Below are 57,671 nucleotides of genomic sequence, written 5' to 3' on the forward strand. Positions count from 1 at the left end.
TTTGATTTATATTTCATAAAAGTATTATATAACTATTAAAAATATAATACAATAAAAAACAATGATATCGAATCATTGTTTTTTAGCGAGCTTATATCCCCATAAATAAATTTAGGGGCTTTACGCTCGCATTTGGTAAAAAATCGTCAAACAAAAGAAAAAGCTACTATTGAAGCTGAAAAAGTTTTATATTTATGTCTAGAAGAAGGATTGAGCTTTAAAATATCTCAAGGTTGTGTACTCACCTTAGCACCACCATTAATTATTTCTCCTGAGGAGTTAAACCTTGCTATGGATAAATTAGAATATGCTCTAACACAAGTTTTTAGACATAATATTTAAATAAAAAAACTACTATAGAATTTAGAAATTAAATCTATAGTAGTTTTTATTTTATTAAATTGTTGTATTTTCACCGATTAAGCCAATAAAGCCGCCATCTTTATCTACGCCACTTTCACTATGTCCAATAAGCCATTTATTAGCAGCAAAAAGTAATTGATTTTCACCTTTATTTTCAGCTGGTTTCACTTGTAATGGAAGATTAGTTCCTTTTGGTAAAACTACACCACAACGGAATTCTTCATTATTTTCTTTGCATGGTGCATAGTGAAGAGTTGTCGCATAAAGTTCTACTGCTGTACCTGCTGGTACAAAGAAGCACTCTATATTTTTAGTTTCATAAGTATTATTTGTGTAATCGATATCTTGCTGACGACCAAGCATCAAAATTAAATCTGTAGCCGCAATATCAATTTCAGAAGAACGATGATATTCAACTGCATTCAATTTATTGTTATAGCCACTGCAAAAACCAAATTCTACTTCTAATCCACCATAAACTTCATCTTGCATCTGTTTAAATAAAGGTAATGCTTCTAAATCCGCATCAGAAGGTTCATATACTACACCTTCTTTAATAGCTTCTTTTGCTTTCATTGTTGCTACAAATTCAGCAGTATCAACGTCTAAAACTCTACCATATTGCTTGAATTCAATATCATGTACACTTTTCATTATCTTTACCTCATAAATTTTCTAATATTTTTATCTCATTTTTCATTATATGTCTACTTTTATCAGGGCTAATACCATTTACTAGATATTCAAAAACAATTTGCATAGCTCTTTGACCTTGTCTATAAGGGTGTTGATAAATCACTGCTTTAATTACATTTTTCTTCATCATTTCCACTGTAGTTGGCACTGTATCAAAAGCAATTATCGTTAAATCATTCTGTTTTTCTAATGATAATACCGCTCTACAAGCACCATATACACCAGCTGCTACAATAAATATTGCATTTATTTCTTTATGTTTTGTCAACATCATCTTAGTCTTATCATATGAAAATATGTCATCATCATCATTTTCTTGAATATCTACTATTTTAAATTTAGGATTTTTATTTATATTTTCTTCAAATCCAGCTAAACGTTGCTTATGACCTAATACCTTTGATGAACCCATGACTATACCTATATTAGCCCCATTTGGTATAATCATCTGCAATAACGCACCTGCTGTTTCACCGCCATTAGTATAGTCACTACCTACATAACATTGACGTTTGGAATTATCTACATCATTATTTATTGTTACTACAAAAATTCCAGCATCTACAAATTCATTGATTTCATTTATAATTACAGGGTCATTTACAGGATTAATAATCAAGGCATTTACTTTATCTTTAAGCTCTTCCATGATTTCATGTTGAGACTTTACATCATAGCCTCTCATATTTTTCCAAATGACTTTCAATCCATAAATTTCATATTTTTCCGCAGCTAATTTTATACCTCTGATAACATCATCAAAAAAAGGATTGCCTTCTGATGAAATCACAACTCCCACCACTGGATTTTTCTTTCTAGCAGATAGTGCTTTTCCTGCTGGATTTGGCTTATAACCTAATTCTTTTGCCATAGATAACACAAGTTCTTTCGTTTCTGGCTTTACATTGCCACGTTCGTTTATAACTCTATCCACTGTTCCTCGTGAGACACCACAAAGGTCCGCAATTTGTTTTATCGTAACCATTTTTAATCTCCCATAATATATGATTATATAATCATATTATACATCAAATTATATAAACATATATTACCTAAGAATTCTAAATATATACTTTTAGAAAACAAGCCTATTATGAATAATATTTTTAAATTTATATTCATAATAGGCTTTTATTAAATCAATACATTATTCTAATTCTTTATACATAAAATAATCAAAATCAGCTGGTTTATTCATACCACTTATATCTACACAGTTTATACCGACAAACGCTCCTGTAAAGAATCCGCCACCTCTAATATAATCATCAGATAATTTATATGAATCAAATGCAAGCGGTATTTTATTATATGTTTTTCCATCAAATGAATATAAATAATAATATTTATCATATCTAACTTCAACTTTGAAATGTACTGCTTTCACATCTTCTGGAATAGCAATTTCATTACCAGCTAAAGGCATAGTGAAATTACCATTATCTGCACATACTATATCAATAATTCTACCTACATTTTCTTTCCATGTAATATGCACAGTAGTCCAATTTTCTGTATTATAATAGCAAACCATACCTGCCATTTGTTGGAATGTATCTGGTTCAAATTCTACACTTGTTGCAGCATCAAAATTAAAAGCTTGCCATCTTCTAGCTACAAAAGATTGTTTAAATAATGATGTTAATGATTCTTTACCATATAAACGTAAAAAACCTTTTCTTGCTTTTAATGTTGCCATGTCTTCTGTTAATGGTACTCTAAGTGATGCAAAATTTATATTTAATGTATCATCATCAAAATCATCTTTTTCAGGATAAGTTTTTTCCCATTTTTGTTCTGGTAAATTTGGTGCTTCTACTTCTTCAAGACCAGCTTTACCACCGACAACTACTGGCCAACCATTTTCCCAAGTAATTTTTTGAATAGCAGTTTCTCTACCTAATGGGCAGTAAGCATGTTGTTCTCTTTCTCTAATAGGATATTTATCAAAAGCAAGTGGTCTACCAGTCAAATGTGCTAAATACCATTCTCCATTTTGAGTTTCAATTAAAGATGCATGTCCACATTTCTGCAATTTATTTGTTGGCTCTTTCCATGCGGATAATAAAGGATAATTTGGATCTGTTTCATATTCACCATCAATAGTCTTACAACGAGCTACTGTTTCACTATGCTGATATGTTGTGCCACCTTCAGCAACAAATAAATAGTACATATCATTTATATGATATAAATGAGGACCTTCTGTATATTTTATATCTGTACCCTTATAAATAATTTTTGGTTTTCCTATTAATCGTTTTTCTTCTACAGAATATTCTTGTAAACAAATTCCATAAAAATTATGATTATATACTCTATGATCCCAATACATATTTACTAGATATTTTTTACCATCAATATCATGAAATAATGATGCATCAAAACCTGAGCCATTTAATTCTATTGGATCACTCCATACTCCATCTACAGTATCACATGTAGTCAAATAATTTTTACAATCTTTCCACATGCCATCAACAACTTTTACATCTGTATAAATAAGCCAAAATTTACCATCAGCATAAGATAAATCTGGAGCCCAAATACCACCTGAATTAGGATTTCCCTTCATATCTAAATATTTAACTTCATTTAATGGATGTGCTACTAAATGCCAATTTACTAAATCCTTTGAATGATGTATCTGTACTCCTGGAAACCATTCAAATGTAGATGTTGCAATATAATAATCATCACCTGCACGACAAATGCTAGGATCTGGATTAAAACCTCTTAATACTGGATTTTGTATTTTCATAATCTTTACCTACCTATTTTTTATTAGATTTTACATATGAAATAATTATATCCGCTGCTTTATCTAAAGATACTTTACTTGTATTAATAATCATATCATAATTTTTAGGGTCTCCCCAATTTTGTTTTGTATAATATTTATAATAATTAGCACGCTTATTATCTTCTTCATTTAATTCTTTTAAAGATTTGCCATCATATACTTCTTTTCCTCTTTTTTCTCTATAATCATCATTTGCACAGATAAAGAAAGAATAATGATTTGGTAAATCCTCTAAAATAAAATCAGCACAACGACCTAAAATAACACAGTCATTATCATTTGCTAATTGTCTAATTGCTTTAGCTTCATTAATAAAAACATCATTATTAAAGCCTGTATTTCTACTGCCAAAGTTGAAAAATGGTATAAAACTCAAAGATAACGGTGTCACATTATTTTCTAGGTTTCTCAAGTTATCTTCACTCAAATCATCTATACCTATTTGAGCTGCTGCCAAATGAACTATCTGTCTATCAAATAATTTATAACCTAATTTTTCTGCAATTTTATTTGCTAATTCTCTTCCTCCGCTACCATATTGACGACTTATAGTAATAACAGTATGATTATTCATTTTTAGGCCTCCATAACAATAAAAATACTATTAAATTAAAATATTATTTATTTCTTTTTAATTTTCTTTTGCATGACGAATAGCTAAATCTCTTACCACTTGTGGATAAATTTTATCAATATTAGCTGTTAACATAATTAGAATTCCTAATACACAAATACCAATTGGAATATATGCACAAATAGCCATTATTGCTGTTATAGCACTATCAGATTGTACAGCTAAAGAACCATCATAATTTCCCATAGCTAGTACAACACCTGTTACTGCTCCACCTAAACCTGCACCAACTTTCATGCCAAAGCTAGTTACACTATAAGTTACACCTTCAATACGTTTATTAGTTTTCCATTCACCATAATCTACTACATCGGCAACTAATGCAAATAAACCTGCATTATGTGGAGCTCTACCAATACCAGCAATAACATTACCTAATAAAGCACAATAATAATTATCTGGGAATAAGGCAATAATACCAAAACCAATAATCATTACTACATATCCACCAATCATACAATTCCATTTACCAAATCTATTAGCAATTACAGGAAAGAATAAGCATGATAACATCATTGGTACATTGCCAAATAATACAAGCATACCAAATATATTTTCATCATGAAAAATGTATTTTACATAATACATCCCGCTACTACCATTTACTGCAAACATAATATAATCAATAACAAAAATTATTGCTAAATAAATAAAATATTTGTTTTTAACTAAATACCCTAAAGATTTTACAAAGCTTATATTTTCTTTTTTTACTTCTACAGGTTCTACACGTTCTTTACAGAAAAAGAAAGTTATTAATAAACAACACATAGCTATAATACCATAAATTGTTGTAATGCCAAACCAACCTAAAGCTTTAGCTGCTGGTGGTGTAACGAAAGAAAGAATTATTACTAAAAAGTTAACCATAAAAAAGCGAATAGAACTTAAGGATGTACGTTCTTTTTGATCATCTGTTATAAATGATAATAATGCATTATATGGCAAGTTAGATGCTGTATAAACAATAACTGTAAGGAAAAAATAAGTACAAAAAGCATAAATAACTTTTCCTGTTTCACTAATATCTGGCACACTAAATGTTAAAATTAAAGCAATAGCCATAAATGGAGCTGACCATAAAATCCATGGACGAGCTTTTCCCCATCTTGTTTTTGTCTTATCTATTATAGCTCCCATTACTAAATCACTAATACCATCAAAAATTCTTGAAGCTAACATTATACCGCCGACAGCAGCTGCACTAATCATTACACTATCTGTATAATAAATAGTCATAAATAACGCTAAAACATTCCAAACAAAGTTACAACCACAGTCGCCTGCACCAAAAGCTAGTTTTTCACCTAATGATATTTTTTGCGTTGCCATAAAAACTCTCCTCCTATATATACATAAATAAAAATTTATAACTTAGCTAAATCCTGATAACAACCTTTTAATTGCGCATATACTTTCTTGTATAAAGCATGTCCTTGTTTATAATATTCACTTTCTTCTTTTATTGGACTGCAATTTGTTCCTGTTTTGATAAATTCATCACAAGCAGATACTACATCTTTGAAAATTCCAGCTCCTACACCAGCTAAAATAGCTACCCCTAATGCTGGACCTTCTTCAGAAGTCAATGTTTTTACTTCACATTCAAACATATCTGCAAGCATTTGGCGCCATACTGGGCTTTTGCCACCGCCACCACATGCCATCATTTCATCTACTGTTACACCCATTTCTTTCAAAATGTCATAACAATCGCTAAGTGAATATGCTACACCTTCCATGACAGCTCTCATCATATTTTCTTTTGTATGAATTGCAGATAAACCAAAGAATACGCCTCTGCAATTTGGATCAAGATGTGGTGTTCTTTCGCCCATCAAATATGGTAAATACATCAATCTATCACTGCCACATGGAATTTTTGCTACTGCTTCATTCATGAGTACATATGGATCTTTTCCCAATTCTTCTGCTTTTGCTTTATAATTATCAGCTATATTATCGCGGAACCATTTAAGTGATAAACCTGCTGCAAGTGTTACACCCATTACATGCCAGCAACCTGGTACTGCACAACAAAAAGTATGAACTCTACCTTTTGGATCAATACTTAATTTATCTGTATGTGCAAATACTACACCACTTGTACCAATTGTAGTGAATGCTTTACCGTCTTTTACAATACCAGTACCAATAGCTGCTGCCGCATTATCTCCTGCACCACCTACAACTACTGTATCAGTGCTAAGTCCTGATAATTTAGCAAATTCATCATTAATATGTCCTGTTACTTCTGGAGATTCATATACTTTTGCCAATAAATTTTTGTCTATATCAAGTTTTTCTAAAATCTCATCTGACCATTGACGTTTTGGAATATCTAATAATTGCATTCCACTTGCATCAGATACTTCTGTTGCATACTCACCTGTCATGCAAAAACGTACATAATCTTTTGGCAATAAAATATGTTTACATCTTGCATAATTTTCTGGTTCATTATTTCTAACCCATAAAATTTTTGATGCTGTAAATCCTGTCAATGCTGGATTAGCTGTAATTTCTATCAATCTTTCAGCTCCAACCTTAACAGTGATTTCTTCACATTCTTTTACTGTTCTTTGGTCACACCAAATAATTGAAGGACGAATTACTTCATTATTTTCATCAAGCATTACTAGCCCATGCATTTGACCAGATAAACCTACGCCTTTTACATCTTCAGGATTAATTTTAGATTTTGCCAAAACTTCTTGAATTGTATGTAAGGAAGCATTATACCAATCTTTTGGATTTTGTTCTGCCCAACCATTTTGTGGTTGATACATTGGATATTCTTCTGAAGCTGAAGCTATAACTTTCATAGTTTCATCAAATAATACTGTCTTTGTCGCTGAAGTACCTATATCTAAACCTAATAAATATTTCATCATTTACCGCCTCTCATTTTGTGCTTAAGCACATTTGTTGTTTTAAATATATCACCTTTGAATTTATCCGTCAATATTTATTTTTAGAATTTTTCAGATTTTTTTAATATGTTTTTCTATTTTATTATAAATAAGTAAAAATATTATCTTTTAAAGTTTTTTGAATGACTAACACTTTTTATAAAAAGACGTTTTCTCCATTAAACCATTATTATAAATTTTCTAAAAAATTATTATTGACAAAAACATCACTACATGATATTCTTTAATTGTTCTTGATTGTGCCTAAGCACATAAAACACAATAACATAATAAAATCGTAAATATATTAGTGTATATATAAAAGGAGAGTATATTCATGTTTAATAATATTCCTGATGTAAAACTTGGTATCATTGCTGTAAGTCGTGATTGCTTTATCGTTTCTCTTTCTGAAAATCGTAGAAAAGCAATCGTAGAAGCTTATACTAAACAATATGGTGAAATTTTCGAAGCTCAAACTGTAGTAGAAAATGAAATTGATATGCTCAAAGCAGTTGAAGAAGTTAAAACTGCTGGCTGTAATGCTTTAGTTGTTTTCTTAGGTAACTTCGGTCCAGAAACTCCTGAAACTTTAATTGCTCAAAAATTCGATGGCCCTGTAATGTATGTAGCTGCTGCTGAAGAAACAGGCAAAGACCTCATCAATGGTCGTGGCGATGCTTATTGCGGTATGCTCAACTGCTCTTACAATCTTGGTCTTAGAAAAATCAAAGCATTCATTCCAGAATATCCTGTAGGTACTGCTGATGAAATCGCTGAAATGATCAACGAATTCAATCCTGTTGCACGCGCTTTAATCGGTGTAGCAAATCTAAAAATCATCACTTTCGGTCCTCGTCCACAAGATTTCTTTGCTTGCAATGCTCCAATCAAACCACTTTATGATTTAGGCGTAGAAATCGAAGAAAACTCCGAACTTGATTTACTCGTTTCTTATAAAGAACATGCTGATGACCCACGCATTGATGATATTGTTAAAGATATGGCTGAAGAAATGAGCACAGCTAATCCATATCCAGATCTTTTAAAACGCATGGCTCAATATGAATTAACATTACTTGATTGGGCTGAAAAACATAAAGGTTCTAGAAAATATGTAGTATTTGCTAATAAATGCTGGCCTGCATTCCCATCTCAATTTGGTTTTGAACCATGCTATGTAAATAGCCGTCTTGTATCTCGTGGTATTCCTGTTGCTTGTGAAGTAGATATCTATGGCGCACTCAGCGAATATATTGGTACTTGCGTAAGTGGCGATGCTGTAACTCTTCTCGATATCAACAACTCCGTACCAAAAGATTTATTCGAAGAAGATATTGCTCCAAAATATAAAAACTACACTCTCAAAGATACATTCATGGGCTTCCATTGCGGTAATACTCCTATGTGCAAACTCGCTAAAGGTGCTATCAAATATCAGCTTATCCAAAATCGTTTACTTGAAAATGGTGGCACTCCAGATATCACTCGTGGTACTTTGGAAGGCGATATTGCTCCAGGTAAAATCACATTCTATCGTCTCCAAAGCAATGCAGCTGGACAATTACGCTCTTATATAGCAGAAGGTGAAGTATTACCTGTTGCTACTCGTTCCTTCGGTGGTATCGGTATCTTCGCTATTCCTGAAATGGGTCGTTTCTATCGTCATGTACTCATCGAAAAACAATATCCACATCATGGTGCTGTAGCATTCGGTCATTATGGTAAAGCTTTATTCAGTATCTTCAAATTCTTAGGTGTTGAAGATGTAGCTTTCAATCAGCCAAAAACTATGATGTACCCAACAGAAAATCCTTTTGCTTAATTAAAGATAAATATAATAAATAATAATAAAGAGCATCTACTTTTGTAGGTGCTCTCTTATAAATAGGGGGATTATTTCATGGGTAATTGTATTATTACTATTGGTCGTCAATATGGTGCTGGTGGTCGTGAAATCGCTGAAAAATTAGCTAAACAATTACAAATACCTTTATATGACCGCAAACTTGTAGCATTTATTTCTGCTCATCTTGAAAAAGGTGTTTCTCTTGATGAATTAGATTTAACATATGACAATCTCTATGGCAGTGTTTCTCCATATGAAACTATGTTTGCTGATTTGAATGTAGAAGACGATAATTATTTATTCACTCCACAATCAAAAGCTATCAAAGCACTCGCTGAAAAAAATTCTGGTATTTTTATCGGTCGCTGTGCTAATTTCATTTTGAAAGATGTAAAAAATGCTCATCACTTCTTTATTTGTGCAGATGATGAATTCCGCAAAATACGAGGCACTAATGTTTATCATAAAGATTTAGCTACATTAAAAAAAGAAGATGCTAAACGTGCTTCTTACTATAATTATTATACAGGTTCTACATGGGGTGATTGTGCAGATTATGATATGATAATCAATGTAGGTCGCTGTGGCATAGATAAAGCTGTAGAATTAATTGCTAATTACTTAAATAATTAAATAAATTGCTAACAACTTTCTTTAAAAATATAACTTATCTAAAAAAGCTAGTACAAAATTGTACTAGCTTTTTTAGATAAGTTATATTTTTACTTCATTATTACTTCCGATATACTAGGTAATGGTATCTTTTTCTTTAAAATTTCTTTGTCAATATCATTATTCATATCCATATAAGAAACTTTTTGACACCATTTATTATCATTAATATTTTCTATTCCCATTATTATTTTTAAATTATTCATTCTTTTTTGATATAACTCTAATGATTCTTTAGAATGTTCATTTAGAACTTTATACATATACTGATTAAAACATTCTATATATTCTTGCTTATTAACTTCTAATTTATATGCTTTAAAGTTTCCCTTATCATCAAAAAGCTTTGTATAATATTCATCTTCTCTCAAATATAAATCAGCTAGAATTTTTATACTTCCTAATCCCATTGCTTTTCCCATACCTAATTTATAACAACAATTTTCCTCGCCGAGTTTAAATAGATATGTCAAAGCTCCTAATTCAACTTTATCTAAATTTTCAAAACGTACTTTTCCATTAAAATGACATTTATCTATTAATGGTCTTATTATAACTTTACTATATTTTCTATATATATCTTCTTTCTGTTTTCCTTTCCAATTTATTTTTTTATGCCAATACAACTTATATCCTCTAATAGTTGTATTGCCATTCCAATTTTGTACATTATCATTTTCATCTACATTTAAATAAAATTGATAAGCTGTTGGATTTGGACTACTTACATCTAAATAAAAATTTTTATAAAATGCATTCTTTTCTTCTTCATCATTTAAATAACAATCTTCAACATACACTCTACTTCCCCAATATTCTTTATTTCCAAAAATGGCATCTGTAAAATCTATTTTAGGTAATTTTAGTTCCGTAGGTACATGCATAGCTACTGTTTTTTTGTAAGGTATCCTATAATATGGACTAGAACCTAAATGACATACTTCACCATCTTCTAAACAATAAAAACATGGACTAATGATTTTATATCTTTTCTTCAAGGCATATTCTAAAAATTTTAATCCTTTCGGTATACTTTGAGTGCTATTTACTTTTAATTTAAATAAATTTTTACTATTTCTATTCCTATCTAGTTTATACGCTTTCATAAAATCATTTGTTATAGCTATTCTTTTATCCCATATAGGTTTTGTAATTCTATAAAAATAGCGTTTATCTTTTTTATCTATATTTCCAGAAAAAATATCTACATAATCATTTTTCCATATTATATATGGAGATTCTGATACTTTTTTTATATTTGTTGTATTATTTATTACCTCAAAGTTAGCTGGACAAACATATTTTTTTCCCATAAACTCTATCAGAAATCCTGCCCGTGCTTTAGGTATACTTTTATTATTATCTCTATCCTGCATAGACATCTCTTCTAAATATTCTTTAGAAAATAAATCATCTTTTGCAATACTTCTCCAAAAAAACAAACCATCATTAAAATTTCCATTCTCACTGCATCTCATAGCTGAATTAGTTATTATTCTAAAAATATTCTTTAAACAACCTCTTAAACTACTTCCTGGAATTGCCTTATGTATTCCTTCTCTTAATAACCCACTTTCCCCACCAATATATAAAGGCGTTATATTCTCTATAGTTACATCAAAATAACCACTATATTTTTTACCATCTTTTATAAAAGCTTTATATCCAGCTTCATTTAATATTTTTTTTCCATTTTTATTAGCATAATTTATTTTAGTATTCTTTAATTGCTCCATCTCTATATATTTATTTAACCTTGATGGCACAATTATATCATTCAATTGTACAAAATTATAAGGTGCTCTAGTTTTTTCTTCCAAAGTTAAATTAGGTATATTTTTTTTCATATAAAAACAACTATTAAAATATAATACATTATATATTTACAGAACAAATAGTTGTTTTTTCACCTCCCACAACTTATGATTTCTGCAATCACTATTCCTCAGGTTCTATATCTACATAACGGTAGTATCCATATCCAGCTTGACCAGTACTATTATTATATTCAATATAACTACGCGTAATTAATGTATAATAATCACTTTGCCTATCTACAGGAATTATTTTTTTTATTTTTCTTCCTTTATCAAATAATTCTATAAAATCATTTGATAAAATTTTATGAAATTTTCCCATTATTACCGATATACTATCAACAGTATCTATTAATTTACTATATTCTCTATCTTCATCTCTTATAACTCTCACATAATATTTATCTCTATTACGAAAAATTAAGATTTCCTCTAACTTATTAAATAATCTCATCTGTATCAAATATTTAGGAATAATATTACTATCATCACTAAATACAAAATGTCGATCACTATAATATCCAAATTTCATCTCATTTACATTCTGTACTAAAACCTTATAATCATTAATAGCTATTTTTTCTAAAATTTCATTTAATGATTCTTTTACATCATAAATATATTCTTTTTTTATTGAATATATCTTTTTACATTTTAAACAATTTTCCTCATCAAAAAAACTATTCTTCATAAAATTCACCACACAATGCTTTAACATATTTTTCTAAAATCTCTTTAACGTCTTCTTTACCATCTTTTCCTGCTACTATTATTTTATTCTCATTTTCCCTTTCTATTTTAAAAGTATTTCCTCTATAATTTATTAAACAATTATTTCCACTAAAAACACCCCTACCAATAGATTTACCTCCACCAATAGCTAAATTTCCTAACCACATATCTTTTAGAATCAATAACATCAATCCTGCTTCTAGTTCTGTACATCTTTTTATGCGCAAATTAATAGAAATCATCGTCTTTGCTCTGTCTATTTGCCAAATAGGTTCATCACCAAATAAATTCCCATAAAAAACTCCCCCAGTAAAACTATCTATTTTTGTTCTTGGTTGTTTTTTACTAATAAAATTATTTTTTTTAAGATAAATTTCATTTACATGTAATCTACTTCGTAAAAGTTTATTATTTCCTTCTGAATCTACTTTTTTCCCATGTCCCATCAAATTATCTATAAAAGATACCACATTTTCTTCATTTTTATAATTTGATAAATTTCTTAATATATTAATTGCTCTATTTCTAATAACCCCTTTTATACTAGTACCTGGAATAACATAATCTTCTCCACTTTTTAATTGCACTGCCCTTATTTTTATATTGCTTTCTTTCGATAATTCTTCTTGAAAATCTGTAGTTGCTATTATCATAGAATTCTTTAAAGACAACCCTATTCTCATTCTAAAATCGCTTATTATGTTACTTTTAGCATCATCATATTTTACTGGCACTTTATTAATATTGCCATCTAAATACTCTAACCATGCCCAAGCATCTTCATCTTTACTAAAATCAAAAATATAAAAAGGAGTAGGTTTCTTTTTTATTTGTATTTTTCCATATCCTTTCGTTGTTAATGCTCCAATATTCATACCTGTATCTAATATATATGCTATAGTTTTTGCTACTTCATCTATATCTACATCTTTAAATTTTTTTCGTACAGTTATTTCTATATTTAATAAACCTTCTGCACCTCGCTCAATCATCTCAAAATCATATTTTGCCTTATCTTTACTCACATTAGTAATATCATCAATAGCTACACCATCTCTATGGATAATTTTTACATTATTTAATTTCACATCACTTATTCTAATCAAACTTTGATTTTCATTATTTTTATTTACATTGCCAAAAATAATATTTTCTATTTTTTCTCCATAGATATCAGATATATAATTCCGCAATACACCAACTATTGAAGTTCCCGGTATAAATGCTTGACCATATTTATCTTTTAAAATCAACATATCTGTAATACCATCATCTTTTCCTGTAGATATTCTCAATGGAGATTTCACTTTTATAGGGACATTTGAAAAAACTATCTTTTTTATTATTTTTGCTTCATTATTCATTTCTATCTCTCCTATGAATTTATCTAACTAATTTATTTTTTTCAAATGCTTTATAAACCATAACCAATATTCTTTAAATAAAATATCTTTATCAATAGTAAAAATATTATTTCCTAAATCATTCTTTAATAATTTAACTTTATTATCATCTAAATCCAAATATTGTTCCCATTTAATATTCTCATATGGCATTTTTAAACTTTCAAACCAAAAACTATATACACTCATTCCATCTAATTTTATTTTACGCAAATTATCCTTTGCTATTGGTTTAAATCCATTTATTTCTTGTATTATAATATTTTCTTTATCATTACTTAAAAATATTCTTTCTACTCTATTAAGAACATTTTTTGTCTTTAAAGGATTTACTCTTTCCGCATCCATTATAGCTTTCTTTCGTACTTCTAATAATATTCTTTTCTGGATAATTTTCCTTGCATTTTCTTTTACATTACTACTTATATTTTCTCTAATTAATATTTCTTCTGGATAATCTATTATTCTTATATTATCCATCGCTTGCCAAAGTCTAAACTGTCCAAAACCATCTTCATATCTACAACCTAATCCAGAATATAAAATTTCACTTATTTTATCTAAAATATTTCTATCTATTTTATCCATAACAAGCTCAATCAATGAACCCGCAGAAATCGCTCTTTTTCTTTCTCTCATAGATTGCCAAACGCTAACATAACCACTAACTTCTTCACTATTAGCTAAAATATCTATATTTTCTTTTTTTATACTTACATCTATACCTATATTCTTCAATTGCACTTCTATATAAAATAAAAGTTCTCTTACTACCACTTCTACAGATTGCCATTCTTTTATGGGAATATATGGTGTTAATACCTGCAAATATATATTTTTATTAACTACATCATACTCAAAACTATTACAATTTGAAATTTCTCCTATTTTACAAAGACATTTACCATATTGTACATTTCTTGAACGACCTATATGAATATTATCTAAATCAATATTATCTAAAAAAGATTTTACATTTTGAACAATATCTTCATCTACTATCAAATATCCTTTAAAAAACTGATTAGGTTCTATATATTCATAATTAAAAATTCTACCATCTTTATTACTGCCAACTAAACGTAAATTATCTTCATTACGTGCCATATGCAATTCAACCTGAGTATCCACATCCACTTTACAAATTTCATTATCGGCTTTCAACATAAATCCATTCATTTTTTTATAACCTGGTATTATTTGTTTATTATATGAGATATCTTTTACTGTCTTACCATCTTTACTACACACTAAGGATAAAGGTATATTCATTGGATTAAAATTATTTTTTATCAACTTTAAATTTTTCCCTACTGGATATGCTGATATAAAACGTACTTTTCCTGATAAAAATATATTATAAAAATCCTCATCTTCATGTGCATTCTTTAAATTCTTATATTGTATAAATTTTCCAGCTAACATACCTCTAACAATAGAACCTGGAATGTATTTTTTTGTAACATATAATGTGGTATCATTGTTTTTCTCTGCTAAACTTACTGGAGCTAGTGTTTCTATAATATAATCTATCTTTTTCACACTTATACCTCCTTATACTATATAACTCTATTTTTTAATTTATTAAGAACTTCATTATATCTATCTTCATTATTTTCCCATTTACAATAGATTTCCCCATAACCACGATTACGTTTTGCTCCTACAAATCTTAAATTTTTCAAAGCTAAAATTAAAATCAATAAATTTTCATCTGTATCTTTTACTAATTCAATTGCTCCTTCAAACTCTGTTCCTTGATCAATAACTTGCATATTATATAAACTAGTAGATTTTGCCGTTCCTGTTTCTTTATCAATTGCTGTTTGAAATCGTATATCTGTATATAATTCCAATACACTTTGTTTAGTAAAAATTCCTTTATATTGATTATTCAAATACTGCCAATCTTTACACATCTGCTCATAATTTGGTAAATAAAAATTCTCCATACGAATATTAGATTCACTATCACTTATTCCAAATAATTCATCTATCTCTTTAATCGTTATCCATTTTTCTTGACTAATTTCTGCCATCTCTAAAGCACTTTCATATAAAAGTCCTTTAAATCTCTTAGCAGGAAAATAAGGCATTCCATATCGGTCATGTATTACTTGTGTATCAATTGTTATATCCGACTTATTTGTAGCTAACAATAATGATGATTTTGCTATTATTTTTATTTTATATATCCCCATATCATTCACCTACTTATAATCTACTGTTCAATGAAAAATCAATCAATTCAATTGCATCAACATATCTAGTCTTTAACATTTTTTCATTTGTCATATATTGCCAAAAATCATTTGCCACAACATTTTCTTTTTGTAATTCACTCTTTAATATATTTTCTACTTCTGGACAATTTTCTAAAAACCTAACAATACTATGATTATCTTCATTTAAAACATTTCGTAAATCTTTAATTTTATTATTCGGTACACTTTTTATTTTTTCTATCAAAGAAAATAAATCACTTATATTACTTTTGTCTTTTTGTTCTTGTGTTACACAATATGGACCATAATGTAAATAGCCTTCTGGTGCTTCATATTGCTGTATACATAACTGTTCTAATGTAGGTGACATATCTCCATGTAATATAGCAAAATCTACAAAACTTTCATCATTTTGACGTGATTTTTTCTTAGCAGAACCACAAAGCTGTTCTGCTAATTCATAAGCTCTATAAAAAGGATATTTCGCAGGAACTATAGCTACCCCACCACAACAACTCATATTACTATTTATTCTCATACTTGTATTATTAAAAATTTTCTTAATATAATTTTGAGCATTAATATATTGTACTTCGTCCAATAAATATTCTTTACTGACAATCTGAATAAATCTTTTTGCATATTCCATGCCTAATCTTCCTGCACAAACAAAAGTAACATCATCTCCACCTATAATAATCGGTCTAATAGGTAAGTATTTATTTTTTATCTTATTCATATCAAGACTTTTACTATAACGATTTTCTTCAATATCCTCTATTACAGATTTTAATAATTCACGAAAACCTTTTTTTACAATTTCAGCTGTTCTTAATGATAAAGTTTTACGTTCTTGCATATTTGTACATGAAGCAAATTTTATTCCCATATTATTGCCATCTATATGAATAATACTCACATAACTTTCGCCATCTTTATAACCTAAATTATCAAACTTGCTAACAAAATCATATTTATTTTTCAATATATCTTTATATTCTTCTTTTAAATTCTCTGCTACTACATTATATGCACTTGATTTTGCTACTATTTCTGCTGATACCATTCTATTATCAAATTCATAGATAATATTATTTTTTACCCTACCTTTTAAATATTCTGCTGTTTTCCCACTATAATCACATTCTAAAGTAAAACCAACATAAGGCACATCAACCTGAGGCAAAATAATATTTTGATTATCTTTTAACTGCTTATATAAAAGACCTAAAGATTTTTGAAAATGTTCATTGTCTATATTTAATTCACCAATCGCTGCACCTGTTTTTAATCCTGGTGCCTTTATTAATATCTCTTTAGTCCAACTACCCACTATTTGCTTGCAAAGTTCAATAGTATCTGTATCTTGTTTTCTTACCAAAATAATCATGTTTCCGCCACCAATATAAGCAACTTCACATTCAATACTATCATCTTCTAACATTTGTATATTTTTCACTTCACTCCATGAAAATTCAGGCATTTTTAAATTAAAGCTAGGTAATATTTTATTTACCATTAAATCACTAAAAATACTATCTACAAGATAAGAAGCACCAATATTAGTTTTTAACCTATTACAAGAAAAAACATATTTCTGTATAGAACGTGTATCCAATAAAATTGCCCCTACTGAATTTAACATACACATTACTCCTATCAAATTAATAATTATTTCATTATATAAATATGTAAAAAAAGCCGGAGTGCCCAAAGGCACTCCATATATAATTATTACTAAAGATCTTCTTCCAAAAAACGTCTAAAATATCTCAATCCTGTATTTTCTTCTTTAACTGTTGCATATACATCTTTTAAAATTTCTTTTCTACGTTTTCTACCAGTATCATATTTTATATTTAAATAATCTGTTATAAAGGCTATTGCTTTATGCACTATTTTTTCATTTGGTTCTAAAACATATTTTTTATCTGTAGCTTTATCTATATAATTAGGATTTTCCATATCAGGAATATTTTTATTATAAAATGCTATAAACTCAATATCATCTTTTACATAATCATATAATTCTACATCCTCATGACCTCTTCTTTTAAAATCTAATACAATATATTTAAATATATACTCAAAAAAAGTTTGCGATGATTTCGATAATTTATCTTTTATCTTTTCATAAATATCTATATAAGTAAAAAACTTTTCTTTAACAATTTCAAAAGATGGCTGTCTTAACGCTTTACGTTCTAATATAGAATATTCTTTTTCTTCTTCATTTATTTGTAAAATATTTATAATAATTTTTTCTTTTAATATATTTTTTATTCTAACTAAACAGCCCTCTATTCTTGGCAACTTTATTTCTATATTCTTTATTTTATTTATATCAATACCTTTCATATTTTTTAATTGTTTTTCCAAAGCATTTTTATTCTTTATACTTCTATTGACATCTTTATCATTACTACTACTATAATCTATTTTATAAAAATTGTTTATTATACTACGTACATTTTCCTTTAAAGCTTCTAAATCTTGTTTACTTTTCGCTTTAATAATATAATCAACTTCATCTCTAGATGTTCCTTTTGAAAATTCTTCTTTACGTATATAATTATATATATCATTATTTATTATCTTATCTTCATCTAATAAATCTATATACGATAAAATATTTTTTAATAAAGAATATTTTATTGTATGATAATTAAACACTTTTTTTTCATTAAGATTTTTTATCACTTCTTTAAAAAATTCTTTATCATTTTCAAATAATTCTTTATATAAAGTTTTTACTTCTTCTTTGGCAATTTTTATTTGTAAATAATACTGACTATTTTCTTCTTTTAAAGAAGCAACAACCACTTTTAGCATATAATTAAAATATTGTTTACTAAATTCAGCTATAAAAGAACCTATTCTCCCTGTTTCTTTATACTTTTCAATATTATCATTTAAAATTTCTTTTACCAATTTAACATATTTATCTGCTCCAGCCTCATAGAAGGTTAATCTTTTATTATAATAATTTAATCTTTTCAATGCACCTAAACGCTGCTTAGCAAAAATATCATAATCTTTATCTAGACTTATTAAAATCTTAAAAATATCTAATTGTAATTCAACTTTTTTTGTATTATTTAAAATTCTATCAGCTATACCTTGTACATATATTCTTACTTTTTCTTCTAATTGAATTTTTTTCTCTCTTATTTCTTTAATTTTAGTTTTTACTAATAATTCTAATTTTAAATAATAATATTTTTCAAATATTGCTAAAAATGACGTTATCTTATTTTCTTGTTTATACTCTGTTATAAATTGCTTTAAACTTTCTTTTATACAGTCATCAAACACATATCTATCAATGCTACTTAAATATACATCATCATTTTGCATAGATAATAATTTTAAAGCTTTTTTTCTAGATTTAACAAAAATATCATAAACATTATCTAGTCTTAATAATTGATTCCTTATTTTTAACTCAATATCTTTTCTTTCTTTTGTTGTAGAAAATCCTTCAATTGAATATTGTAAATATATCTTTACATTTCCCTCTAAACTATTTTTTAATTTCTTTAATTTTTCTTTATCTATTTTTATATCTTTTTCTTCTTCTAATTCTAAATTTTCTTCAACAATCTTTTTACTTTCTGTATATTCAGCTTTAATAATTTTCTTAGAGTCATTTGTATTTCCCATATACAGTTCCTCCCTAAAAAATCAAAGTAACATCCTCATCAATCATTTATCAATAAATCTAAGGCTTTATCTAGTTTATGTTTTTGTCCAGATTTAGCATTGCCCGCAATAGCATTCAAATAAAATAATCCTGTTATATCATAAATTCTAGATTTACTTGGATCTTTAGCTTTTTCCTCAGCTGTCTTAGCTCTACTAAAACCACTATATTTCTGTGCATAAATTATAGTATCCACATCTACATTTCTAGCAGCTTTTTCAGCATAAGCTACAGCTACAAATAAACTAATAGAATATGGTTTCATACCAAATGTAACATCTACAAACAACTGGTCATTATCATTAATCAAAATTGCTACTTGTTTAAAAAATCTATTAAAAGTTAATGAATCAAACTCTGTAGTTAATGGAATTTCTTCAAATTTAAAATTTACATTACGTTCTTGAAAAATTTTTTCTACTTCTTCTCTATACTTTTTATAATTCATAGTAGCATTATTTTGTTTACCATTAACATCTTGTTCCACCGCTGTAATCACAATTACTTCATCATTAGGTTTAACTTTATCATCAATAACATATGTTAGTGGAAAATCATATCTGTTTTCACTTAATTCAAAATCGTCACTTGTGTAATACGTTGGATCTTCTGGTCTTAATGGGGCTAATAACATTGTAGATAAAAATACTTTTCTCATTTTAAAATCTCCTTTATTTTCTTAAATAAAACATCTCATTAATATCTATTGGTTTTAATTCTACCTATATTATAAAAAAACCTCTTTAAGTCTAAAAATTTACATAAAACCACCTCCTTTCTTACTCTTTACAACTTTACTTATCGAACTCTTTTTTTATTTCTTTGATAAGATTATATTTTATTATGAGCTCCAAAATATATGGTCCAAGGAAATAAATTAATATCAAACCAGGAATAAGAATAATCCATCTACTTTCAATCAGAAAATGAGCTATGCCACCAAAAAGAATACCAGCTAATATCATTAGCGAAACTTGTACAAGAAACCATACTAGTCCAAATAATGTTTTCATGATTCTCACCTCATTTTTCTTTATATATATAATATCCACCACTAAAAACAAAATCCGGCATAAAAAAGAAAAATTTTTATAAAAAAAAGACATAACTTTAAAATATATCAAAGTTATGTCTTTTCTTATTCACTTTGCAATTAAGCATCACTTGTTAATATTAATCAATAAAATAACATCACTAAAAAGCAAACAACATATCCAGCCTATTACATCATATCAATAGATGGACTCAAGAGAGACCGTACAATGTTAATGCTTAACTACTAAAATAAGTAACTAAATTATGGAAACATAATAGAGAGACCGTACAATGTTAATGCTTAACCGCAGTAAAATCAATATTCTTTTTCTTCATTATAGCTTATCAAGCCTTATTTTTCAAGGTTTATAAAAAAATTACCAACTAATATTAATTTTTAAAAGTTCTTTATCTATAAGCTTTTATCCATTTTAGCTGGTAATTTTTATTTATTAATCAATTAACTTATTTAGATTAAAGCCATCATTATTTTTCACGGCTTCATATACGTTAACCTTTGCTATACTATCATGAATTTTGATGTAATGTTTTATTTTAGCCATTAAATCTTTATTTTCTGTTCTTATAATCAAATTCGGAATTATATATTTTTGCAATAAAACAACAAATTCAGCATATAAATCCTGCCAAGTATTATTTAAATAATTTTCAGGCTCTTTAAAAACAATTATTTTAGGTTTTGCCCATTTATGACCACAAAAGAAATATCGTTCTAATAAGATTTTAAAATCCACAAAGCATCGTAAATCTCTAGGAGCATCTGTCATATTAATTTTTTTATTTAAGTATTTATAAACAAGATAATATTCTTCATTTGAATCTTTTTCAATACTATCTACTACTTTATCTAAAATATCATAAAATTTATTAATTATATCTTCGTTAATACCATAAACTTCTAGATTTTCTCTATCAGATACATCATTTATCAAAGAAACACTATTTCCATTTGATACAAAACAAACTTCTAATACTCTTTTATATAATTTTTTCTCGCTATAAGTGAAGTCTTTTCTATAACCATTTGTTAGGATATCACAAATACCCAACGACTCCATGTTCATTACTGCATTACTTTTATTTGAAACTTTTATTTCTATGCATTGACGATCCTCCTGTATAAATCTTTTTATCTTATCATCTTCAATAAATTCTATTTGCATATCGCTATTTTCAAAAGAAACCTTAGGCATAAATTCTCTTTTTATCTTTGTTTTAACTATCTCTATGAAACTTTGCTGTAATTTATTATGTAATAACTGGTTTATCTTATCTAAATAATCTTTGATATTTATTTGTTTTGCTATTGATGATTTCTGATTTAAGATAGTATCAAATATATTTAAAATCTCTCTAATTTCTTCTTCTATAGTATTATACAAACGAACTTTTTTTCTAAGCTCTCTATCAAATTTATTAAATAAATATAACTTATTTGTATTTGATAAAGAATTAAAACTATCATTTTCTGTACATATTTCAACAATTTCAAAGGCTCTATGCTCATATAACTTATCTACATAATGACTCAATAAGATATCGCTACAAAAAATCACATTACCAATAATATCAGAAGGTACATTTTTTGAAGTTAAGATAATTGTTATCCCTTCTAATTGCATGTCTGCTTTTTTTATCTTATCTACATTTTTTAATTTTATCTGCATAAGAAAACCTCCCATAGATAATATCAATCAACAAAATATACAATTTGCCTAAAACTATTTTTATCCTTTAATGCTTTTTCTAACAAATCATTTTTCTTTAACGCTACAAATAAAGCTACTGCTTCAGCCTGACAATTTAATGATTTTTGCGGATTAAATTCTATATCTGTAAATGCATCAAAATCCATGATTGCTTCTGCTAATTCTTTATTAGAAATTAAAGCATTTATATATAGCCAACTATAAAAAAAAGTTTTTGGTCGTGAAATAAATTCTTCTCCTTGAAAATTAAAACCTATTATAGAGCCACTAGTTTTTAATCTTTTATCTTTTTTAGCTTCTTTTGATGAAACATATAATAAATCAGTATATGGTCCACCTTTTTCAAAAACTTTACTTGCTTGAAAAGCTGCTTCTACCGAAAATAAATCTTCTCCATTTTTATTTTTTACCATTAAATTAAAAGCACTTAATGCAACACCTAATGGATTTTCCGATTTACTAGAGATTTCCAATATTTTACTATTGGGATTTGATACCATAAAAACTTCATGTAAACTTTTTATATTCTTTTGTTTTTGTTTTATGGAAGTACCCTTAGAATATTCAAAATCTATCATTTTACATTTACAATACGGTTTAGTATCTGAAACAATATAAACAGGTCTTTTTGCCATGATAAATACTCCTAATTATATTCAATAAAAATTTTTAAATATTCAATAATATACATACCTATAATAATAAATTCTTTTTTTATAATAAAATTCCTTTAAAAACATATGAAATATAAAATATTAAGCATGAACCATATATTATACAATTCATGCTTAATTATAATTTTTAAAAATATCAACTTATATTTTGAGATTTATTAGCAACCAAATTTACAAATTCAGCATTTGATATCGAAATATGATATCTATCTAAAGCATATAAAACATAATCTTCTATAAATATAATAATCGATTTTGGATTTAAAGCATATGATATATCTTTCATATCTTGAGAATACCATATTATTACTGTACCTTCTTTAAAATCTATTATTTCATCAGGCTCTCCATGTTCTTTTAACATTTCTTTTTTTACATTTTCATATTGTTCTGATGTTAGTTCCTTTATAAAAGGCATGTTTATTGCTATCAATCCATTGATATAAGTCTTAACCGTATGTGTATACTCTGATATCTTTTGGCCATATAACGAACTAAATTTTTCTGATGTTTCTATTTCCCTAATATATATATCCTTATGTTCAAATAATTCCTTTGTTTTAACCCTAGGTTCTATAAACTCTAGTTCTGGTTCATATTCGCCTCTATGGTATGCCTCTAAATCTTCTATAAGTTTGCGTTTTTCTTCTTCAGTAAGCTCTTCTTCACCATATGGAGCACAATCATATATATATCCATAGTCATATGTTGTTTCATATTTCTCTTCATCTAAATTTATCATAAGCTTTATTAAATCAATAATATCTATTACTAAATCATATTTTCTAAAATATCTTAAAGCCTCAAAGATACATTGCATATTATATTTATATAAAATTTTAGTAATTTCTTTAGAGTTTAACGCATATAAATCAGACTCTACACGCCAAACTATTGTAACACCGTTTGTAAAATTTTTTATCTCATCATATTTACCATATTTTTGAGATAATTCTTCTTTTAAATTTTCAAATTGTTCAGGTGTCAATTCTTCAGTAAAAATATACTTTTCTGCCATTGCACCACCACATGAACAGCATTCAACACTAAAAACATAAGGCAAAATAGGATAACCAAAAACTGTTTGGGATGATATCTCTTTCCTCATAAGATATATTTCAAATTCATCTTTAAAAAAATTCTTCATATAATATAATTTAAAATCATTACATGGATAATTTTTATAATCACAATATTCAATAAAATCAAAAAGAGATGCAATTTTAGTTGTTGTTTCTTTAGTCATAATAAAAATCCTTTCAAAATAAAACTATAATCATAAATTCTCATTACATATTCCTAAAAAATCAAAACACAACATAAAATTTAAAAATCTTATAAAAATACTAATCATGAACTACATATTTATATAATTCATGCTTAATATAAAGATATATAGTAACTTATACAAATATTAAATTACACTTTTAGGAATATTAGTAATAATATTTATAAAATCAATAATTGATATGGATATATTATATACAGCTAAAACATCTAAAACATCATTTTTTATAAATATTGTAACAGGTTTTGAATTTAAAGCATATAATCTTTTTTCATCTTCAAAATACCAAACAATCACTGTTTCCTCTTTAAAATTCTTTATTTCATTAGGTTCACCTTTTGGGGGATATTTCTTTTTTACGCTCTCCTACTGTTCTGATATCAATTCTTTTACAAAAGATATATCCATTGCTATCATTCCACTGCCCTCCACATTAATTGCTAATGTATACGGTACAGCCTCTTAAGCATATAAAGGACCAAAATCTTTCGGAGACTTTTAGCAAAAAAGTATATATTCAAAGTTTTGAGCAATCCTTTCATCTTCGTAATCTTCTGGGGTTTCTTTATCTAAAGAAATAACTACATTTACAAAATCCTCTATTTCCATTGGCAAATTAAATGAATCTAAAATTTTTATAACACTATCTACTTCAACAATAATAAAAGCACTTGAATTTAGCATATACGCCCTTTCTTTTTCATCAACAACAAAATACCAAATCGCCATAGTATCTTCCTTATTTTTTTTTATTTTATCGGGTTTACCAATATTTTTTTCTATACTTTCAAATTGTTCATCTATCAATTTATGTTTAAATGGCAACTGAATTACTATCATCTCACTATCACAATTGTAAAACCTAAAAGCAAAAGGCATAAGCTCTTGACCACTAAAACTCTTTTTTAATGATTTTTCTTTAGCAATACCCAGTTTCATACTGTTTATCATACTTTCTATACAGAATGATTCGATTTGATTATATATATTAAATTCATAACCCGCAGATTTTATACGCTTTATCATTGATGTAATTACAGGTGTCATTTCTTTTTTCATAACAAAATTCCTTTCAAAACATACAATCACGAAATAAATATTTAATTTTTGGCATAGGCTATATAAAACTATAACCTATGCCTAGGAGCAACATTTATGTTAATTAGAATGGAGGCAAATTAATCTGAAAATATCTGTATCCAATAATTATTATACTGACTATTAGGCACATAAGCATAACCTACACCTATATAGCGAAATTTAGGATTTAAGATATTTTGTCTATGTCCTGAAGAATTCATCCAGATATCTACTACTTCTTGAGGCGAACTAGCACCAGCTGCTGCATTTTCACCAGCTGTCATATAATGGAATTTTCTTCTATCTAATACCGTATAAAACTGACTGCCATCAGGACGAGTATGAGCAAAAATTGTCGCCAATTCATTAGCTCTTATATCCGACCTGCTACATAAATATGGATTTAATATCAATGGTCTTACCCCTGCTTTTAATCGTTCTCGATTGACAAGGTCTACAACCGATTGAGCATAATTTTTATCCGTATTAGGTTCATAAACATAATTAGATGTATTGGAATAATTATAATAATAAACTGGACTTGCCATACATACAGAGCTGAACATACATAAGGAAACAATCAATAAAAAAATTCTTTTCATGAAAATCCTTCCTCTCTTTTAATGTATTATTTATAGACATTTCCATCAAAACAAAATTATATATTTTTTTTAGTATTGACTAACAATACAATTTATAAAATCTTTAATTTGCATAGATGATTTATATTTTTTTAATATATCTGCATCATCTTGTCGAAAAAACTGCGTTATTGATTTTGAATTTAAAACAATATCTATATTTTTTTTATCATCTGTATACCAAATAGTTATTGTATTATCTGCTAATTTCTCCATTTTATCTGGCTCACCAAATTCTTTTATCATCTCTTCTTTTACATAATCGTATTTTTCAGCTGTCAATTTATGTGCAAAAGGTTCATCTATTGCTATCATCTTGCCTTTATCATTGTAAACAATAATTGTAAGTGGTGCATAATCTTGTCCATAAATACTTTCAAAACCTTTTTCTAAAGGCATTTCAACTTTTATAAGATTTAATCCTAATTCTTTTACTTCTATACTATCTATTTTTGCCATATCTTCAGTAGCAGCCATACTAACACCACTTTGTAAACAAATTACAATCGCTAAAACCCAAGCCATCAATAATTTTTTCATAAATATCTTCCTCTCTTTTAAATCATTATCTTATTATATATATCTCCTGTTTTTTCCAAAATTCGGCATGGTTTTTAAAAATTTTTATAAAAAAAAGACATAACTTTAATTTAAGTTATGTCTTTCTTTCATTTTACTGCTAAGCATCACTTGTTAATATTAATCAAAAATTCACCATAAATACATTTAGCATAATTCTACAACCTAAATCACATTACACATTGTTAATGCTTAACCATTCTTTAAACATAATGACTGGACACGTGGATACAGCGACGAGACCGTACAATGTTAATGCTTAACCACAGTAAAATCAATATTCTTTTTCTTCATTATATCTTATATATCCTTATTTTTCAATCTTTCATAGAAATTTTACCAGCTGATTTCAGTTTTCTACCTATTTTTTTAATGCTTGATATTATAGGCTTTTTACTTTTTCGGCTGGTAAATTTTTATTTTGTTTCAATCTCTTCGAGCAAAACTCGTATTTCTAATGAATAAATACCAATCATCATAATATCTGCAATATACTCTACCGCTTAAATCTCTTATCCATAATAATTTCTCCCTTCTTATTTTTTATCTAATTTATATTTCTTTATCTCTTTCTACTATATATATCTCCTCCTTCTTCTAAAATTCAGCATGATTTTTTTAAGTTTATAAAAAATTAAATATTATTTTTGATAAAATAATAGCCCAATGAAAATTTCATCAGGCTATAGTTTCAATTCAATATCTGTTAAATCTCGAACATTACAGCGTAATTGTCAAGAAAATGGCTATATCTATTTTCTGCTAATATTCTATCTGCATCTTCTACGGAAATTACTACATCACATTTATTAGCCACACGTTGACGAACTTCTACAATGTCGACTACAAGAGGATTACTGCCCGCACGAGAAGTTCCCATGCGTACCTTATCCCAGCCTTGTGGTCCTTGAGCATAACCGACAACACCATAATCTATTGCATATTTTTTATCTACATTATATACACCATAAATAGCTCTACCCGAAGTATCATAAATAGCAGGGCAAAAAGTTCTGACAAGACCTGCACCTCTAGCTCTGATTACAAGACCGGTATAATTGCCATTGAGTTGAGTAGATGGATTATATGCTGGACTAGGAGCTGGCACAGGCACTTTTTGATTATTACCGATTACATTATCAAAAACCACTTGACCTAAACTTCCCACACCATACATTGGCACAGACATTGTAACTCGATAAATGCCATCTTCAGGGATATATTCTTCATCTATTACTCTAGCACCTCTGATAACGCCACTAATTTCTGAATGTATAGTATCATTTAAAGTCATAGACATTTCTACATTTGTTTCTGAATCAATAGCTACATCTTTTACTGTTTCTAATAAATTACGTTGAGCTTCTACAACTGCTGCTCTTCTTGCCATTAATTTTGCTTGACCAAATGGTCTATTTTGCGGTAATACACCATAGCCATCAGCTGTTATTGTTTCAGTCTGCGTATAAGCTGGATTTTGATATTGTGCCGATGCCTTTATAGGTGCAAAGTAAGTATTAACTGGTAAAATACCAGCACCAAAACTAAATAAAGCAACACTAGTTAAAACTATTAATGTTTTTTTCATAAAAATTCCTCCAGATCTATTTACAACTAAAACAACATTTATGTATAAAAATCATGCACTCTAAAAATCGCTAAAAATTTCTAAAGTGCATGATTTCATACAATCCTATTATTTATTATTAATATTTAAAGATTTTATTTTTTCCAATGAACTAAGCTCATCTGTATCCAGAAAATTGAAATCTAAATAATAAATACCTTCTTTACTTAATGCAACAAGCTTATCATCATCTTTCCAACCTCTCATTTCACCTAATATATTATTTTCTTGTTTTGCTACTATTTCACCAAGTTCTTTATTCATAATCTCAGTTACTTTGTCAAATTCTTCATCGGTCAATTTTTCTGGAAAACAATATTGCATTATAAATAATTTATCATCACCAAAATATGCTCTAGCTTTTCTATCCATTTCTTGACCATATAAATTTATCTTCTTATCCAAGGTTATTTCGTATACTGATAATAATGGTGTTGTTGAATATTTTGTGGAAAATTCATGATAACTTTCACCCCATGATACATCTTTAAGTTGTTCTATCGCTTTATTTGAATTTTCACTAGCAAAACTTACTGTAGGCACTAATGCTACCATAGCTAATAATACAAAAGTAATAATTGTTTTTTTCATAAAAAATGCATCCTTTCTAACCTTTTAATCTAAATAAAAAACTAAAAGAATTTTGAGCATAAGCTACTATATGTAACTTATGCTCATGAAATACAAATAACTCTATATAAAATCAATTAAGGAGTACTAATTTTTACCAATTTCTTTCATAAGCAAAACAGCCTCGTCTTTCAGATGGATAATACCAATTATCATAATAACTGCAATATGCCCTACCATCTGAAGCTCTATTATATTCTTCCCAATGAATACAATCTGAACAATTTCCACCAAAAAATCCTTTAGGAATACAAATTTTAGTTTTGATTTCGTTTACTTTGTTTTTCATAATGATTACTCCAATCTTAATCACAAAATTTTAGTTTATTTTTAAGTTTTATATTTATTTATTTTTTAATCACCCTCTTTAATTTCTACTGTATATATTACCTAGCAAATCTAAAATTCGGCATATTATTCTACTCAAACTTTAAAAAATTTCGGTATAAGCTATGAAATATAACCTATACCGAAATTTCAGAGGAGCTTATTTATTCCCCTCTTCTTATTTTGTCTTTTTTCATTGGGGTTACATCACAATCTTTTATTTTAGCTATTGAAAGATTATTTCTTACTTCTTCAACTTTAACAGTACCTACATATTTTTCATCAACGCCAAGGATTTCTCCTGTTACTGGATGAACTATTGGTTCTGTTTCAGTATAAATCGTATAAATATCTCCTTCCTTTACTCCATCATCATATCCTAAATCAAAAGTTACAGTATCTTCATCTGTGTTAACTGCGACTACCATGCCTACTAAAGGATTCATATCATTCATCCTTTCTAAGACTTTATTAGCTACTTTTTCTGCTGCGTTATAAATAAGGCTATCGCGATTTACACTCATATGACCTGGCACTAAATCACTTTTGATAAAACTCTTTAAGTTATTTTTAGTAGCACTGCTATCAGTATCAGATATCATATCAGAACTTATTATGCGTCCAGTTGTGTTATCTACAATCTGCACCGAAACCGCTACCTTGCCTTTTAAACCTTCATAAGCAAAATTATTATATGGATTTACTTCTGCTTCTACAATTTTGCCCATCAAGGTATAATCGGCTCCAGATAAATTACCGATTTCTATAGCGGAGGAACTATCCACTACACCCGAATTTTGTAAACCTAATTCTTTAAAAATTTGGTCAAGATTACTACGTTCTACTACTGTATAATTCTTATTTTGCACTAATCCATTTTGAATACTTGATTGTAATTGTTCGCAAATCATCTTGCCATATCTACTGTTTGTACCGTCAATGAAATTACCTACTGCTACAGTTTTCATTGCCGCTTCACTTACAAGACTTGTACCTAAAATCATGACAAATACTGCTAAGCTGATAAATTGTACAAAATACTTTTTCATAATAAGACCTCCATAAAAAAAATCAATAAAAATTAACCATTAACCATTAAATTTTTTCCTTATCACCTCCTTTCATTATATATATACTCTTATTTTTCTAAAATTCGGCATTAAGTTTCTAAAATTTTTATAAAAATTTTTAATTTTATCTAACTAAGTAAATCTAAGATAATATACATACCGACACCAATTACGACTAAAAGACTGACAAAATCTATTATTAAACCTAGAAAAAAACTTAAAACATATAATATACCCTGCCATATTTGTTCATGAAAAATAATTACTGCTATTATAGCCAATATTGATAAAATTAAATTTTTCATCCAAGTTTTCATGATTACCACCTCATCAATTCTCTAATATACATATCTTCCATTTTTTCTAAAATCTGGCATTGTTTTTAAAATTTTTTATCTATGTTATATCTTTTTTTCTATTTCCTATTTATTTTTCCAATATCATCTTTAATCTCTACTATACATATTACCTAGCAAATTTAAAATTCGGCATTATTTATTAAAAAAAGTTTTCGGTATAAGCTATCAAATAACCTATACCGAAATTAAAAGGAGTGTTTCTATTTACATTTTTATTGCTTTCTATTATATATATCTTCTACTTTTTCTAAAATCTGGCATTCTTTTTAAAAATTTTTATAAAAAAAAGACATAACTTTAATCTAAGTTATGTCTTCTTTCATTCATTTTACTGCTAAGCATCACTTGTTAATATTAATCAATAATTCATCATAAATACATTTAGCATAATTCTACAACCTAAATCACATTGTACAATATTAATACTTAACCACTGTAGTGAAGGTGATATGTGGCGGAGACCGTACAATGTTAATGCTTAACCGCAGTAAAATCAATATTCTTTTTCCTCATTATATCTTATATATCCTTATTTTTCAATCTTTCATAGAAATCTTACCAGCCGATTTCAATTTTCTGCCTATTTTTTTAAGACTTGATATTATAGGCTTCTTACTTTTTCGGCTGGCAAAACTCATCTTCTTTTATTCCTTCCGAGCAAAGCAGCCTCGTCTTTCTGATGGATAATACCAATCATCATAATAACTACAAAATGCTCTACCGCTTGAGTCTCTATTATATTCTTCCCAATACCGACAACCTGAACAATTCCCACCGAAAGCTCCCTTTGGAATACAAATTTTTGTTTTAATTTCATTTGCTTTGTTTTTCATAATACTAGCTCCAATCTTAATCATAAAATTTTAGTTTACCTTTAAATTTAATATTTATTTATTTTTTCATCACCCTTTTTAATCTTTACTATATATATCCCCTACTTTTTCCAAAATTCGGCACAGTTTTTAAAAATTTTTATAAAAAAAGACATAACTTTTAATCTAAGTTATGTCTTTCTTTCATTTTACTGCTAAGCATCACTTGTTAATATTAATCAAAAATTCACCATAAATTAATTTAGCATTATTCTACAATCTGAATTACATTGTACAGTGTTAATGCTTAACACATCAGTATCATCAACTTGAGTATTTATATGGTCACTGGAGACCGTACAATGTTAATGCTTAACTCGACCACATTGGACAATAGGAGCACTTGCTTATAACGGGAGACCGTACAATGTTAATGCTTAACTCTGCTTTTACAAATGATATTCGTAAGGAATTGGACGGGAGACCGTACAATGTTAATGCTTAACATAAAAAGTTTAGGAGGTAAGAAATAATGGCCATACGGGAGACCGTACAATGTTAATGCTTAACTTGCGTCCATGTAAAAAGCAGGCAAGCGAATTTCTACGGGAGACCGTACAATGTTAATGCTTAACCCATATCAGCGTGCCTAGATGCTTATTCTAGGAGAGACGGGAGACCGTACAATGTTAATGCTTAACCGCAGTAAAATCAATATTCTTTTTCTTCATTATATCTTATATATCCTTATTTTTCAATCTTTCATAGAAAATTTACCAGCCGATTTCAGTTTTCTGCCTATCCTTCTTAATGCTTGATTTCATAGGCTTTTTACTTTTTCGGCTGGTAAATAAAACTTAATATACTACTATCGTTAAAGTATTATACGTAATTTGTTGCAGTTTAAGATTGCAATTTACATTTTGAATTAACTGATTATAAATATTCTGTGGTGTTCCTGAATATTTTATATTAATAGTTGCTGTACCTTCATTATAACTATTTACCCTTGCTGAATTTACTCCTCGAATATTCTGTAAAGCGTTATTTACCATATTCACTTTATTATAATCAGTGGTTATAATTTTTAGTTCTATATTTTGTGTATTTTCACTACCATAATTTAAAAGCTTTTCTACAATATAATCTCCCATTTTTTCACCAGCATTATTCAATGCTTTTTTCCCTGCTATAAATTCTGTTACATCAGCAGCTTTGCCATAAGTGCCATTAGCAGAAATTATTTGTCCCGTTTTTGCTATAAAGATTTTAGCTTCTAAACGAGCATTGCATGATAAAATCCCTGTATTTCTTCCTCTGCCATTACCAATAAACTTACTTACATCACCAACACCCTCACTAAAAGCTTCACCTACTACTAATATATCTACATTTAAATTATTAGCGATATTTTGCATATCTTGATTTGTCAAATAATCTAACTTGCCAATGGTATCTCTCATACCTTCTGCATACACTATTCTACTAAATCCAGCTTCTATCAATTTATTGATTACAGCCGTTTCACCAGCAGGGTCAGGAATTTTAGCTCTGATATGATATTCAGGAATTATAACCGCAATCTTTGGGTCACGAAGTTGACGATTAATTATACCCAGTCTTGTAAGCTCATTCATCAATTTCGAATTAGGATTTGTATCCACATCAGCTAAAATATTAACTTCATACAAACCATCTTCAAGCCATCTTTTATTTATCACTTGATAATTGGTGATATAACCTTTAGAAAATTTATAAATTTCATCATTAAGTAACATACCATTTTTGACCAATGTAGTCGAATCTACCATAGTACCGACCGCTTGCTCTATTGCATTTCTAAGTGCATCTCTTTCTGCTTCATCATAATTCATACCATGACCAGATACATTTACTGATTGTGCTGATGCTACTGCCCACCATAAACTACACAAAAGGCATACTATTATCATTACATATTTTTTCATAAATATCACCTCATCATTGTTATATTATATCTATCACCTATTTTTACCAAAAAACGGCATGAAAAATGATATCATGCCGTTTTTTTTATTAAAATTTTTCATCTATTAAATTAACACTATTGATTATTGCCTGTGCTATATCAAAATTACTTTCTCTACTAGCTGCCAAACTATTAGCATGACTAACTTGATTACGCCAATCATTAACATAATTAGAATACTCTTCTACAAATTGTAATAATCGTTCTTTAGGCAATCTTGTCTCTATAATATTTTTTTCTAACATCTCCTTGAATACTTCTTTTCGCTCTTTTGATTTTTCTCCAGTAGTTAATTTCTTATCCTCTTTTAACCCAAAATATGCTATTATTTTATCTTTATCAACATTTTTAACAGCATTTAAAATAACTGCTTCTAAATTACCATCTTCACGACTGACTCTTTTTGCCAAATATGATTTAAAATCACCTAAATGGTTCTTAGGCATACTCTCTTTTAAAATATACTTTATTACATTATCTTTTGCTAGGCTATCAACCTTTTTATTAAAACGAAGTTTTTCTGAGGCTTTATCAAATTGTTTAATAAATTTTACTATTTCTTCTAAAAATTTATCAAAAATTTTATTCTTTCCTTTTATTTTTCCTAAAATTTTTGTAGCTGATAATCCTCTATCAATCAATATTCTAATTGTATTATAAGTTAACTCATTTATTTCTATATTCTCCGTATTTGTTTGTATTTCTTCTTTTCTATAGTTTTTAAAAAAATTAACTTGCCAGTTTGACCAAGCTTTATTTTTTCTACATTCTTCTTCAATAGAAGCATCTTTTATTATTACTAATTTATTTTCAATTAAATATACTGGTATCCATTCTGTATAAAAAGTTATTGCTGCTTGTAAAAAATCTCTTTTAGCGCACCATTTTATAATAGCAGGTACACTACTAGGCTTATTATCTTTAGGCAATATATCTGCGTATGTTTTCTCTATTACTAATATTAATTTAGCAAAAAACAATTCTTGTTCACTCAATCTATTAGCCTTTAGCTTTATTATTCTTTTGTAAATACTTAAAGCTTCTCCTAATAAAGATAATACATTTGTCATATCTTTATAATTTGTGCAAACTTTTATTGCCTCTGAAAAATCTCTCATCTCTTCTAATAATAATTCAAGTGCTGAAGAACTTGTTCTTAGTTTTTTACTATTTAACTTGTCAAAATAATTTTGAATTTGATTTACACTGCCAAATGAATTAAATTCTTCTGCTCCACCTAGTAGTGTAAACATATCCATGATATCACTAGCATTTTCTATCTTTGCAGTATTAAAATTCACATACAAAACCAAACCAAGTTCCATACCTATATATTTCAACATTCTAATCAATGCCAACATCAACATTGAAGCATGTCTTAAACCACCAGTCATATCTACATGGATAACTACTGTATCATCAGGATTTTTTTCTTTATAAGCCTGCAATTTATCAAACATTTCAGATATGCTTTTAAAAGAGCCTTTCATTTCTCCATTGTTATAAAGCGGTACATCAATTATCTTATCTTTATAATATTCATCTTGTATGAGTTCTTTAAATTTATCTAAAGATGTTTCTCGCACTTGTTCAGAAATAAAAGCATATATCTCATCTATCTGTTGCTGTTCTTGATTTAATTTCCATGCTATATACTTCAATGCTGTTTCATTAGTATGCTTGCAATTAGCTTTAAATAAATTACTATCATCTGTGTATTCTTTCTCAACACTATCATCACGATATAAACTCATTATAAATAAAACTATGTTTTTAACCATAATTACACCGCCTTATTTTTTTGTTATTTATAATATTTCTATCTTTATCTTATACTTCCTTCTTATATGGCACTTGCAAAACAAGTGCCATATAAATTACCTATTTTATAAAAATCAAGCAACTCGATGATATTTGTTCTTTTTCTCATTATTTAAAACAAAATCATCTAATTCAAGATAATCAACAAGATACGATATATTATGATTAAAATATTTCTTCAAAATCATTAAAGATGTGTCATTACTTCGATTATACAATATTTTATTAAGTAATATCGGCGATTTACATAAATTATAACAACTTTTCTTATACTTTTTGCTAAAAGCATATCTATAACCTCTTTTAGGAATGAGTACATAGTAATCCAAATAATTTTTAAATTTAGTTGAAACTTTAGCAACTACACAGATATTATTTTTTAAAGATATTTTACTCATAAACAATCAACCTTTCTTCTAAAACCAATATTATTTATCCCTTTTTAATATATATCCTCTATAAAAAACAAAATCCGGCATAAACTCATAAAATTTTTTCAAAAATCTAAAAAAATTCATGAAAACTCTATCTGCCTTAATATTTCAACTAAATATACACCTTTTCTAAACTATGCTACAATAATTGATTGTTTCATATAAAAAGCCTATATCAGCATATAAAATTAGCTGATATAGGCTTTTTCATATCTTCATCAAATATTAAATTCTACTTTGCCACTTATTCTAGCTTGTTCTAATACTCTCATAACATTTAAACTATGTTCTAATGTTTTATAACAAGTAGCTAAATCTTGTTGTTTAAATATTTCTGTGAAGGCTACAAATTCATTGACCATGCGATGATTGTATTTTTCTTTATTTATCAAAATTTCTTCTTCACCTTTTTTATGAACTTTGACTAACGCACAAGCATTTGGTGCTCCTACTAATTCCATATAGCCTTTTTCACCTTGAAATACAATTCCGCTGATACTTTCAGAATCTTTAGCTGCACTACATACTACTGTATAATCATCATAATCTAATAATGCTGTACCTGAAATATCTATGCCATTAAAACCAAGGTTTGGTCGATAAATAACTTCTTTTGGTGTGCCTAATACGCCCATAACAAAATGTAAATTATAAATATTTAAATCATATAAAGCACCCCCTGCATGTTCAGGGCTAAATGCTGGAGCTACATCTTTATTTAAATATCTATCATAACGGCTAGAATATTGTGCATAATTAGCATGAACATAACGCAATTGACCAATTTGCTCTAAATTTTCTTTTATATATTGATAATTTGGCGCATATAAAATAGTTATAGCTTCAAATAAAAATAGATTTTTAGCTTTAGCTAAATCTATTAATTCTTGTGTCTGTTTTGCTGTAATGGTAAAAGGTTTTTCACAAATGACGTTTTTCCCTACTTCTAGTGCTTTTTTTGTATATTCATAATGCACATTGTTGGCTACAGCTACATAAATAAAATCTATTTCGCCATCTTCTAGCATTTGATTATAATCTGTATATATTTTAGCGATATTAAATTTATCTGCTATTTCTTCTGCTTTTTGTCTGCTCTGTGGTCGACTACATATAGCTACAATTTCTAAATCTTGAATATTTTTTGTAGCTCCTATCATTTCATGTACAATTTTGCCGTTTCCAGCAATACCTATTTTCATAAGTATTCCCCCTTTAATATTTAGTTATATTTTGAATTATTTTTATCCCTGTATTTATTTCTGCCAAAGATAAAGTGGCAAAACTCAAACGTATTTGTTTATTGGGAGCATTGCGTACAAAAAATGGTGCACCATCGCAAATTATTACCCCTTCATTTCTAGCTTTTTCAATTATCTCACTTGCATTTAATCTATCCGGCAAATTTAGCCACAAAGATAATCCCCCTTGTGGTTTTAAATAATCTATATCTTTAGGCAAATATTTTTTTGCCATTCTAAGAGCAAATTCAAATTGTGTTTTATACACACTGCGAATAGAATTTAAATGTTCTTGCCATAATCCTTCACGCAAATAATAATCAAAAACTCTCTGTGTAAGTCCAGAAGTTGCTATATCTGAAATATGTTTTACATTTAATAAAGTCTGTGCCAATACTTGAGGCATGATTAAATAAGCAAGCCTTAATCCTGGCATGAAAATCTTTGATAAACTGCGAATATAAATCACTCGATCATCTGTATCATACGCTTTTAAAGGTATAGGAGATTTTTCTTGATAACAAAGACCACTTATATAATCATCTTCCAAAATATAAGCATTATAAAAACGAGCCAATCCCATTAAACGGCGACAATTAGCTTTTGTATAAGATATACCTGTAGGATTTTGAATATTAGGCATCACATATATCAATTTAGGTCTAAATTTCCTTAATTTATTTTCGAGGTCAACTAAGTCAATACCTTCTTTTGTCAATTTAATATCTATAATTTTTGCCCCACAAGAGCGAAAAGCCGCTATCGCTCCTGGATAAGTTGGATTTTCTACAAATACAATATCTCCATGTTTTAAAATAGCACGTGCCACTATATCTATGCCTTGTTGTGCACCTGAAATAATTTGAATGTATTCTGGCGTTGTATTTATCCTTTTTTTCGCTAATTCTTGAGTAATCGATTGGCGAAGTGGCAAATAGCCTTGACTGTCTTGATATGTAAATGCATATCCTTTGTCTCTTTCCAAAATTTTATTTACCACTTGCTTAAAAGTCTCTATGGAAATCATATCCGGATTTAAGGATATCGTACTCATATTTATCACATTTTTTTGACCTTGCAAAATTTTTAAGTCATCAGTTAAATCAATGGGAATGTGATTATTCTCTTCTAATTCATCAATAGTATTAATCACTTGTTCAGCCACATAACTTCCGCTACCACGCTTACTAAAAATAAAACCATTTTTTTCTAATTCTTTGTAAGCATTAACCACTGTACTTGGATTTACTTGCAAATTTTGAGCTAGACTTCGCACAGCTGGTAATTTATACCCTGGTGATAATAAGTGCTGTTTTATCATTAATTTTATTTGCTCATATAATTGTACATATAAAGGCTCTTTTAAATCTTTGTCTAATTGTATCGATACAAATTCAATTAATTTATCCTTCATTCTTGCTATTTTTTTCTCCTTTATCTATAATTTATAAAATTTAATTTGCAAATTTAAATATTGTATTGATACAATTTTATCATTTTAATTAATATACTACAATCAAAGGAGTCTATCATGAATAATCGTTACAATTTAAATAAAAATCTTGCACAAATGCTCAAAGGCGGAGTTATCATGGATGTAACCAACGTAGAGCAAGCAAAAATAGCTCAAGAAGCTGGTGCTGTTGCAGTTATGGCACTTGAACGCGTACCTGCTGATATACGTCGTGAAGGTGGAGTTGCTCGTATGTCAGATCCTAAAATGATACGAGAAATTAAAGAAGCTGTTTCTATCCCTGTTATGGCAAAAGCTCGCATTGGTCACTTTGCTGAAGCTCAAATATTACAAGCTATCGGCATTGATTATATTGATGAATCAGAAGTTTTAACACCAGCTGATGACGAAAATCATATCTATAAACAAGATTTTGATATTCCTTTTGTTTGTGGTGCTAGAAATTTAGGTGAAGCACTTCGTCGAATTGGTGAAGGTGCTAGTATGATTAGAACAAAAGGTGAAGCAGGTACTGGAAACGTCGTTGAAGCTGTTCGTCATTTTAGAACTATGCAAAAAGATATTAATAGAGTAAAATCTGCCACATCTAGTGAGTTAATGCATATCGCTAAAGAAATGGGAGCACCTTTTGATTTAGTTTGTTATGTACATGAACATGGAAAACTTCCTGTTGTTAATTTTGCAGCTGGTGGTATTGCCACTCCTGCTGATGCTGCCTTAATGATGCAATTAGGTGTTGATGGTGTATTTGTAGGCTCTGGTATCTTCAAATCCGGGGATCCACAAAAACGAGCAAAAGCTATTGTCGAAGCTACTACTTTTTACAATGATCCTGAAAAACTAGCTAAAATATCAGAAAATCTCGGTGAAGCTATGGTCGGTATAGAAATAGATACTATTCCTCAAGAACAACAAATGGCAAAACGTGGCTGGTAATGTGATATGAATAAAATAATTGGTATTTTAGGTATGCAAGGGGCTATTGCTGAACATCAAGAAATCTTATTGCAAATACCACATACAAAAACTCGTATAGTAAAAACAGCCAAAGATTTAGATTGTATTGATGGGCTTATTTTACCTGGTGGCGAGTCTACAGCTATAGGAAAACTTCTTGATTATTTTAGCTTAAAAGAAATTTTACAGCAAAAAATCATTTCAGGTTTACCTGTATTTGGCACTTGTGCTGGTTTAATTTTGCTTGCTAAAAATATTGAAAATCAAACAAATACGCATCTTGCAACTATGGATATAACAGTTAAACGCAATGGCTATGGCTCTCAATTAGATAGTTTTTCTACCAATTTATTAATTCCTACCATAGATAAAAATATGCCTATTCCTTTAGTATTTATTCGTGCTCCCTACATCACTAAAACAAGTAAAGATGTACAAATTTTAGCTACTTTAGATAATAAAATCATAGCTGCACGACAAAAAAATATGCTTGTAAGCTCTTTTCACCCTGAATTAACTAATGATTTAAGATTTCATCAATATTTCTTATCTATGATATAAAACTAAAAAACAGCCTCCTAAAAATAATTAATTTTCAGAGGCTGTTTTTTATTAAATTAATATTTATCTATCAACTTTTCTTAGAATTCTAACTACAATAAAATGATATATCAATAATCCCACTAAACCAACTATGCCTACTCCTAATAAAACACCTGCATAGTGATTTACTAAATCTGATGAAGATACACTAAACATTAAATCTTTTTTATCTATAAAATATGCTGAATAAGTAAAACCTACCGACATCGCAATATTAATACATAAATTATAAAAACCTAATGCTGTACCTGCGTTTTCTACAGGAACTAATTTTAATCCTATATCAATAAGTGGTGCATACATAAAAGCATAAAAACAGGAAAAAATAACTATTATAATTGTAAATAAAATTATTGGCTGTCCAATTAATAAAATACTTACAAATACACTTAATATTATCATTGCAATAGCTAAATATACACATTGTTTACTTGAAAAATATTTGCTAAATTTTCCTGATAATGCGCCAACTATTGCTGCTGAAATACATGCTGGAATAAACATTAACGATATAGTATCTAAATTTACTTTATATACTTCAGTCAATAAGAACGAAAATGAACTTAAAGCATATGAAGCATACAATGAATAGATTATAAATGCTACAATTAAAACGCTAGCATATAATTTATTTTTAAAGAAATCTATACTGATAAATGCCTTTTTATTTTTAGTTATATATGCGAAAAATACTGCTACAGATAAAATAAATCCGCCAAATACATACCAATCAAAAGAAGAAATACATATCAATATAGATGTAGCTGTAATCGCTACTAATATCATACCAATGATATCTACATTACTTTTACTGCCGCTATCTTTTGGTAAATATTTCCATAAAAACGGTATTAATACAAGTGTAAATAATGGTATTAAAAATAATTCATGCCACTGTAAATAAGTAGAAATAAATCCACCCGTTAATAAACCAATAACAGTTGCAATCTGGAAACTACTCGTACTAAATCCCATATATTTCTTTTGCTCTTTAGGATTTAAATATTTAGCTACTGTAATTAGATATAAAGTCTCTGTAGCACCTAAACCTGTAGATTGAATAACACGAGCTGCCACTACTAACCAATAATTTTCATGAACTACATATCCAATTAATGAGCCTGTACAAATTAAAATTATACCTGCTACTAAAAGATTTCTAATACTTATAGAGTCAGATAATGCTGCATATACTACAGCTCCAATACCAATTACCAATCCAGATAAAGTCACTTGCCAACTAACTGTACTTGCTGATACTCCAAAATAATTCACTAATTCAGGAGAAATAATCTTAAAAGAATTATCTATAACTAATGAAAAAATCATTAAAAATAAAATCATAGGTACAATTATATTAACTTTTATAGGTGTTTTATCTGCAGGAGTTTGTAAATTATCCATTAAAATGCTCCTATTCTAATAAACCTAAAAAACTTTTACCATTTTCCATAGATTTAACTTTAAAATTATCTATAATTGTCGCTGATATATCGGCAAATTTTCCTATAGGTAATACACCCTTTTGTTTAAATTGTTTGCTATATGCTAATAATGGTACATATTCTCTCGTATGGTCAGTGCCTTTATATGTTGGGTCATTGCCATGGTCAGCTGTAATTATCAATAAATCATCATCATGCATATTTTCTATAATCTCAGGAATTCTTGCATCAAATTCTGCTAGTGCTTTAGCATAACCTTCTACATCACGTCGATGTCCATATGAAGCATCAAAATCCACTAAATTAGTAAAACTCAAACCTTCAAAATCTTGTTTTAATACATCTACTAATTTATCTACACCGTCCATATTACTTTTTGTATATACGAATTCTGTTATGCCCTGTCCATTAAAAATATCATTTATCTTTCCAATAGCAATAACATCTTTTCCTGCTCCTTTTAACATATCTAAGGCAGTTTTTCCATGAGGATTTAAGGCATAATCATGACGATTACTAGTGCGTACAAAATTTTCTTCTGTACCTAAATATGGACGCGCAATTATTCTTCCTACTAAATATGGTTCTTTATCTGTTATACTGCGAACATATTTACAAATTTTATATAATTCTTCTAATGGTATAATTTCTTCATGTGCTGCTATCTGTAAAACTGGATCAGCTGATGTATAAATTATTAAATCTCCAGTTTCCATTTGATGTTTACCATAATCATCTAAAACTTTTGTACCACTATATGGCTTATTGCATACAACTTTTCTACCAGAAAAATCTTCTATTTTTTTAATTAATTCTTCTGGAAAACCTTCTGGATACACTTTAAATGGTTTTTCTGTTTTTAAACCCATAAGTTCCCAGTGACCTGTCATAGTATCTTTACCAACTGAGACTTCTTCTAATCTTGTAACATAACCAATTTGATGTTTATTTTTATCTATTCCTTGTAAATCACGAATAGCACCAATACCTAATCTTTCCAAATATGGGATATTTAAATTCGTATATTTAGCTATATTACCTAATGTATCTGCTCCTTCATCATTAAATAACTTTGCATCTGGAGCTTGTCCAATTCCTACAGAATCTAATACAATTACATGCACTCTTTTAAAAGACATTATCTTCACCTCAAATTATCTAGTAGCAACTTCAAGCGCAATATCCATCATTTTTGTAAAAGAAGTCTGTCTTTCTTCTGGAGTTGTTTTCTTGCCTGTAATAATATGGTCGCTAACTGTCATAATACTTAATGCTTCTACACCTAAATATATAGCATTCCAATAAAGTGCTGCTGTTTCCATATCTACTGATAATACATTTAAATCCATCCATTTTTTTAATGCATCAGCATCTGCATTGTAAAAGAAATCAGAAGATAATACATTTCCTACATGTGATGTTTGAGCGTGTTTTTCACAAGTAGCTTCTGCATCTTTTAATAAATTAAATGAAGCTATTGCTGGTAATGTACCTGGTAAATTATATTGACTTGCATAATTAGAATCAGTTGCTGCCCCCATGGCTAATACAACATCATATAAATTCATATTCTTTTGCATAGCCCCACAAGTACCAATTCTAATCAATCTTTTCACATCAAAAAATTTGATTAATTCATAAGAATATAGCGCCATACTTGGCATTCCCATACCAGTTCCCATAACAGAAACTAGTTTTCCTTTATATTCTCCTGTATATCCAAACATATTTCTTACAGAATTAAATCTTTGTGCATTTTCTAAGAAATTTTCAGCGATAAATTTTGCTCTTAATGGATCTCCTGGTAATAAGATAGACTCTGCAATTCTTGCGTTATTTTCTAATTTAATATGTGGTGTATTCATGATTATTTCCTCCAATGTTTTTAAAACGATAAATTTTCTAAAAAATTATACAATATATTAACTCGTATATTTTTTTAATTATTTTCTATACAAGTATTTATATCATTTCTTAGAGTGATTTGTCAATATAAAATTTAAAAACCATTATAAAATCAACAATTACATATCTATTATTTTATAGAACCATAAAATAATCACTAAAAAAATCAATATACAAGTTGTTGAAATTGTTCTTTTTTCTGTTAAAATATAATTAAGTATTAGAACACACTTTAGAAGAAAGAGCTGAATTATTTTGAAAAAAACCGCCAAAATTCCTTTATATGTAAAAACATATGAGAGTTTATTTGATAAGATAAAATCTGGTGAATTTAAAAATCAATTACCTAGTGAAACGGATTTATCTGCTCAATTAAAAGTTAGTCGTACTACACTTCGCCAAGCTTTAGCCCTTTTACAAGACGATGGCTTAATAAAAAACCTCCACGGTATTGGTAATTTCATAGTTAACCCTAATGACATCAATAATACCGCTACTACACTTGAAAAAGTTTCCAATCCACTTTATCAAACACATAGTGAAACTTTTGATGATCATGATATTTCTTTTAAATTAGTTTTAGATAGTGAATATACTAAAGATATATTTCATCAACGTTCTTCTGCTGTTGTATCTTGTGAACGTTGTTATTTTAAAAAGAAAAAGTCTCTTGCTTTTGTTTTTACCTTTTTGCCTATAAATTCTATTGATTTACTCAATATAGATTTAAATGATAAAGACTCTCTATTTAATGCACTAGAACATGATATTTATAAAATTTGTACTAAATCTGATTTAGAAATCAAAATATCTAATGCTGGAACGACCATTACACAAAAATATAAAATGTTTGATAGCAATCAATGTGTCTTAATTATGGAAACTTTATACAAAGATGATAAAGTTATTTGTCACAATAAATTCTATATTCCCAAACAATTTGCCAACATAAAAATATCTAGAAAATAAAAAAAGCAGGAAAAATCCTGCTTTTTATTTATTATAAACTTGCCCTAAATAATGTGTTACAAACTGTTGTGCTATTCTGCCGGAGCGTCCAGAATGTTCTTTTTCCCATGCCCCAGCTTTTACGCGCAATTCTTCTTTAGATAATTCTATGCCATGCTGTTTTAATAAACCATCTACAATATCTAAATATTCTTGTTGGTTTGGTGCCATATAATAGATGATTAAACCAAATCTATCAGAAAGTGAAATTGTTTCATTCAATGTATCACTGCGGTGCATATCATCATCATTTGCCCCTCTATCTTTATAACTTTCTTTAATTAAATGACGGCGATTTGATGTAGCATAAATAAGTACATTTTCAGGTTTTGCCGAAGCACCACCTTCAATTGCTGATTTTAAATATTTATATTCCACTTCAAATTCTTCAAAAGATAAATCATCTAAGAAAATGATGAATTTCTTACTGCTAAAATCTCGCAAACGCTCCATAATAACAGGTAAATCTATTAATTGTTCTTTAGTTAATTGAACTAAACGCAAACCCTTATCAAAGAAAGAATTAACCACTGCTTTTACACCTGAAGATTTTCCTGTACCTCTTGCCCCTACAAGTAAAACATTATTTGCTGGCTTATCTTCTACAAAGGCTTTCGTATTGGCTAATAATTCTTGTTTTTGATATTCATAGCCGATTAAATCTTGAAGCTTCATAGTTTCAAAATGTTTAATACCAACTAAACTATCCTCATCACTATCCCAACGGAAAGCTCGATAATCTGCCATATCTCCACTGCCAAATGTTCTATAATAATTAATAAAAACATCTGCCTTATCCTTGCTAGTTTGTGCTTTATCTAGGTTTTCTACTAATAAATTAAACGCTGTAGATTGATTAATATTTGTCGGTTCATAATCATCTAATAAATCGCAATCCAAAAGTAAACTAGGTTTTAAAAGCAATAATTTTTCTATTAATTCAATATCATGACAAAAAGCTTGATACAAACTTTTACCGATTTTACCACCAGATTTTTCCACTGCATAAGACACACAATTACTTTGATGAGCCACAGTATAAATCATATATGAACGTATAATATTTCCAGATAAACCCAACTGCTCTGCTTTATTAATCAACTTAGCAGCAACAGCCCCTTTATTTAAATTTTCTCGAGAAATAGTTTTCTCGATATCTCTAAAAACATCATCATTGAATAAATCTTGAAATACCAATAAATTATGTAAATCCATAAAAATACTCCTTTCAAATGCGTTTCCTTATAGTTTACAACATTTCAATAAAAAATTAAACATACCAGCAAAAATTATTTTATAAACTATGCAAAAGTATCTATGGAAAAAACAAATATAAAATAAAAACCTCGAGAAACATAAAACTACCTTTCTCGAGGTTTTTATTATTAATAATATAAACTTCTGTTATTTTCCGTTATATTATTATTTGTCAAATACAGAGATATCTAATTGGTCAAAACCACTCAATAATTCCTTCATCATTGCTGTGATTTTTGCACAATCGCCTTCACCATTACCTTCTACATTAAGTGGCATATTAGGATCATGCAAAGATTGACGAAGCAATGCCCAACCATTTGCTTCACCTTTAAAGCTAATGCGTACACCTTCATAATTTGGTGTTACAATATGATAGCCTTTTTCTTTTGCACGAGCAGTAAATACTTCTAAAACTTTTGCCCCATAAGCTTTGAAATCTTCACCTTTTAATTTTAAGCGATATTCTGCTGTTTCAAATTGTGGTTCAAGTTTTTCAATCAAGCTATTTAAAGTTTTGCCTTCTGCTTTAGTTTTAGCTGCAGCAATTAAGAGTTTAACTGCCATATATGCACCATCATCAAGATAATAATTTTCTTTAAGTGCACCATGACCACTTGTTTCAATAGCGAGTGGAGATACTACGCCTTCTTCATTTAAGCGTTTGCATTCATTGATTACATTTTTATAGCCACGTTGGAAACGATGATGTTTTAACTGTAATTCACCTTCTAAAAATGCAGTCAATTTATCGGAAGTTACAGAGTCAGTAACAATAGTGGAATTTGGATAATCTTTCACTAAGATAGCAGCCATCATAGCAATTAGTGCATCACGATTTACTTCTTGACCATCGCTAAATACAGCAGACATTCTATCTACATCAGTGTCAAAAATCAAACCTAAATCAGCTTTATTATTAAGCACTGCACCGCGAATAGCGTCCATAGCTTCTTTATTTTCTGGATTTGGAATGTGATTTGGGAAATGTCCATCTGGATCTAAGTATAAGCTACCTGTAGTATCTGCACCTAACTGAGCTAAAACTTTTTGAGCAAAAAATCCGCCAGCACCGTTACCTGCATCTACTACGATATGATTGCCTGTAAGTGGTTTATCATAATTATCTTTACTGTTGATACCTTCACGGATTTTTGTGCAAAGATTTTCAGCATAAAGAGAAACTAAATCAAATTTTTCTACATTACTAATATCCACTGTTTGTTCAGTCAATTCGCAAGCGATTTTGAGCATATCAGTGAGGTCTTTCTTTTCCATACCGCCATTTTCTGGTTCAAAGAATTTTATACCATTGCGATTAAATGGAAGATGACTTGCAGTAATCATCATAGAACCATCATATTTTGTTTCTTCATATACTAAAGACATAAACATAGCTGGAGTTGTAGCCATAGAACAATCAACAGCTGTTGCCCCTTGAGCTACAATTGCCATTAAAGCTTGTTGTTTTAACATTGGTGCAGAAATACGAGAATCATGACCTACTGCAATTTTTAATTCACTTGCTTTTTTACCACTTTTTTTGCTGAGCCATAAAACGAAAGCTTGCACAATGCGATTAGCATATTCTGGTGTCAAAGTAACAGGTTCATCAGCTACACCTTCAACTGCTACACCTCTGACATCACTGCCATTTTGTAATTTTAAAATTGGATCCATAAAATCTACCCCTTTTTCTCTTAATCTATACTAAATATCTTTACGATATGTAGCTCTTTATCACTGTTAAAAATTCCTCACCATATTTTTGTAATTTAAATTCACCTACACCGCGAATATTTTTCATCAATTCTAAATCAGTCGGTTTATCTGTTGCCATCTGTGTAAGTGTAGCATCAGAAAAAATCATATATGGTGGTAATTTTTCTTTTGTCGCTAATTCTTTACGCAAACTGCGCAAAGCTTCAAATAATTCACCTTTAGCCTTGACTTTTTTTACAATTACCATCTTTTGCCAAACCTTTTTTTGACCGCGAAGCACTTGCCATGATAATTCATTTAAAGTAACCACTGGATATTGGCTTTCTGTGATATCTAAATATTGCATAGCACTAAGTCTCAAAATTAAATCACTGATATCTTTTAGCTTTCGCTCTTTCATCAAGCCATACGTAGATAAACGCTCAAAATTAAATTGTCTTACCTTCGCACTTTTTGAACCTTTTAAGACTTCAGCTATCATTTTCACGCCGAAACGTTCATGCATACGATAGACACACGATAAAACCTTTTGTGCGTCAATTGTAATATCTATTAATTCGCCTTCTAATTTGCAATTACTACAATTATCACAATGTTCTTCCACATCAAATTCACCAAAATAATGCAGGATAAATGCTCTTAGACATTGTGGTGTATGACAATAATCCACCATAGACTGCAATCTTTTATATTCTAATTGTTGGCGAATTTCACTTTCTGTAGATTTACTTATCAAAAACTTTTGAAGCTGTGTATCTTGCGGACTATACAGTAAAATACAATTTCCTGAAAGTCCATCACGACCTGCTCTACCTGCTTCTTGATAATACGCTTCCATATTTTTCGGCATATTATAATGAATAACATAGCGCACATTTGGTTTGTCTATGCCCATACCAAAAGCATTTGTCGCCACCATGACAGAAAGATTATCATAGAGAAAATCTTCTTGCATTTGATTTCTTTCCTCATCTGTCATACCGGCATGGTATCTACCTGCTTTAATGCCCTTTATTTCCAATAAAACTTGCAAAGCATCTACATCTTTTCTAGTGCCTACATAGATAATTCCAGCTTCATCTTGATGTTTTTTTACATAATCTATGACAAATTTATCTTTCACTTCTCCTCTTAATACGGAAAAATATAAATTTGGTCTATCAAAACCAGTTACAAATACATTAGGTTGTTTAAGCCCCAATAAATTTATAATATCTGTTTTTACTTCTGGTGTAGCTGTTGCTGTAAAAGCACTGATAATCGGTTTAATGCGCAGTGAATTAGTAAAATTTAAGATATTGCGATAACTAGGACGAAAATCATGCCCCCATTGCGATAAACAATGCGCTTCATCAACTGCTACCATACTAATATTTAAATTTTTAAAACCATCTGGTAAATATTCAGATGTTACTCGCTCTGGTGCTATATAAATAATCTTATAAAAACCAGCAGATATATCTTGTAAATCCTTATATAATTGAGCCTTACTGACAGAACTATTAATATATACTGCCGCTATCCCTAGCTGGCGCAAACTATCAACTTGGTCTTTCATCAAAGAAATAAGTGGCGATATAACAAGTGTTACCCCTTCAAATAATAATGCAGGGATTTGAAAACAAATAGATTTTCCCGCACCTGTAGGCATAATCGCCACTGTATCATTTCTATTTAATAGACTTTCAACTACTTTTTTCTGCCCTGGTCGAAAGTCTTCATATCCATAAAATTTTTGTAGTATTTGTCTTGCTTTATTCAGCATCATAATATTTCAATAAGGCTTGAGTGCCATTATTTTCATAACCTTCTTTGGCTAATTTTTCATATAGAGATTTTGCCAATTTCAATCCTGGTAAATCTAAATTCATTTCATCAGCTGACTCTATAGCTATTTTCATATCTTTAATAAAATGTTTAATGAAAAATCCTGGTGCAAAATCACCTTTTAACATTCTTGGTGCTAAATTGCTAAGCGACCATGAACCTGCTGCACCTGTAGAAATTACATCTAATAAATCCTGAGGATTTAATCCACATTTTTTGGCATAAGCAACAGCTTCACAAACCCCCATCATATTAGAAGCAATGGCTATTTGATTGCTCATTTTTGCATATTGACCAGAACCAGCTTTGCCAAAATAGCAAATAGTTTTTCCCATAGCTTCAAAAATCGGCAAAACTTCTTCATAAACTTCTTTATCGCCACCGACCATAATGGCAAGTGTACCATTTTTTGCTCCTACATCTCCACCAGATACAGGTGCATCTAAAGATTTTATTTCATATTTTTGAGCTTCTTGATAAATCTCTTGAGCCAGTTTTGGACTAGAAGTAGTCATATCTATAATTATGCTTTGTGGTTTTAAATTTTTAATTACGCCATTTTCACCTAAATAGATTTCTGCTACATCTTGAGGATAACCCACCATAGAGATGATTACATCTACATTTTGGGCTAAAGCTTTAGCACTATCAAACCATTTTGCACCTTTATCTAATAAACTTTCAGCTTTTTGCTTTGTACGTGTATAAACCATGACTTCATATCCAGCTTTTAAGAGATTATCTGCCATGGATTTTCCCATTACACCAATGCCAATAAAACCAATTTTTAGTTTTTGCATATATTTCACCACTTTCTTTTACCTGAAACTTATTACAACATAAATTTATAATATAAAGCAGCTACACAAATCGTATAACTTATAAAATATTCCCATGAACTGCCCACGCGAAATAATTTTATACCTATTTTTCGCTTTCGCCAGATAAGTGGCACCTTGCCACAAATTCCATCTTCAATAATATGAAGTAAAGCACCTACACAGACAAATATCGGAACTTGTGCTATTTCCCAAAATAAGTCTTTTAATACACCAACTTCATGTAAATAAAATAAAATAGCGATTATCGCTAAATAAGGCACTGTCCAATGTGTATTTTGGCGATGCTTTGAACGCCATTTCCAATAAGCTTTACTTTCTTTTGGTGGTTTACCTTCCAATCTATCTGGCAATACACTACCAAAAAAACTATATGCTGCATATAAAAAATTTCCTGTTCCTGCAAATACAACTACAGTCGTTACTAATTTATGATTAGCCCACTTCACAAAAATTCTCCTTAAAATTATTATCTATGCCATAAAGGATAATCTCTATGTAAAATAAATCTATTATAGACTATAGCAATAAAAACTAATAAACAAATTCCTGGTATTACATCAAATAAAAAATAATTGATAATACCTTGTTCATTCGCTTTTAATAATATAATCGGCATAGCAGCAGATGGTGGATGAATTGCTTTAAACCACGATTTCACTAACATGGCTATAGCTACTCCTAAAGCATAAACAATCCAATTATGCCCTAAAATATAAGCCATTAAAATACCTACGATACTTGTAATAATATAGCCTAAGATAATATTTCTCGGCTGAGCATATTCACTGTCATATAGTAAAAAAGCGATTATACTTGTCGCTCCAAATGGTGCTAATAATAAATTATTATCAATAGATTTAGATACTAAAGCTACAATACCAATGCCAAAAAAAATACCAATAGCTGATAGTATTTCATCTTTTTTCATAAAATTGAAATCCTTTATATTTTTTCCTTAAATCTAATTGCCATTATATCAAAAAATAACATTAATTTATAGCATACTATTGAAAAACTATTACGGTTTGAGAAAAAAGATAAATGCCATTATAATATATTTTAAAGAAAACGAACCGCATTCATTTTTATAAAATATAAATAAACAGGTGATTATTTTGGAACATACACTTAGTAAACGTGAAGCAAAAAAAATAAAATCAAAAAAAACCATCATTCAATCCGCTATCGTATTATTCGCTCAAAAAGGTTTGAAAGATACTTCTATTGCTGATATCATGCAAAAAGCTAATTTAGGTATTGGCACATTTTATAATTATTTTCAATCTAAAGATGATTTACTCCGTAGTCTGCTCATTCAATTAGCTATGGATATTCGTCAACATTATCTTGAATCTATAAATAAAGAAAAAACTCAAGCTCAAGTATTAGAAGGGCTTGTCTTATATACTGCTAATCTACTAGACCAAAATCGTTTTATTTTGCCATTATTTATGCGCGCTGTAGATAGAAGTGCATTGACTATACAGCCACATGTTTCGATAAAAAAACCACTTCCATTCAAAGATATTTTTGATGAAATCATCAAAACTGGTCAAGATAATGGGGAATTTCGCAGTGATATTCCAGCTGAAATTATTACAGAAATGTTTCATTCTCTATTTCAATCTGCTTCTTTTAGTAGCCTACCACTCAAATATCAAGAAAACATTCGCTATAAATTAAATTTAGTGCTTTCAGGTATTATTTTAAAATAAAATTTGTACGTATACAAAAAACAAATAAACATTTTAAAAGATATTTTGTGCGTATTTTTTCTAAAAGCTACAGTATAGTTGTAAATTCACTCCAAAAAGAGTATAATTTCGTTATGTTATTTTTATATAATATACAAATATATCTTTAGGAGGTCTTTTATAATGACAGCAAAAATGATCATTAATAAGCTCGGTACGCTTATTCTCATTGCCATGATTTTAGGCATTGCTGTTGGTTTGGCTTTAGGTGAAACAGCACAAATCTTTGCTCCAATCGGCGACTTATTTATGCAATTAATCAAAATGGTCGTAGTACCTATGGTTTTATTCTCATTAATTGGTGGTGCGGCTTCACTAGGAAATTCTAGTTCTGCTGGGAAAATCGGTCTTTTAACATTTATTTATTATACAATTACTACTATCATTGCTACTGTTATAGGTCTTATTTTCAGTGTAGTATTTAAACCAGGTGAAGGAATTAGTTTAGCTAGTTTAGGAGTTCAAGCTTCTAGTGAATATGCTGATAAAGGAGGTATTCCTGGATTTTGGGAAACTTTAATCGGTTTTGTTCCTGCAAATCCTTTTGAAGCTCTCGTTTCTGGTAATATTTTACAAATCATTGTATTTAGCTTATTTATCGGTTTTGCTATCGCTAACTTAAGCGGTGAAAAGAAAGAATTCTTACTTAAATTCTTCAATTATATGACTGAAGTTACTGTAAATATTATGACTGCTATTATGTGTATTGCACCTCTTGGTGTTTTTGGCTTAATGGCAGGCTCTATCGGTAAATTTGGTTCAGAAATTCTAGTAAAACTAGCTTATCTTGTAGTATTATATATTATCGTTCTCCTCATCGTTAATTATGGTGTTATTGGCGGTAGTGTTGCTATGTTCTCTAAATGTACTACATTTAAACAATTCTTTAAATCTATGTACAAAGTTCAATTATTTGCTTTCACTACTGCGTCTTCCATGGCTACATTACCTCTTAATATGAAAACAACTATTGAAGAATTACATGTTTCTAAAGAAACTACTTCTTTTGCACTTCCTCTCGGTGCCACTATCAATATGAATGGTAATGCTGCTTATTATGCTATGGCTGCTATCTTCTTTGCTCAAATGTTTGGTATCGAACTCACTATTACACAATATATAGCCATTATCTTTACTTCTACAGTTGGTGCTGTAGGTCAAGCCGGTGTTCCTGGCCCTACACTTTTAGTAGTAGCCGTTCTCATGTCTGCTAACATTCCAATTGAAGCACTTCCAATTTTATTCGGTGTTGACCGTATTTTCGATATGCTTCGTACTGCTGTAAATATCACAGGCGATGCTGCTTGTGCAACTATCGTTGATAGATTTAGAGAATAAATCGTTCTTGTTCATTTTTCTTTACCGGTATAAAGAAAAACGAACCAAAAAGAAAACCCCTTCCGCTACCACACTTTTTATTTTGGCAAAGAGAAAATCATGTCTACAACGTTTAAACTCGCTACGCTCAAACAGGTAAACTAAAACCGTAGCCACAATTTTCTCTTTACCAATAGCCTACGGCTACCATAAAAAGATGCTAAAATGCGGAAAATATTTGTTATTATTAAAATCAACAATAAATTATATTCATCATCAATCATTTTATAATCTACTCAAATAATAATATTCGGTAATCTTGTTTTTCCGCATTATAAAATTTTAGTGATAAACACTTAGAAAAAAAGGGACAATATTTTGATATATATCAAAATATTGTCCCTTTTTATTTATATTTCATTTTCTTCCATTAATTTTAATTTTTTTCGCCAATAGCGTGAATAAATCGCTCCTAATGGATTATGAGCTAAAACTCTATCTTTAACTACAAGCGTAGTTACTGGTCCATTACAATTTTTGTTAAATATCGCATCATGACCTACACATAAACCACAGGAAATAAATAAATCACAACCTGCTTGATTTAAAAATTCAGCTTGATATTTAGGATTACACATACTTTCTGTTGTACTTTGGGGATTTATTTTTTTCAAACCTAATTTATCTTTTGCTATCGCACAATTTTTGCAGCAAATAGATACTACTTCAAATTCACGTGCTAAAAATTTATTAATCAAATAAGCTTCTTTATTTAAACCGATACAAAAAGCTAGACCTAATTTTTTATAGCCCATTTGTTTGGCAAATTCTACAGTTTCTTCTAAACGTGTAAGCTCACTATAATATGTGGCTTCCACAAAAGCTGCTGCTTTCATAATTTTTTTCTCTTCATCAGTATATAAATCAATTACTTCATCTTGATTTATTTTTTTGCAACTAATACCTCTGCCTGCACAAATATGACTTTTACAATTTGCACAATCACCAATCATATTAACACCTCCAAATAAGTATATATTTATTTTATTATACAACAAAACCCTAAAAGTATTAAAACTAACTCTTAGGGTCTTAATCAAGATAATTCCAAAATTTAATTATATGTATAATTCATAATAAATCTAAACAAAACATATACAATAAATTTAATCCATATAGAAACAAAATGATAGCACAAATAAGATTAATATATTTAACAAATCTATATAATTTATTTATAAATTTATGTGCTATAAAAGCTAATGAAGAAAACCATAAACAAGAAGCGATACAAACTCCTATAATAAAATATATAGAGCTATCTCCTGCTAAAGATGTTCTAAAGCTACCTAAAATCAATGAACCATCAATAATAGCTTGAGGATTTAACCATGCGACAGAAAAAGCCGAAATAATTATTTTTGACAATCTATAATCATGAGTTGATTTTATTTCTAATTTGCTATTCGTTCTCCATAAATCAAAAGCAATATAGAAAATAACCATAGCTCCAATAAACATCACGAAATCACGTAAAAATTGATATTTATCTAATAAAATTCCAATACCTAAATAACAACTAATAGCTAACGAAATATCAAATATAATTACAAATATCGTAGTCAGACAAATTATTTTTACATTTCTTTGCATAGCAGAATTAATAACATACATATTTTGTATGCCAATAGGCATAACATAAGCCAATCCAAATAATAAGCCCTGTATAAAATATATCATTTTTATATCCTTAATAGTTAATAATTTATTTTCAACTTAAATAAAAAGCTATAGCAAAATAAATTCTTTGCTATAGCTTTTATGTTATATTTTATTGTTCACCAATCATTTTTACTTCTGGATAAAGTTTCACGCCATGAGCTTTATAAACTCTATCTTGTACTTCTTTGATTAAATCAAGTACATCTTGAGCTGTTGCTCCGCCGATATTAACTACAAAACCAGCATGTTTTTTAGAAACTTGCGCACCACCAACAGTGAGACCTTTTAAACCTGTTTGGTCAATTAAAGTCCCTGCAAAATATCCAGGTGGGCGTTTAAAAGTACTACCTGCACTTGGATATTCAAGTGGTTGTTTTGTTTCTCTACGATTAGTCAAATCTGCCATTTTAGCTAAAATCTCATCTTGATTTCCTTCTTGTAATTCTAATTCAACTTCTAAAATCAAATTATCATTATCTTGGAAAATACTATGACGATAAGAAAATTGAGCTTCTTCATTTGTATAGTATACGAGGTTTCCTTCTTTATCAATAGCACTAACACGATGAACTACATTTTTTATTTCACCATCATAAGCACCAGCATTCATGAAGATACAACCACCGATACTACCTGGGATACCCACTGCAAATTCAAGACCTGTAAGTGAAGCTTCACCTGCAAATTTAGAAACATCAACCATTAAAGCACCACATTGAGCTTTAATGAAATTACCATCTCTTGTAATTTTAGCAAAACGTTCATTTAAATTTACAACAATACCACGAATGCCTTTATCCATGACTAATAAATTAGAGCCATTACCAAGCATTGTAAGTGGTACATCATATTCTTTTACTATTTTTATAACAGCGATAGCTTCTTCAACTGTTGAAGGCATTACAAAGCAATCAGCTGGACCGCCAATTTGAAATGTAGTATGTTTAGACATTGGCTCATCTATTAACACACTATCTTCTGGCAAAATTTGTTTTAATTTAGCTATACATTCATTTAATTTTTGCATTATTTATGCTCCTATCAATCTAAATGATCAAAACCAACTTGTTTTAAATTTGCATAATCAAGTTGTCGCATAGCCTCATAGGCAATTACAGCCACAGAATTAGATAAATTTAAAGAACGTGATTCACTTATCATCGGTATACGAATGCAATCGTCCCAATGTTCTTTTAAAATACTTTCGGGAATACCTGCTGTTTCTTTACCAAAAACAAGCATATCATCCATGCCATAAGTTACATCACTGTGTACATGATTGGCTTTTGTTGTAGCATAATGAAATTTATGACCTTTATATTTTTCTAAAACTTCATCAAAGTTTTCATGATAATGCACTTTTACTAAATGCCAATAATCAAGACCTGCTCTTTTTAAATATTTATCATCAGTAGAAAAACCAAGTGGTTTTACTAAATGAAGTTCAATACCTGTATTTGCACAAAGACGTGCAATATTACCAGTATTTGCTGGAATTTCAGGTTCAATCAAAACAATATGCACTTATTTTCACCAGCCTTATTAAAGAAGCACTTTATGAGAAAGATTTACTCTACCTTGACGGTCAATTTCTGTAACTTTTACTTCTAATTCATCGCCAATGTTTACAACATCTTCTACTTTTCCTACGCGTTCTTTTGCTAATTGAGAAATATGGCACAAGCCTTCTTTACCTGGTAAGATTTCTACAAATGCACCAAAATTCATAATGCGTGTAACTTTACCTTTATAAACTGCACCAACTTCAACTTCAGCAGTTAAAGCATTAATCATATCTTGAGCCTTCTGTGCAGATTCAGCACCTACTGCTGTGATAAATACATTACCATCATCATGAATATCGATTTGTACACCAGTTTCATCAATTATTTTTTTAATTGTTTTTCCGCCTGGTCCAATTACATCGCGAATTTTATCAGTAGGGATTTTCATGCTATTTACGCGTGGAGCGTATGGAGATAATTCTTTATTTGGTTCACTGATACATTCAAGCATTTTGCTTAAGATAAATTCACGGCCACGTTTTGCTTGAGCAAGAGCAGCTGCTAAAATTTCTCTGCTAAGACCATCTACTTTAATATCCATTTGAATAGCTGTGATACCATCTGGAGTACCTGCTACTTTGAAGTCCATATCACCAAGAGCATCTTCCATACCTTGAATATCTGTTAAAATTGTGTAAGCATCGCCATCTTTTACTAAGCCCATTGCACAACCAGATACTGGTTTTTTAATAGGTACACCAGCATGCATTAAGGAAAGTGTACTACCGCATACGCTACCCATGGAGCTAGAACCATTGGATTCTAAAACTTCAGATACAAGGCGAAGTGTATAAGGGAATTCTTCTACAGAAGGAATAACTGGCACTAATGCACGTTCTGCAAGCGCACCATGACCGATTTCACGACGACCTGGGCTACGCATTGGACGAGCTTCACCAACGGAATAACCAGGGAAATTATAATGATGAATATAACGTTTAGATGTATCATCACCGATACCATCAATTACTTGTTCATCACCTAAAGCGCCAAGTGTAGTAACATTTAAAATCTGAGTCTGTCCACGAGTAAAGAGTGCACTACCATGTGTACGAGGTAAAATACCTACTTCACAGCTAATAGGACGAACTTCTTCTAAGCCACGACC

The 57,671-nt window shown here is 29.0% G+C and carries 54 protein-coding genes and 1 CRISPR repeat array (1 of these 55 running past the window's edge); of the genes, 8 read left to right on the forward strand and 46 right to left on the reverse strand.

Annotated elements, in window-relative coordinates; genetic code table 11:
- Positions 1-132: 132 nt before the first annotated feature.
- On the forward strand, positions 133-342 hold the full coding sequence (locus F553_RS0102185) for a hypothetical protein (RefSeq protein ID WP_018998806.1): 210 nt from the start codon (positions 133-135) through the stop codon (positions 340-342).
- Positions 343-396: 54 nt separating this feature from the next.
- On the opposite strand, the gene F553_RS0102190 is transcribed toward F553_RS0102185, so the two are convergent.
- The 6 genes from F553_RS0102190 to xylB form a co-directional block, all read right to left on the reverse strand.
- Positions 397-1,017: a DUF4867 family protein gene (locus F553_RS0102190; RefSeq protein WP_018998807.1), complete on the reverse strand. Its 621-nt coding sequence runs from the start codon at positions 1,015-1,017 to the stop codon at positions 397-399.
- Between the two features lie 10 nt (positions 1,018-1,027).
- Positions 1,028-2,044 carry a LacI family DNA-binding transcriptional regulator gene (locus F553_RS0102195; RefSeq protein ID WP_018998808.1) on the reverse strand — a complete coding sequence of 339 codons (1,017 nt, stop codon included), beginning with the start codon at positions 2,042-2,044 and terminating at the stop codon, positions 1,028-1,030.
- A 162-nt stretch (positions 2,045-2,206) separates the two neighbouring features.
- The gene (locus tag F553_RS0102200) at positions 2,207-3,820 is read right to left on the reverse strand and encodes a glycoside hydrolase family 43 protein (protein WP_018998809.1); all 1,614 of its coding nucleotides are present in this window, start codon (positions 3,818-3,820) and stop codon (positions 2,207-2,209) included.
- A 13-nt stretch (positions 3,821-3,833) separates the two neighbouring features.
- Positions 3,834-4,436, reverse strand: coding sequence for a cytidylate kinase-like family protein (locus F553_RS0102205; RefSeq protein WP_018998810.1), 603 nt, complete (start codon positions 4,434-4,436; stop codon positions 3,834-3,836).
- A gap of 57 nt (positions 4,437-4,493) precedes the next feature.
- Positions 4,494-5,828: an MFS transporter gene (locus F553_RS0102210; RefSeq protein ID WP_018998811.1), complete on the reverse strand. Its 1,335-nt coding sequence runs from the start codon at positions 5,826-5,828 to the stop codon at positions 4,494-4,496.
- A 35-nt stretch (positions 5,829-5,863) separates the two neighbouring features.
- Positions 5,864-7,390, reverse strand: coding sequence for a xylulokinase (gene xylB, locus F553_RS0102215; RefSeq protein ID WP_018998812.1), 1,527 nt, complete (start codon positions 7,388-7,390; stop codon positions 5,864-5,866).
- Between the two features lie 355 nt (positions 7,391-7,745).
- Between xylB and F553_RS0102220 the strand changes: the two genes are divergently transcribed.
- Positions 7,746-9,233 (forward strand): L-fucose/L-arabinose isomerase family protein, encoded by a 1,488-nt coding sequence (locus F553_RS0102220; protein WP_018998813.1) that lies wholly within the window; start codon positions 7,746-7,748, stop codon positions 9,231-9,233.
- Positions 9,234-9,311: 78 nt separating this feature from the next.
- Entirely contained in the window at positions 9,312-9,890 is a 579-nt protein-coding gene (locus F553_RS0102225; RefSeq protein ID WP_018998814.1) for a cytidylate kinase-like family protein, read from the forward strand.
- A gap of 89 nt (positions 9,891-9,979) precedes the next feature.
- Here F553_RS0102225 and F553_RS0102230 read toward each other — a convergent pair whose 3' ends face one another.
- The 26 genes from F553_RS0102230 to pdxR form a co-directional block, all read right to left on the reverse strand.
- The gene (locus F553_RS0102230; protein WP_018998815.1) at positions 9,980-11,776 is read right to left on the reverse strand and encodes a TIGR03986 family type III CRISPR-associated RAMP protein; all 1,797 of its coding nucleotides are present in this window, start codon (positions 11,774-11,776) and stop codon (positions 9,980-9,982) included.
- Between the two features lie 91 nt (positions 11,777-11,867).
- A complete protein-coding gene (csx19, locus tag F553_RS0102235; RefSeq protein WP_018998816.1) occupies positions 11,868-12,437 on the reverse strand; it encodes a type III-D CRISPR-associated protein Csx19 in 570 nt (189 codons plus the stop codon).
- The gene (locus F553_RS0102240) at positions 12,427-13,842 is read right to left on the reverse strand and encodes an RAMP superfamily CRISPR-associated protein (RefSeq protein ID WP_018998817.1); all 1,416 of its coding nucleotides are present in this window, start codon (positions 13,840-13,842) and stop codon (positions 12,427-12,429) included. The genes csx19 and F553_RS0102240 overlap by 11 nt, the downstream gene beginning before the upstream one ends.
- Positions 13,843-13,869: 27 nt before the next feature.
- Complete coding sequence (locus F553_RS0102245) at positions 13,870-15,423, reverse strand: RAMP superfamily CRISPR-associated protein (RefSeq protein WP_026296897.1); 1,554 nt, start codon at positions 15,421-15,423, stop codon at positions 13,870-13,872.
- Between the two features lie 17 nt (positions 15,424-15,440).
- The gene (locus F553_RS11610) at positions 15,441-16,082 is read right to left on the reverse strand and encodes an RAMP superfamily CRISPR-associated protein (RefSeq protein ID WP_051081840.1); all 642 of its coding nucleotides are present in this window, start codon (positions 16,080-16,082) and stop codon (positions 15,441-15,443) included.
- A gap of 13 nt (positions 16,083-16,095) precedes the next feature.
- Entirely contained in the window at positions 16,096-17,751 is a 1,656-nt protein-coding gene (locus tag F553_RS0102255) for a Cas10/Cmr2 second palm domain-containing protein (protein ID WP_018998818.1), read from the reverse strand.
- Positions 17,752-17,843: 92 nt separating this feature from the next.
- Entirely contained in the window at positions 17,844-19,769 is a 1,926-nt protein-coding gene (locus F553_RS0102260) for a hypothetical protein (protein ID WP_018998819.1), read from the reverse strand.
- A gap of 38 nt (positions 19,770-19,807) precedes the next feature.
- On the reverse strand, positions 19,808-20,467 hold the full coding sequence (locus F553_RS0102265; RefSeq protein WP_018998820.1) for a TM1812 family CRISPR-associated protein: 660 nt from the start codon (positions 20,465-20,467) through the stop codon (positions 19,808-19,810).
- A gap of 136 nt (positions 20,468-20,603) precedes the next feature.
- On the reverse strand, positions 20,604-20,822 hold the full coding sequence (locus F553_RS0102270; RefSeq protein WP_018998821.1) for a hypothetical protein: 219 nt from the start codon (positions 20,820-20,822) through the stop codon (positions 20,604-20,606).
- 474 nt (positions 20,823-21,296) lie between these two features.
- Complete coding sequence (locus F553_RS0102275; protein WP_018998822.1) at positions 21,297-22,532, reverse strand: hypothetical protein; 1,236 nt, start codon at positions 22,530-22,532, stop codon at positions 21,297-21,299.
- A 23-nt stretch (positions 22,533-22,555) separates the two neighbouring features.
- Positions 22,556-23,209: a DarT1-associated NADAR antitoxin family protein gene (locus F553_RS0102280; RefSeq protein ID WP_018998823.1), complete on the reverse strand. Its 654-nt coding sequence runs from the start codon at positions 23,207-23,209 to the stop codon at positions 22,556-22,558.
- A gap of 175 nt (positions 23,210-23,384) precedes the next feature.
- Positions 23,385-24,494: a hypothetical protein gene (locus F553_RS0102285; RefSeq protein ID WP_018998824.1), complete on the reverse strand. Its 1,110-nt coding sequence runs from the start codon at positions 24,492-24,494 to the stop codon at positions 23,385-23,387.
- 168 nt (positions 24,495-24,662) lie between these two features.
- Positions 24,663-24,833 carry a hypothetical protein gene (locus F553_RS12490; RefSeq protein ID WP_018998825.1) on the reverse strand — a complete coding sequence of 57 codons (171 nt, stop codon included), beginning with the start codon at positions 24,831-24,833 and terminating at the stop codon, positions 24,663-24,665.
- A gap of 201 nt (positions 24,834-25,034) precedes the next feature.
- Complete coding sequence (locus tag F553_RS0102295; protein ID WP_018998826.1) at positions 25,035-25,595, reverse strand: hypothetical protein; 561 nt, start codon at positions 25,593-25,595, stop codon at positions 25,035-25,037.
- A gap of 119 nt (positions 25,596-25,714) precedes the next feature.
- Positions 25,715-26,218 (reverse strand): CAP domain-containing protein, encoded by a 504-nt coding sequence (locus tag F553_RS11615; protein ID WP_018998827.1) that lies wholly within the window; start codon positions 26,216-26,218, stop codon positions 25,715-25,717.
- A 69-nt stretch (positions 26,219-26,287) separates the two neighbouring features.
- On the reverse strand, positions 26,288-26,797 hold the full coding sequence (locus F553_RS0102305) for a hypothetical protein (protein ID WP_018998828.1): 510 nt from the start codon (positions 26,795-26,797) through the stop codon (positions 26,288-26,290).
- A 745-nt stretch (positions 26,798-27,542) separates the two neighbouring features.
- The gene (locus F553_RS11620; protein WP_018998829.1) at positions 27,543-28,424 is read right to left on the reverse strand and encodes an LPP20 family lipoprotein; all 882 of its coding nucleotides are present in this window, start codon (positions 28,422-28,424) and stop codon (positions 27,543-27,545) included.
- 108 nt (positions 28,425-28,532) lie between these two features.
- Positions 28,533-29,054, reverse strand: a complete 522-nt coding sequence (locus F553_RS0102315) for a hypothetical protein (RefSeq protein ID WP_018998830.1) — start codon at positions 29,052-29,054, stop codon at positions 28,533-28,535.
- Between the two features lie 133 nt (positions 29,055-29,187).
- Positions 29,188-29,382 carry a DUF295 domain-containing protein gene (locus tag F553_RS0102320; RefSeq protein WP_018998831.1) on the reverse strand — a complete coding sequence of 65 codons (195 nt, stop codon included), beginning with the start codon at positions 29,380-29,382 and terminating at the stop codon, positions 29,188-29,190.
- Between the two features lie 202 nt (positions 29,383-29,584).
- Entirely contained in the window at positions 29,585-30,469 is an 885-nt protein-coding gene (locus F553_RS0102325) for a CsgG/HfaB family protein (RefSeq protein ID WP_018998832.1), read from the reverse strand.
- Between the two features lie 149 nt (positions 30,470-30,618).
- Positions 30,619-30,807, reverse strand: coding sequence for a hypothetical protein (locus F553_RS0102330; RefSeq protein WP_018998833.1), 189 nt, complete (start codon positions 30,805-30,807; stop codon positions 30,619-30,621).
- Positions 30,808-31,493: 686 nt separating this feature from the next.
- The gene (locus F553_RS0102340) at positions 31,494-31,706 is read right to left on the reverse strand and encodes a hypothetical protein (protein ID WP_156809614.1); all 213 of its coding nucleotides are present in this window, start codon (positions 31,704-31,706) and stop codon (positions 31,494-31,496) included.
- 302 nt (positions 31,707-32,008) lie between these two features.
- A CRISPR array of direct repeats spans positions 32,009-32,362; the repeat unit is 30 nt; unit sequence ACGGGAGACCGTACAATGTTAATGCTTAAC.
- A gap of 156 nt (positions 32,363-32,518) precedes the next feature.
- On the reverse strand, positions 32,519-33,628 hold the full coding sequence (locus tag F553_RS0102350) for an LPP20 family lipoprotein (RefSeq protein WP_018998836.1): 1,110 nt from the start codon (positions 33,626-33,628) through the stop codon (positions 32,519-32,521).
- A gap of 88 nt (positions 33,629-33,716) precedes the next feature.
- Positions 33,717-35,450 (reverse strand): TM1812 family CRISPR-associated protein, encoded by a 1,734-nt coding sequence (locus tag F553_RS0102355; protein WP_018998837.1) that lies wholly within the window; start codon positions 35,448-35,450, stop codon positions 33,717-33,719.
- A gap of 692 nt (positions 35,451-36,142) precedes the next feature.
- Positions 36,143-37,126 (reverse strand): Gfo/Idh/MocA family protein, encoded by a 984-nt coding sequence (locus tag F553_RS0102365; RefSeq protein WP_018998839.1) that lies wholly within the window; start codon positions 37,124-37,126, stop codon positions 36,143-36,145.
- Between the two features lie 13 nt (positions 37,127-37,139).
- Complete coding sequence (gene pdxR / locus F553_RS0102370; RefSeq protein WP_018998840.1) at positions 37,140-38,579, reverse strand: MocR-like pyridoxine biosynthesis transcription factor PdxR; 1,440 nt, start codon at positions 38,577-38,579, stop codon at positions 37,140-37,142.
- Between the two features lie 117 nt (positions 38,580-38,696).
- Between pdxR and pdxS the strand changes: the two genes are divergently transcribed.
- Positions 38,697-39,575 carry a pyridoxal 5'-phosphate synthase lyase subunit PdxS gene (pdxS, locus tag F553_RS0102375; protein ID WP_018998841.1) on the forward strand — a complete coding sequence of 293 codons (879 nt, stop codon included), beginning with the start codon at positions 38,697-38,699 and terminating at the stop codon, positions 39,573-39,575.
- Positions 39,576-39,581: 6 nt separating this feature from the next.
- The gene (pdxT, locus tag F553_RS0102380) at positions 39,582-40,157 is read left to right on the forward strand and encodes a pyridoxal 5'-phosphate synthase glutaminase subunit PdxT (protein ID WP_018998842.1); all 576 of its coding nucleotides are present in this window, start codon (positions 39,582-39,584) and stop codon (positions 40,155-40,157) included.
- A gap of 63 nt (positions 40,158-40,220) precedes the next feature.
- Here pdxT and F553_RS0102385 read toward each other — a convergent pair whose 3' ends face one another.
- Genes F553_RS0102385 through deoD form a run of 3 tightly spaced genes read right to left on the reverse strand, consistent with a single transcriptional unit; the run spans position 40,221 to position 43,509 of the window.
- Positions 40,221-41,603 (reverse strand): MFS transporter, encoded by a 1,383-nt coding sequence (locus tag F553_RS0102385; protein ID WP_018998843.1) that lies wholly within the window; start codon positions 41,601-41,603, stop codon positions 40,221-40,223.
- Between the two features lie 10 nt (positions 41,604-41,613).
- Positions 41,614-42,783, reverse strand: coding sequence for a phosphopentomutase (locus F553_RS0102390; protein WP_018998844.1), 1,170 nt, complete (start codon positions 42,781-42,783; stop codon positions 41,614-41,616).
- Between the two features lie 15 nt (positions 42,784-42,798).
- Positions 42,799-43,509, reverse strand: a complete 711-nt coding sequence (gene deoD / locus F553_RS0102395; RefSeq protein ID WP_018998845.1) for a purine-nucleoside phosphorylase — start codon at positions 43,507-43,509, stop codon at positions 42,799-42,801.
- 295 nt (positions 43,510-43,804) lie between these two features.
- Between deoD and F553_RS0102400 the strand changes: the two genes are divergently transcribed.
- Positions 43,805-44,518, forward strand: coding sequence for a GntR family transcriptional regulator (locus tag F553_RS0102400; RefSeq protein ID WP_018998846.1), 714 nt, complete (start codon positions 43,805-43,807; stop codon positions 44,516-44,518).
- A 24-nt stretch (positions 44,519-44,542) separates the two neighbouring features.
- On the opposite strand, the gene F553_RS0102405 is transcribed toward F553_RS0102400, so the two are convergent.
- From F553_RS0102405 to F553_RS0102430, 6 genes are all read right to left on the reverse strand, one after another.
- Positions 44,543-45,772, reverse strand: coding sequence for an ATP-binding protein (locus tag F553_RS0102405; RefSeq protein ID WP_018998847.1), 1,230 nt, complete (start codon positions 45,770-45,772; stop codon positions 44,543-44,545).
- Positions 45,773-45,979: 207 nt separating this feature from the next.
- The gene (locus tag F553_RS0102410) at positions 45,980-47,494 is read right to left on the reverse strand and encodes a phosphohexomutase domain-containing protein (RefSeq protein ID WP_018998848.1); all 1,515 of its coding nucleotides are present in this window, start codon (positions 47,492-47,494) and stop codon (positions 45,980-45,982) included.
- A gap of 40 nt (positions 47,495-47,534) precedes the next feature.
- Complete coding sequence (gene recQ, locus F553_RS0102415) at positions 47,535-49,301, reverse strand: DNA helicase RecQ (protein ID WP_018998849.1); 1,767 nt, start codon at positions 49,299-49,301, stop codon at positions 47,535-47,537.
- A complete protein-coding gene (locus F553_RS0102420) occupies positions 49,291-50,175 on the reverse strand; it encodes an NAD(P)-dependent oxidoreductase (RefSeq protein ID WP_338153847.1) in 885 nt (294 codons plus the stop codon). The genes recQ and F553_RS0102420 overlap by 11 nt, the downstream gene beginning before the upstream one ends.
- Before the next feature lie 20 nt (positions 50,176-50,195).
- Entirely contained in the window at positions 50,196-50,651 is a 456-nt protein-coding gene (locus F553_RS0102425; RefSeq protein WP_018998851.1) for a metal-dependent hydrolase, read from the reverse strand.
- Positions 50,652-50,671: 20 nt separating this feature from the next.
- The gene (locus F553_RS0102430; protein ID WP_015561817.1) at positions 50,672-51,133 is read right to left on the reverse strand and encodes an HPP family protein; all 462 of its coding nucleotides are present in this window, start codon (positions 51,131-51,133) and stop codon (positions 50,672-50,674) included.
- Between the two features lie 178 nt (positions 51,134-51,311).
- Here F553_RS0102430 and F553_RS0102435 point away from each other — a divergent pair, with 178 nt between their 5' ends.
- Both F553_RS0102435 and F553_RS0102440 read left to right on the forward strand, forming a co-directional pair.
- Complete coding sequence (locus tag F553_RS0102435) at positions 51,312-51,920, forward strand: TetR/AcrR family transcriptional regulator (protein WP_224169338.1); 609 nt, start codon at positions 51,312-51,314, stop codon at positions 51,918-51,920.
- Positions 51,921-52,082: 162 nt separating this feature from the next.
- Positions 52,083-53,297: a dicarboxylate/amino acid:cation symporter gene (locus F553_RS0102440; RefSeq protein ID WP_008539469.1), complete on the forward strand. Its 1,215-nt coding sequence runs from the start codon at positions 52,083-52,085 to the stop codon at positions 53,295-53,297.
- A gap of 389 nt (positions 53,298-53,686) precedes the next feature.
- Here F553_RS0102440 and F553_RS0102445 read toward each other — a convergent pair whose 3' ends face one another.
- From F553_RS0102445 to F553_RS0102465, 5 genes are all read right to left on the reverse strand, one after another.
- Positions 53,687-54,289 (reverse strand): DUF1847 domain-containing protein, encoded by a 603-nt coding sequence (locus F553_RS0102445; protein WP_018998853.1) that lies wholly within the window; start codon positions 54,287-54,289, stop codon positions 53,687-53,689.
- 118 nt (positions 54,290-54,407) lie between these two features.
- Entirely contained in the window at positions 54,408-55,016 is a 609-nt protein-coding gene (locus tag F553_RS0102450; protein ID WP_018998854.1) for a LysE/ArgO family amino acid transporter, read from the reverse strand.
- 91 nt (positions 55,017-55,107) lie between these two features.
- Complete coding sequence (murB, locus tag F553_RS0102455; RefSeq protein ID WP_008539472.1) at positions 55,108-56,025, reverse strand: UDP-N-acetylmuramate dehydrogenase; 918 nt, start codon at positions 56,023-56,025, stop codon at positions 55,108-55,110.
- A 14-nt stretch (positions 56,026-56,039) separates the two neighbouring features.
- Positions 56,040-56,522 (reverse strand): tRNA (uridine(34)/cytosine(34)/5-carboxymethylaminomethyluridine(34)-2'-O)-methyltransferase TrmL, encoded by a 483-nt coding sequence (trmL, locus tag F553_RS0102460; RefSeq protein ID WP_008539473.1) that lies wholly within the window; start codon positions 56,520-56,522, stop codon positions 56,040-56,042.
- 18 nt (positions 56,523-56,540) lie between these two features.
- On the reverse strand, positions 56,541-57,671 hold the 3' portion of the coding sequence (locus F553_RS0102465) for a polyribonucleotide nucleotidyltransferase (RefSeq protein ID WP_008539474.1). It continues 939 nt past the right edge of the window; the window shows 1,131 of its 2,070 coding nt (coding positions 940-2,070); the start codon falls outside the window, past its right edge — the gene reads right to left on this strand; its stop codon occupies positions 56,541-56,543.

Origin of the sequence: Megamonas rupellensis DSM 19944 (assembly GCF_000378365.1) — a bacterium.
In the GTDB taxonomy this organism is placed as follows: domain Bacteria; phylum Bacillota; class Negativicutes; order Selenomonadales; family Selenomonadaceae; genus Megamonas; species Megamonas funiformis.

Excerpts from the sequence above, each read along its gene's own strand:
- pdxR (WP_018998840.1), bottom strand. The coding sequence starts at position 38,579 with ATGAAGGATAAATTAATTGAATTTGTATCGATACAATTAGACAAAGAT.
- F553_RS11615 (WP_018998827.1), bottom strand. The coding sequence starts at position 26,218 with ATGAAAAGAATTTTTTTATTGATTGTTTCCTTATGTATGTTCAGCTCT.
- csx19 (WP_018998816.1), bottom strand. The coding sequence starts at position 12,437 with ATGAAGAATAGTTTTTTTGATGAGGAAAATTGTTTAAAATGTAAAAAG.
- F553_RS0102440 (WP_008539469.1), top strand. The coding sequence starts at position 52,083 with ATGACAGCAAAAATGATCATTAATAAGCTCGGTACGCTTATTCTCATT.
- F553_RS0102320 (WP_018998831.1), bottom strand. The coding sequence starts at position 29,382 with ATGAAAAACAAAGTAAACGAAATCAAAACTAAAATTTGTATTCCTAAA.
- deoD (WP_018998845.1), bottom strand. The coding sequence starts at position 43,509 with ATGAATACACCACATATTAAATTAGAAAATAACGCAAGAATTGCAGAG.
- F553_RS0102205 (WP_018998810.1), bottom strand. The coding sequence starts at position 4,436 with ATGAATAATCATACTGTTATTACTATAAGTCGTCAATATGGTAGCGGA.
- F553_RS0102200 (WP_018998809.1), bottom strand. The coding sequence starts at position 3,820 with ATGAAAATACAAAATCCAGTATTAAGAGGTTTTAATCCAGATCCTAGC.
- pdxT (WP_018998842.1), top strand. The coding sequence starts at position 39,582 with ATGAATAAAATAATTGGTATTTTAGGTATGCAAGGGGCTATTGCTGAA.
- F553_RS0102285 (WP_018998824.1), bottom strand. The coding sequence starts at position 24,494 with ATGACTAAAGAAACAACAACTAAAATTGCATCTCTTTTTGATTTTATT.
- recQ (WP_018998849.1), bottom strand. The coding sequence starts at position 49,301 with ATGCTGAATAAAGCAAGACAAATACTACAAAAATTTTATGGATATGAA.
- F553_RS0102385 (WP_018998843.1), bottom strand. The coding sequence starts at position 41,603 with ATGGATAATTTACAAACTCCTGCAGATAAAACACCTATAAAAGTTAAT.
- F553_RS0102275 (WP_018998822.1), bottom strand. The coding sequence starts at position 22,532 with ATGCAGATAAAATTAAAAAATGTAGATAAGATAAAAAAAGCAGACATG.
- F553_RS0102315 (WP_018998830.1), bottom strand. The coding sequence starts at position 29,054 with ATGAAAAAAACAATTATTACTTTTGTATTATTAGCTATGGTAGCATTA.
- F553_RS0102390 (WP_018998844.1), bottom strand. The coding sequence starts at position 42,783 with ATGTCTTTTAAAAGAGTGCATGTAATTGTATTAGATTCTGTAGGAATT.
- pdxS (WP_018998841.1), top strand. The coding sequence starts at position 38,697 with ATGAATAATCGTTACAATTTAAATAAAAATCTTGCACAAATGCTCAAA.
- F553_RS0102305 (WP_018998828.1), bottom strand. The coding sequence starts at position 26,797 with ATGAAAAAATTATTGATGGCTTGGGTTTTAGCGATTGTAATTTGTTTA.
- F553_RS11620 (WP_018998829.1), bottom strand. The coding sequence starts at position 28,424 with ATGAAAAAAACATTAATAGTTTTAACTAGTGTTGCTTTATTTAGTTTT.
- F553_RS0102325 (WP_018998832.1), bottom strand. The coding sequence starts at position 30,469 with ATGAAAAAGTATTTTGTACAATTTATCAGCTTAGCAGTATTTGTCATG.
- F553_RS0102265 (WP_018998820.1), bottom strand. The coding sequence starts at position 20,467 with ATGAGAAAAGTATTTTTATCTACAATGTTATTAGCCCCATTAAGACCA.
- F553_RS0102405 (WP_018998847.1), bottom strand. The coding sequence starts at position 45,772 with ATGGATTTACATAATTTATTGGTATTTCAAGATTTATTCAATGATGAT.
- F553_RS0102330 (WP_018998833.1), bottom strand. The coding sequence starts at position 30,807 with ATGAAAACTTGGATGAAAAATTTAATTTTATCAATATTGGCTATAATA.
- F553_RS0102445 (WP_018998853.1), bottom strand. The coding sequence starts at position 54,289 with ATGATTGGTGATTGTGCAAATTGTAAAAGTCATATTTGTGCAGGCAGA.
- F553_RS0102355 (WP_018998837.1), bottom strand. The coding sequence starts at position 35,450 with ATGGTTAAAAACATAGTTTTATTTATAATGAGTTTATATCGTGATGAT.
- F553_RS0102270 (WP_018998821.1), bottom strand. The coding sequence starts at position 20,822 with ATGAAAACATTATTTGGACTAGTATGGTTTCTTGTACAAGTTTCGCTA.
- F553_RS11610 (WP_051081840.1), bottom strand. The coding sequence starts at position 16,082 with ATGGGGATATATAAAATAAAAATAATAGCAAAATCATCATTATTGTTA.
- F553_RS0102195 (WP_018998808.1), bottom strand. The coding sequence starts at position 2,044 with ATGGTTACGATAAAACAAATTGCGGACCTTTGTGGTGTCTCACGAGGA.
- F553_RS0102220 (WP_018998813.1), top strand. The coding sequence starts at position 7,746 with ATGTTTAATAATATTCCTGATGTAAAACTTGGTATCATTGCTGTAAGT.
- F553_RS0102350 (WP_018998836.1), bottom strand. The coding sequence starts at position 33,628 with ATGAAAAAATATGTAATGATAATAGTATGCCTTTTGTGTAGTTTATGG.
- F553_RS0102190 (WP_018998807.1), bottom strand. The coding sequence starts at position 1,017 with ATGAAAAGTGTACATGATATTGAATTCAAGCAATATGGTAGAGTTTTA.
- F553_RS0102210 (WP_018998811.1), bottom strand. The coding sequence starts at position 5,828 with ATGGCAACGCAAAAAATATCATTAGGTGAAAAACTAGCTTTTGGTGCA.
- F553_RS0102240 (WP_018998817.1), bottom strand. The coding sequence starts at position 13,842 with ATGAATAATGAAGCAAAAATAATAAAAAAGATAGTTTTTTCAAATGTC.
- F553_RS0102340 (WP_156809614.1), bottom strand. The coding sequence starts at position 31,706 with ATGATTAAGATTGGAGCTAGTATTATGAAAAACAAAGCAAATGAAATT.
- F553_RS0102295 (WP_018998826.1), bottom strand. The coding sequence starts at position 25,595 with ATGAAAAAAGAAATGACACCTGTAATTACATCAATGATAAAGCGTATA.
- F553_RS0102430 (WP_015561817.1), bottom strand. The coding sequence starts at position 51,133 with ATGAAAAAAGATGAAATACTATCAGCTATTGGTATTTTTTTTGGCATT.
- F553_RS0102225 (WP_018998814.1), top strand. The coding sequence starts at position 9,312 with ATGGGTAATTGTATTATTACTATTGGTCGTCAATATGGTGCTGGTGGT.
- F553_RS0102410 (WP_018998848.1), bottom strand. The coding sequence starts at position 47,494 with ATGGATCCAATTTTAAAATTACAAAATGGCAGTGATGTCAGAGGTGTA.
- F553_RS0102230 (WP_018998815.1), bottom strand. The coding sequence starts at position 11,776 with ATGAAAAAAAATATACCTAATTTAACTTTGGAAGAAAAAACTAGAGCA.
- xylB (WP_018998812.1), bottom strand. The coding sequence starts at position 7,390 with ATGATGAAATATTTATTAGGTTTAGATATAGGTACTTCAGCGACAAAG.
- F553_RS0102255 (WP_018998818.1), bottom strand. The coding sequence starts at position 17,751 with ATGTTAAATTCAGTAGGGGCAATTTTATTGGATACACGTTCTATACAG.
- F553_RS0102280 (WP_018998823.1), bottom strand. The coding sequence starts at position 23,209 with ATGGCAAAAAGACCTGTTTATATTGTTTCAGATACTAAACCGTATTGT.
- murB (WP_008539472.1), bottom strand. The coding sequence starts at position 56,025 with ATGCAAAAATTAAATGAATGTATAGCTAAATTAAAACAAATTTTGCCA.
- F553_RS0102450 (WP_018998854.1), bottom strand. The coding sequence starts at position 55,016 with ATGATATATTTTATACAGGGCTTATTATTTGGATTGGCTTATGTTATG.
- F553_RS0102260 (WP_018998819.1), bottom strand. The coding sequence starts at position 19,769 with ATGGGAAATACAAATGACTCTAAGAAAATTATTAAAGCTGAATATACA.
- F553_RS0102365 (WP_018998839.1), bottom strand. The coding sequence starts at position 37,126 with ATGAAAATAGGTATTGCTGGAAACGGCAAAATTGTACATGAAATGATA.